The 56390-nt window shown below is 63.7% G+C and carries 52 protein-coding genes and 4 tRNA genes (2 of these 56 running past the window's edge); 39 read left to right on the forward strand and 17 right to left on the reverse strand.

The annotated features are described in order from the left end of the window. The 3 genes from ACQ4WO_RS17300 to ACQ4WO_RS17310 form a co-directional block, all read right to left on the reverse strand. Nucleotides 1-345, reverse strand: the 5' portion of a protein-coding gene (locus ACQ4WO_RS17300; protein ID WP_436482486.1) for a hypothetical protein. Its footprint begins 315 nt before the window's first position; only the first 345 of its 660 coding nucleotides appear in the window; it begins with the start codon at nucleotides 343-345; its stop codon lies off the left edge, out of view. Beyond that, entirely contained in the window at nucleotides 338-973 is a 636-nt protein-coding gene (locus ACQ4WO_RS17305) for a DUF4304 domain-containing protein (protein ID WP_436482487.1), read from the reverse strand. The genes ACQ4WO_RS17300 and ACQ4WO_RS17305 overlap by 8 nt, the downstream gene beginning before the upstream one ends. A 124-nt stretch (nucleotides 974-1097) precedes the next feature. Beyond that, nucleotides 1098-1493, reverse strand: a complete 396-nt coding sequence (locus tag ACQ4WO_RS17310) for a RidA family protein (protein ID WP_436482701.1) — start codon at nucleotides 1491-1493, stop codon at nucleotides 1098-1100. Nucleotides 1494-1621: 128 nt separating this feature from the next. On the opposite strand from ACQ4WO_RS17310, the gene ACQ4WO_RS17315 reads away from it, so the two are divergent. After that, entirely contained in the window at nucleotides 1622-2554 is a 933-nt protein-coding gene (locus ACQ4WO_RS17315) for a LysR family transcriptional regulator (protein WP_436482488.1), read from the forward strand. Here the strand turns inward: ACQ4WO_RS17315 and ACQ4WO_RS17320 are convergent. Next, nucleotides 2538-4160, reverse strand: coding sequence for a CehA/McbA family metallohydrolase (locus tag ACQ4WO_RS17320; RefSeq protein ID WP_436482489.1), 1623 nt, complete (start codon nucleotides 4158-4160; stop codon nucleotides 2538-2540). The two genes, ACQ4WO_RS17315 and ACQ4WO_RS17320, sit on opposite strands and share 17 nt — an antisense overlap. 404 nt (nucleotides 4161-4564) lie before the next feature. On the opposite strand from ACQ4WO_RS17320, the gene ACQ4WO_RS17325 reads away from it, so the two are divergent. The 7 genes from ACQ4WO_RS17325 to ACQ4WO_RS17355 are packed head-to-tail and all read left to right on the forward strand — an operon-like array spanning nucleotide 4565 to nucleotide 15306. Continuing rightward, nucleotides 4565-5875 carry an MFS transporter gene (locus ACQ4WO_RS17325; RefSeq protein WP_436482490.1) on the forward strand — a complete coding sequence of 437 codons (1311 nt, stop codon included), beginning with the start codon at nucleotides 4565-4567 and terminating at the stop codon, nucleotides 5873-5875. 10 nt (nucleotides 5876-5885) lie between these two features. After that, complete coding sequence (nirB, locus tag ACQ4WO_RS17330; RefSeq protein ID WP_436482491.1) at nucleotides 5886-8438, forward strand: nitrite reductase large subunit NirB; 2553 nt, start codon at nucleotides 5886-5888, stop codon at nucleotides 8436-8438. A 12-nt stretch (nucleotides 8439-8450) separates the two neighbouring features. After that, on the forward strand, nucleotides 8451-8804 hold the full coding sequence (gene nirD / locus ACQ4WO_RS17335) for a nitrite reductase small subunit NirD (protein ID WP_046684027.1): 354 nt from the start codon (nucleotides 8451-8453) through the stop codon (nucleotides 8802-8804). After that, nucleotides 8801-10027 carry an NAD(P)/FAD-dependent oxidoreductase gene (locus ACQ4WO_RS17340; RefSeq protein WP_436482492.1) on the forward strand — a complete coding sequence of 409 codons (1227 nt, stop codon included), beginning with the start codon at nucleotides 8801-8803 and terminating at the stop codon, nucleotides 10025-10027. Before nirD ends, ACQ4WO_RS17340 begins: the two co-directional genes overlap by 4 nt. 22 nt (nucleotides 10028-10049) lie before the next feature. Continuing rightward, nucleotides 10050-12719, forward strand: a complete 2670-nt coding sequence (locus ACQ4WO_RS17345; RefSeq protein ID WP_436482493.1) for a molybdopterin-dependent oxidoreductase — start codon at nucleotides 10050-10052, stop codon at nucleotides 12717-12719. Nucleotides 12720-12748: 29 nt separating this feature from the next. After that, the gene (cysC, locus tag ACQ4WO_RS17350; RefSeq protein ID WP_436482702.1) at nucleotides 12749-13312 is read left to right on the forward strand and encodes an adenylyl-sulfate kinase; all 564 of its coding nucleotides are present in this window, start codon (nucleotides 12749-12751) and stop codon (nucleotides 13310-13312) included. Beyond that, a complete protein-coding gene (locus tag ACQ4WO_RS17355; protein WP_436482494.1) occupies nucleotides 13285-15306 on the forward strand; it encodes a diguanylate cyclase domain-containing protein in 2022 nt (673 codons plus the stop codon). The genes cysC and ACQ4WO_RS17355 overlap by 28 nt, the downstream gene beginning before the upstream one ends. A 3-nt stretch (nucleotides 15307-15309) precedes the next feature. Here ACQ4WO_RS17355 and ACQ4WO_RS17360 read toward each other — a convergent pair whose 3' ends face one another. The 3 genes from ACQ4WO_RS17360 to ACQ4WO_RS17370 form a co-directional block, all read right to left on the reverse strand. Beyond that, nucleotides 15310-16227 carry a pyridoxal-phosphate dependent enzyme gene (locus tag ACQ4WO_RS17360; protein WP_436482495.1) on the reverse strand — a complete coding sequence of 306 codons (918 nt, stop codon included), beginning with the start codon at nucleotides 16225-16227 and terminating at the stop codon, nucleotides 15310-15312. A gap of 85 nt (nucleotides 16228-16312) precedes the next feature. Further along, nucleotides 16313-16816, reverse strand: coding sequence for a MarR family winged helix-turn-helix transcriptional regulator (locus ACQ4WO_RS17365; RefSeq protein ID WP_046684031.1), 504 nt, complete (start codon nucleotides 16814-16816; stop codon nucleotides 16313-16315). 356 nt (nucleotides 16817-17172) lie between these two features. Next, nucleotides 17173-17931 (reverse strand): DeoR/GlpR family DNA-binding transcription regulator, encoded by a 759-nt coding sequence (locus ACQ4WO_RS17370; RefSeq protein WP_175444512.1) that lies wholly within the window; start codon nucleotides 17929-17931, stop codon nucleotides 17173-17175. A 191-nt stretch (nucleotides 17932-18122) separates the two neighbouring features. Here ACQ4WO_RS17370 and glpD point away from each other — a divergent pair, with 191 nt between their 5' ends. The 8 genes from glpD (at nucleotide 18123) to glpK (ending at nucleotide 27317) form a co-directional block, all read left to right on the forward strand. After that, nucleotides 18123-19679, forward strand: coding sequence for a glycerol-3-phosphate dehydrogenase (gene glpD / locus ACQ4WO_RS17375; RefSeq protein WP_436482497.1), 1557 nt, complete (start codon nucleotides 18123-18125; stop codon nucleotides 19677-19679). Nucleotides 19680-19753: 74 nt separating this feature from the next. Continuing rightward, complete coding sequence (locus ACQ4WO_RS17380) at nucleotides 19754-20848, forward strand: ABC transporter ATP-binding protein (RefSeq protein ID WP_436482499.1); 1095 nt, start codon at nucleotides 19754-19756, stop codon at nucleotides 20846-20848. A gap of 1 nt (nucleotide 20849) precedes the next feature. Further along, entirely contained in the window at nucleotides 20850-21950 is a 1101-nt protein-coding gene (locus ACQ4WO_RS17385) for an ABC transporter ATP-binding protein (protein ID WP_436482500.1), read from the forward strand. After that, nucleotides 21950-22834, forward strand: coding sequence for a carbohydrate ABC transporter permease (locus ACQ4WO_RS17390; RefSeq protein WP_034754965.1), 885 nt, complete (start codon nucleotides 21950-21952; stop codon nucleotides 22832-22834). The genes ACQ4WO_RS17385 and ACQ4WO_RS17390 overlap by 1 nt, the downstream gene beginning before the upstream one ends. Then, complete coding sequence (locus ACQ4WO_RS17395; RefSeq protein WP_436482501.1) at nucleotides 22831-23637, forward strand: carbohydrate ABC transporter permease; 807 nt, start codon at nucleotides 22831-22833, stop codon at nucleotides 23635-23637. The genes ACQ4WO_RS17390 and ACQ4WO_RS17395 overlap by 4 nt, the downstream gene beginning before the upstream one ends. Before the next feature lie 28 nt (nucleotides 23638-23665). After that, nucleotides 23666-23941 (forward strand): DUF2160 domain-containing protein, encoded by a 276-nt coding sequence (locus ACQ4WO_RS17400; protein ID WP_034755012.1) that lies wholly within the window; start codon nucleotides 23666-23668, stop codon nucleotides 23939-23941. Between the two features lie 72 nt (nucleotides 23942-24013). Next, nucleotides 24014-25741, forward strand: a complete 1728-nt coding sequence (locus ACQ4WO_RS17405; protein ID WP_034779106.1) for an ABC transporter substrate-binding protein — start codon at nucleotides 24014-24016, stop codon at nucleotides 25739-25741. A gap of 82 nt (nucleotides 25742-25823) precedes the next feature. Next, entirely contained in the window at nucleotides 25824-27317 is a 1494-nt protein-coding gene (gene glpK / locus ACQ4WO_RS17410) for a glycerol kinase GlpK (RefSeq protein ID WP_436482502.1), read from the forward strand. A gap of 19 nt (nucleotides 27318-27336) precedes the next feature. On the opposite strand, the gene ACQ4WO_RS17415 is transcribed toward glpK, so the two are convergent. Beyond that, complete coding sequence (locus ACQ4WO_RS17415) at nucleotides 27337-27897, reverse strand: YdcF family protein (RefSeq protein WP_436482503.1); 561 nt, start codon at nucleotides 27895-27897, stop codon at nucleotides 27337-27339. Between the two features lie 54 nt (nucleotides 27898-27951). Beyond that, nucleotides 27952-28584, reverse strand: coding sequence for a cysteine hydrolase family protein (locus ACQ4WO_RS17420; RefSeq protein WP_436482505.1), 633 nt, complete (start codon nucleotides 28582-28584; stop codon nucleotides 27952-27954). 142 nt (nucleotides 28585-28726) lie between these two features. Between ACQ4WO_RS17420 and ACQ4WO_RS17425 the strand changes: the two genes are divergently transcribed. Next, nucleotides 28727-29689, forward strand: coding sequence for a GlxA family transcriptional regulator (locus ACQ4WO_RS17425; protein ID WP_436482703.1), 963 nt, complete (start codon nucleotides 28727-28729; stop codon nucleotides 29687-29689). Here the strand turns inward: ACQ4WO_RS17425 and ACQ4WO_RS17430 are convergent. Further along, entirely contained in the window at nucleotides 29672-30532 is an 861-nt protein-coding gene (locus ACQ4WO_RS17430; protein ID WP_436482507.1) for a tetratricopeptide repeat protein, read from the reverse strand. The two genes, ACQ4WO_RS17425 and ACQ4WO_RS17430, sit on opposite strands and share 18 nt — an antisense overlap. Before the next feature lie 124 nt (nucleotides 30533-30656). Between ACQ4WO_RS17430 and ACQ4WO_RS17435 the strand changes: the two genes are divergently transcribed. After that, nucleotides 30657-31430: a helix-turn-helix domain-containing protein gene (locus ACQ4WO_RS17435; RefSeq protein WP_436482509.1), complete on the forward strand. Its 774-nt coding sequence runs from the start codon at nucleotides 30657-30659 to the stop codon at nucleotides 31428-31430. A gap of 57 nt (nucleotides 31431-31487) precedes the next feature. After that, nucleotides 31488-32432, forward strand: a complete 945-nt coding sequence (locus ACQ4WO_RS17440) for a DMT family transporter (protein ID WP_436482510.1) — start codon at nucleotides 31488-31490, stop codon at nucleotides 32430-32432. On the opposite strand, the gene ACQ4WO_RS17445 is transcribed toward ACQ4WO_RS17440, so the two are convergent. Together ACQ4WO_RS17445 and ACQ4WO_RS17450 are read right to left on the reverse strand one after the other, a co-directional pair. Next, nucleotides 32398-32745 (reverse strand): hypothetical protein, encoded by a 348-nt coding sequence (locus ACQ4WO_RS17445; RefSeq protein WP_128142633.1) that lies wholly within the window; start codon nucleotides 32743-32745, stop codon nucleotides 32398-32400. The two genes, ACQ4WO_RS17440 and ACQ4WO_RS17445, sit on opposite strands and share 35 nt — an antisense overlap. Nucleotides 32746-32893: 148 nt before the next feature. After that, the gene (locus tag ACQ4WO_RS17450) at nucleotides 32894-33394 is read right to left on the reverse strand and encodes an Lrp/AsnC ligand binding domain-containing protein (RefSeq protein WP_034754979.1); all 501 of its coding nucleotides are present in this window, start codon (nucleotides 33392-33394) and stop codon (nucleotides 32894-32896) included. A 106-nt stretch (nucleotides 33395-33500) separates the two neighbouring features. On the opposite strand from ACQ4WO_RS17450, the gene ACQ4WO_RS17455 reads away from it, so the two are divergent. The 13 genes from ACQ4WO_RS17455 (at nucleotide 33501) to ACQ4WO_RS17515 (ending at nucleotide 47189) form a co-directional block, all read left to right on the forward strand. Then, entirely contained in the window at nucleotides 33501-34790 is a 1290-nt protein-coding gene (locus tag ACQ4WO_RS17455; RefSeq protein WP_436482512.1) for a D-amino acid dehydrogenase, read from the forward strand. A gap of 13 nt (nucleotides 34791-34803) precedes the next feature. Continuing rightward, complete coding sequence (gene alr / locus ACQ4WO_RS17460; RefSeq protein ID WP_436482513.1) at nucleotides 34804-35919, forward strand: alanine racemase; 1116 nt, start codon at nucleotides 34804-34806, stop codon at nucleotides 35917-35919. A 97-nt stretch (nucleotides 35920-36016) separates the two neighbouring features. Continuing rightward, nucleotides 36017-36574 (forward strand): NADPH-dependent FMN reductase, encoded by a 558-nt coding sequence (locus ACQ4WO_RS17465; RefSeq protein WP_436482514.1) that lies wholly within the window; start codon nucleotides 36017-36019, stop codon nucleotides 36572-36574. Between the two features lie 167 nt (nucleotides 36575-36741). Next, the gene (locus tag ACQ4WO_RS17470; RefSeq protein ID WP_436482515.1) at nucleotides 36742-38292 is read left to right on the forward strand and encodes a sensor domain-containing diguanylate cyclase; all 1551 of its coding nucleotides are present in this window, start codon (nucleotides 36742-36744) and stop codon (nucleotides 38290-38292) included. A 112-nt stretch (nucleotides 38293-38404) separates the two neighbouring features. Then, nucleotides 38405-38926, forward strand: coding sequence for a hypothetical protein (locus ACQ4WO_RS17475; RefSeq protein ID WP_436482516.1), 522 nt, complete (start codon nucleotides 38405-38407; stop codon nucleotides 38924-38926). Nucleotides 38927-38982: 56 nt separating this feature from the next. Beyond that, nucleotides 38983-39399: a hypothetical protein gene (locus ACQ4WO_RS17480; protein ID WP_436482517.1), complete on the forward strand. Its 417-nt coding sequence runs from the start codon at nucleotides 38983-38985 to the stop codon at nucleotides 39397-39399. Between the two features lie 120 nt (nucleotides 39400-39519). Further along, nucleotides 39520-39870: a hypothetical protein gene (locus tag ACQ4WO_RS17485; protein WP_436482518.1), complete on the forward strand. Its 351-nt coding sequence runs from the start codon at nucleotides 39520-39522 to the stop codon at nucleotides 39868-39870. Nucleotide 39871: 1 nt separating this feature from the next. Continuing rightward, a complete protein-coding gene (locus ACQ4WO_RS17490; protein ID WP_436482519.1) occupies nucleotides 39872-41230 on the forward strand; it encodes a TolC family protein in 1359 nt (452 codons plus the stop codon). Nucleotides 41231-41232: 2 nt separating this feature from the next. After that, nucleotides 41233-42615 carry a multicopper oxidase family protein gene (locus ACQ4WO_RS17495; protein ID WP_436482520.1) on the forward strand — a complete coding sequence of 461 codons (1383 nt, stop codon included), beginning with the start codon at nucleotides 41233-41235 and terminating at the stop codon, nucleotides 42613-42615. A 180-nt stretch (nucleotides 42616-42795) separates the two neighbouring features. Further along, entirely contained in the window at nucleotides 42796-44451 is a 1656-nt protein-coding gene (locus ACQ4WO_RS17500) for a methyl-accepting chemotaxis protein (RefSeq protein ID WP_436482521.1), read from the forward strand. Nucleotides 44452-44558: 107 nt separating this feature from the next. Beyond that, complete coding sequence (locus ACQ4WO_RS17505; protein WP_436482522.1) at nucleotides 44559-45293, forward strand: transporter; 735 nt, start codon at nucleotides 44559-44561, stop codon at nucleotides 45291-45293. Nucleotides 45294-45383: 90 nt separating this feature from the next. Next, complete coding sequence (locus tag ACQ4WO_RS17510; RefSeq protein WP_436482523.1) at nucleotides 45384-45875, forward strand: hypothetical protein; 492 nt, start codon at nucleotides 45384-45386, stop codon at nucleotides 45873-45875. Nucleotides 45876-45890: 15 nt separating this feature from the next. Further along, nucleotides 45891-47189, forward strand: coding sequence for an NAD(P)/FAD-dependent oxidoreductase (locus tag ACQ4WO_RS17515; protein ID WP_436482524.1), 1299 nt, complete (start codon nucleotides 45891-45893; stop codon nucleotides 47187-47189). A gap of 42 nt (nucleotides 47190-47231) precedes the next feature. Here ACQ4WO_RS17515 and ACQ4WO_RS17520 read toward each other — a convergent pair whose 3' ends face one another. Beyond that, nucleotides 47232-47747 carry a DUF6265 family protein gene (locus ACQ4WO_RS17520; RefSeq protein ID WP_436482525.1) on the reverse strand — a complete coding sequence of 172 codons (516 nt, stop codon included), beginning with the start codon at nucleotides 47745-47747 and terminating at the stop codon, nucleotides 47232-47234. A gap of 196 nt (nucleotides 47748-47943) precedes the next feature. Between ACQ4WO_RS17520 and ACQ4WO_RS17525 the strand changes: the two genes are divergently transcribed. Beyond that, on the forward strand, nucleotides 47944-48531 hold the full coding sequence (locus tag ACQ4WO_RS17525; protein WP_436482526.1) for a hypothetical protein: 588 nt from the start codon (nucleotides 47944-47946) through the stop codon (nucleotides 48529-48531). A 27-nt stretch (nucleotides 48532-48558) separates the two neighbouring features. Here the strand turns inward: ACQ4WO_RS17525 and ACQ4WO_RS17530 are convergent, their stop codons facing one another. Beyond that, the gene (locus tag ACQ4WO_RS17530) at nucleotides 48559-49272 is read right to left on the reverse strand and encodes a sensor histidine kinase (RefSeq protein ID WP_436482527.1); all 714 of its coding nucleotides are present in this window, start codon (nucleotides 49270-49272) and stop codon (nucleotides 48559-48561) included. 284 nt (nucleotides 49273-49556) lie between these two features. Between ACQ4WO_RS17530 and ACQ4WO_RS17535 the strand changes: the two genes are divergently transcribed. After that, nucleotides 49557-49952: a hypothetical protein gene (locus tag ACQ4WO_RS17535; RefSeq protein WP_436482528.1), complete on the forward strand. Its 396-nt coding sequence runs from the start codon at nucleotides 49557-49559 to the stop codon at nucleotides 49950-49952. Between the two features lie 73 nt (nucleotides 49953-50025). Here the strand turns inward: ACQ4WO_RS17535 and ACQ4WO_RS17540 are convergent, their stop codons facing one another. After that, nucleotides 50026-51015: a response regulator gene (locus ACQ4WO_RS17540; protein ID WP_436482529.1), complete on the reverse strand. Its 990-nt coding sequence runs from the start codon at nucleotides 51013-51015 to the stop codon at nucleotides 50026-50028. A gap of 305 nt (nucleotides 51016-51320) precedes the next feature. Next, nucleotides 51321-53828: a hybrid sensor histidine kinase/response regulator gene (locus ACQ4WO_RS17545; RefSeq protein WP_436482530.1), complete on the reverse strand. Its 2508-nt coding sequence runs from the start codon at nucleotides 53826-53828 to the stop codon at nucleotides 51321-51323. Nucleotides 53829-54256: 428 nt separating this feature from the next. On the opposite strand from ACQ4WO_RS17545, the gene ACQ4WO_RS17550 reads away from it, so the two are divergent. From ACQ4WO_RS17550 to ACQ4WO_RS17565, 4 genes are all read left to right on the forward strand, one after another. Beyond that, nucleotides 54257-54333: transfer RNA gene (locus tag ACQ4WO_RS17550), tRNA-Arg, on the forward strand. 82 nt (nucleotides 54334-54415) lie between these two features. Beyond that, nucleotides 54416-54492, forward strand: a tRNA-Arg gene (locus tag ACQ4WO_RS17555). Between the two features lie 78 nt (nucleotides 54493-54570). Continuing rightward, nucleotides 54571-54647: transfer RNA gene (locus tag ACQ4WO_RS17560), tRNA-Arg, on the forward strand. A gap of 159 nt (nucleotides 54648-54806) precedes the next feature. Then, nucleotides 54807-54883 (forward strand) — tRNA-Arg (locus ACQ4WO_RS17565). A gap of 55 nt (nucleotides 54884-54938) precedes the next feature. On the opposite strand, the gene ACQ4WO_RS17570 is transcribed toward ACQ4WO_RS17565, so the two are convergent. Next, nucleotides 54939-55814, reverse strand: a complete 876-nt coding sequence (locus ACQ4WO_RS17570) for a helix-turn-helix domain-containing protein (protein WP_436482532.1) — start codon at nucleotides 55812-55814, stop codon at nucleotides 54939-54941. A 115-nt stretch (nucleotides 55815-55929) separates the two neighbouring features. Between ACQ4WO_RS17570 and ACQ4WO_RS17575 the strand changes: the two genes are divergently transcribed. Then, nucleotides 55930-56390: the 5' end (the start) of a phytanoyl-CoA dioxygenase family protein gene (locus ACQ4WO_RS17575; RefSeq protein ID WP_436482533.1), read on the forward strand. Its footprint extends 496 nt past the window's final position; only the first 461 of its 957 coding nucleotides appear in the window; its start codon is at nucleotides 55930-55932; its stop codon lies off the right edge, out of view.

Here is a 56390-nt window from a genome sequence, read left to right on the forward strand (position 1 = left end):
TTCATCTGTGAAAATCGCCACGTCGGGACGTGGCTTTGCGCTGCGGAGGCGAGCGAGATAGGCCTGGGGCAGGGCCACTTTTTCCCTTGCCAGCAATTTTTCCAGCTGCCTGCCGCTTTTCTTCGCTACCCGGACGGCCTTGGGCGCGACGGCTTCGCACGCCTGCGCTGTCCAGGCGACTGGATTGAACTGAAACATCCTTGCACATGCGGGACAGTGCAGGAACATGAAGGTCATTTTTTTGCCGATGGCCGTTTTCAAGAACGCGCCATCCGAGGCATCCATTGCGCTGCGGTCGAAGTGGCGTCCGCAGTCGCCATCGTAGGGGCAAGTGATTTCAAGCATAGGCGTATTTCCCCATCCGCAAAGCGATCTCTTCTTTTTCCTCCGAAAAAGAGGCTGCGGGATTTTTCTGCCAATAGGCAAGGCCCTCGTTCAGTGCCCACAGGGCTCTTTCCTGATTGCCCGCCATCAGATAAAAATCGCAAGCCGTGGCATGCGAGCCTTGCGATTCGACCAGGGCCAGGGCCGCATTTTCCCAATTGGAAAGGCGCTCAAGCCAGGGGACGGCCAACTCCAGCAGATTGTCCCTCAGGCAGGCCATGACCGTTGCCCGATGGGACGGATCGACGAGCTGGTGTTCTTTGACTTCCTTGCCATCGATGACAGGGAATTGCCAGTTTTTGATATTCCAATCCGCCACGCCGCCAACGATATTGTTGACAGGTTCACGGCCGTAGCGCGCCGTGTGCCATGTTGTATAAAATTTGGACGAGACTTGATAGTGGCTCCAGAATGCCACGCAGACATCCTCTTCGTTGTGGCGGTTGGCCTGGAAATGGATGGTCTGGATGAATTCGTTCTGCGTGCGCTTGAAGGTCAGCTGGCTAGGCGAGAACCTGAAGCCCGCTGCGCCCAGCGGCTCCAGCAAGTACGCTTCAATATTGGCGATGATCAGCGCTTTGGGTTTCATTCCGTTTCCTGGCATGGGTCGGTTGCGCAATGTTGCCATAGATCAGTGTCAACGCACCTGCGGCGGGCAATCGTGCGAGGGAAGCCTGTTGCCATTTTCCCTGCACGCTTCCGGACGCCGTGTCCTAGCCCGGCAGCTTGGCCACCACCTTGATTTCGAACTGGAAACCATACAGCCACGTCACGCCAACGGCCGTGACCGTCGGGTGCGGCGCCGGGCCCCAATACTTTGCCTGCACGATATCCCAGATACGCTGGAAGTTAGCCTGCGGGTCGACGATAAAAATGGTCACGTCCTGCACGTCGTCGAAGGTGCAGCCGGCGGCTTGCAAGATGGCGTTCAGGTTGTCGAACGCGCGCCGGACCTGGGCGTCGAGCCCGGGTTCGGGTGTGCCGTCTTCGCGGCTGCCGACCTGTCCCGACACGAACAGCAGGCCGTTGGCGCGCACGGCAGGGGAATAGCGGTTCTGTTCATACAGGGCTTGGCGGCCCGCAGGGAATACGACGTCGCGTTTCATCAGCTTTCCTTTGTTGATGCAGCGAAGTTGCTGCCTGGAGAACACTTTATCTGCTGCTAACCTGCGGATAAAGCGGCCAGATCGGACTGGACTATTTGTATAATCCAAACAATCAGGTGGCGGAGGTGTGGATGGACAGGTTTGATGCGATGAAGGCATTCGTGCGAGTGGTCGAGACGGGCAGTTTTACGCGCGCGGCCGCGACCTTGCACATGAGCCGCACCACGGTGACGCAACTGGTGCAGCAGCTCGAGGCGCGTCTGCGCCTGAAATTGCTGAACCGCACAACGCGCAAGGTCAATGTGACGGCCGATGGCGCGGCCTATTACGAGCGCATCGTGCAGGTGCTCGATACCCTGGAAGAAATCGAAACGAGCTTGCCGCATGCCGCCGCCTTGCCGCGTGGCCAGTTGCGGGTAGATGTGCCCAGTCCGCTCGCCGCTTTGCTGCTGGTGCCGGCGCTGCCCACGTTTCATGCGCTGTATCCCGATATTGTGCTCGACATGGGCGCCAGCGACCGCATGGTCGACGTGATCGCCGACAATGTCGATTGCGTAATACGCGGCGGTGACATCACCGACCAGTCGCTGATGGCGCGCAAGCTCGCCGACTTGCCACTGGGCGTATATGCGGCGTCGGCCTACCTGCAACGGGTGGGCACGCCCTTGCATCCGCTGGACTTGCAGGACAGCGCGCACCGCATCGTGCGCTTTCGCTGGGGACGCAGCGGTAACGGCTTTCCTTACGTGATGCACCGCGAGGGCAAGAGCGTCAAAATCCATGGCCAGTATGTGCTGTCGATCGACGACGGCAACGCCTACCTGGCAGCCGGGGTGGCGGGGCTGGGCGTGCTGTGGCTGCCCGATTATATGGCGCGGCCGCACGTGGACAGGGGCGAGCTGCTGCCGCTGTTCGAAGCATGGACGGTCGATCCCATGCCGCTCTATCTCGCCTATCCGCCAAACCGCCATGTCAGCAAGAAACTGCGCGTCTTTATCGACTGGGTGGCCGAGCTGATGGCCCGGCACTCCGCCCGCGCTGCCGCCATTACGGCAGCTGATTGACCCACACGGGCGCCGACCAGACGATATTGCCGTCATCCTGCGTCAGCCGCGCGTAATAGAAATGGGGGCCGGGCGCGGGCGTGATGGTGAACTCGGCCTGGTCCGATACTTGTGTGACGGAACCGTTGCCGCCTGGCACGCCGTGGAAGATGACGATGGCGGCCGCTTGGCGTCCGGCGCTGTTGCTGAAGCTGGTGGCCAGGCGCAAGGGACCGTGGTTGTCGAAGCGCTCGCCCATCAGCTTGCCATTGGCTGTGAACAGTAGTTGCGCATGCTTGTCCATCGTGGCGTAGACGCGGCGCGCGCGCAGCGCGTCGAGGAAGCTGTCGCGTGAAACGGGCGTGCCGGCGGCCGGGCCGGCCACCAGGACGGCCGTGCGGTTACCATACGACGCGCCCCAGTTGGCGCAGTGGTTGTCCTGGTTGCTGCTGAAGGCCACGTGGTAGCCGGCTGCCAGGGCCCGGTTGCAGGCCGCCTCGTAATTGCTGCGCCGGTTCTCCGTTTCCTGATCGTTCGTGGAAAACGCGGACGTATTCATGACTTCGCACAGCACCATGGCCGCGTCGCCATCCGGCGTGTAGCCGAGCGGCTGCTCATTGACGAGAAACTGGCCCGTTTGGGCAGGGTGATTGAACTGCCCGATCCAGCCCCGTTCGCGCATCAGCTTGTAGAGGCCCGCGTAATCGCCCTTCGGCGTCTCGATATTGGCCAGCAGTTCGCCATGGGCATTTTGTTCCCAGCCCAGCAACTGCCCGCTATTGATGATATTCAGGTGGCCACCCTTGTTGATGACGCCCCATTCCATGCCGTACAGGGCCAGGAAACCGGGATGGGCGGCAGTGTAAGCGGCCGCTTCAGCCAGCCCCGTCTGGTACAGCGCGATCGCTTCGGCAGGGGTGGCAGTGCTATTCGTGCCGTCCGAACCGTCGTACATATGGTTATGCTCGGATGTCAGCAGGACGTCGAGCCCGTGTTCTTGCGCATACTTGTAGGCATCGATGGGGCCGTAGGGTGCCGTTTGCGGGTCTTGCGCGCCATGGCAGGCGTCGAGCGCCGCACCGCCGTCGCTGTGGCGCGTCTGGCTGTGCAGGTTGGCGTAGACGATGCGGTAGCCGGACTGGCCTTCCAGGCCGGGCAGTTGCTGCAGGCCGGCCTGGAAGGCGCGCACCCTGGGCGCCGTGCTTGCACCGCGCTGCACCTGGATGTGCCATTGTTGTTCCACCTGCGCTTCCCGCGGCGTGCCGGCATCGGCCACGGCCTGCAGGCGCAGTTCGTACAAGCCATCGGGCGCCAGCACTCTCCGTTCGCGCGCATCGGCGTCGGCGCGGCCGTCCCAAGGCAAGTTCACGCTCTTGCCGTTGGCCCCCACCTGTTCCGTGCCCGACCAGCGCCGCAGCACGGCGCCTTGCGGGCCGGGGCCCGATAGTGTCAAGGTCCAGCGCACGGCATGGCTGCGCCCCTCGTCGGGATAGGTGAGCCGCACGACAAATGTACGCGCCTGCGTGACCCGCTCACCGCGCGCGGCGTGAAAGGGCGCGACAACGGTGGCATCAAGCTCGCTGTGTTCCTTAGTCTCTTGCGCGGCGACAGTGTTGCTCCATGTCATCAGCAACAGTCCGGCGCACGCACATGCCAGCCATGGCGACCAAGGTGGCCTCAGGCGTCGTCGTCGCAGTGTCTTGACCATCGTGGCCTCCCGCTCCTGCTTCAGATGTGGTTTAGACAAGAAATGCCACGTGCTGGTTCCCGCATGCACCAGCAAGTGGCGTGCTTGCACCGTGATTGGCCATGATCTGGCGCAAAGCCAGTGCGAATGAGGCCACTTGCCCGTCAGACAAGCTGGCACGGCGCTTGCTAAACAGAAGGTACGGATCAACGGCGATCCCCTGAATAAACGCACAACGGTCCAACGACGGACCACATGGACAACGGCGTCCGCCCAGGCTGATTTTTCATCGGCGGGGGCGGGCGCCGTTTTGTTTTATCAACGGGATATTTCGGGAACCTATCATGGCCAGTCAAAAAGCAACGCGCATCGCGCTCTTCTCCCTCGCCACGCCGCCCATGCGCGCATTCCACCTGACGTGGATGGCATTTTTCGTGTGTTTCTTCGCCTGGTTCGCTTGCGCTCCCCTGATGCCTGTCATCAAGGGCGAGTTCGGCCTTTCCTTGGCGCAAGTGGCCAACATCAATATCGCGGCCGTCGCCATCACCATCCTCGTGCGCCTGATCGTGGGGCCATTGTGCGACCGCTACGGCCCGCGCAAGACCTACACGGGCTTGCTGCTGCTGGGCGCCATTCCCGTGCTGGGCGTGGCCGCGTCGCAAAGCTATGAAAGCTTTCTGTTCTTCCGTCTGGGCATCGGCGCCGTCGGCGCCAGCTTTGTCATCACGCAATATCACACCTCCGTGATGTTCGCCCCCCGCGTCGTGGGGACGGCGAATGCCGCCGCCGCCGGCTGGGGCAATGCGGGCGGCGGCGCAGCGCAGGCACTGATGCCACTGCTGCTGGGCGCCGTGCTGATGCTGGGCGTGTCCGAATCGCTGGGCTGGCGCGTGGCCCTGCTGGTGCCGGGCGTGCTGATGCTGGTGATGGCTGTTCTCTACTGGCGCTATACGCAGGATTGCCCTGAAGGCAATTACTCGGACTTGCGTGCCGCCGGCACCGCCATCGAAGGCGGTAAGGCCGGACATGCTCCGGCCGGTGGCTGGGGCAGCTTCAAGGCGGCCAGCACCAACTACCGCGTGTGGCTGCTGTTCGTGACCTACGGCGCCTGCTTCGGCATCGAGATTTTCATCCACAACATCGCCGCCGTGTACTACGTCGACCATTTTGGCCTGTCCTTGAAATCGGCCGGCCTGGCCGCCGGCAGCTTCGGCTTGCTGGCCCTGTTTGCCCGCGCCTTGGGCGGCTGGATGTCCGACAAGCTGGCCCTGCGCGGCAACCTGAACAGCCGCGTGACCCTGCTGTTCATGCTGATGATCGGCGAGGGCGTGGGCCTGCTGTGGTTTGCCAAGGTCGACAGCGTCACCTACGCCGTCATCGCCATGCTGGTCTTCGGCCTGTTCACCCATATGGCGTGCGGCGCCACCTACGCGCTGGTGCCTTTCATCGACAGCAAGGCCCTGGGCGGCGTGGCCGGCATCATCGGCGCCGGCGGCAACGTGGGCGCCGTGGCGGCCGGTTTCCTGATGAAGGGCACGGGCGACATCCGTCAGACATTGACCATCCTGAGCGCGCTGGTGGTGATCTCGGCCCTGTGCGCCATCGCCGTGCGTTTTACCCGTGCAGCGGCCGAACCGAACATGGCCGCGGCCTGAGGAGAGAGTAATGAACTACCCCTTGAACATCGTCGTCCTTGGCCATGGCATGGTCGGGCATAAATTCCTCGAACGCCTGGCATTGGAAAACGCGCCGCACCTGTCCGTGACGGTCTTGTGCGAAGAGCCGCGCCCAGCCTACGACAGGGTGCACCTGTCCGATTTTTTCAGCGGCAAATCGGCCGACGACCTGTCCCTGGTGGCGCCCGGCTTTTTCGACAAGGGCAACGTCGTCCTGAAACTCAATGCGCGCGCCGTATCCATCGACCGCGTGGCGAAAACCGTCACGGCCAGCACCGGTGAAGTGCTGGCCTACGACAAGCTGGTGTTCGCCACCGGCTCGACGCCGTTCGTGCCGCCACTGCCGGGCAAGGAGCGCGATGGCTGCTTCGTCTACCGCACCATCGAAGACCTGGAAGCCATGCTGTCCTGGGGTGGAAAGTCAAAGACGGGCGTGGTGATCGGCGGCGGGCTGCTGGGCCTCGAATGCGCGAAGGCCTTGCGCGATTTGAAGCTCGACACCCACGTGGTGGAATTCGCGCCGCGTCTGATGGCCGTGCAGGTCGACGAAGGCGGCGCGCGCGTCCTGCGCCGCAAGATCGAGGAGCTGGGCGTGACCGTGCACACGCAAAAAAATACGCTGGCCATCGTCGACGGCGAATCGGCCACGCACCGCATGCAGTTCGCCGATGGCAGCCACCTGGAAGCGGACATGATCGTCTTCTCGGCCGGCATCCGTCCGCGCGACGAACTGGCGCGCGCCTGCGGCCTGGACGTGGGCCCGCGCGGCGGCATCGCCATCGACGACAGCTGCGTCACCTCCGACCCGGACATTTATGCGATCGGCGAATGCGCGCTGTGGGGCGGCCTGGTCTTCGGCCTGGTGGCGCCCGGCTACGAAATGGCCCGCATCGCGGCACGCCACCTGTTGCAGGAAGAGGGCGAAGCCTCGTTCAAGGGCGCCGACATGAGCACCAAGCTCAAACTGATGGGCGTGGACGTGGCCAGCCTGGGCGACCCGCACGGCAATGCGCCGGGCAGCCGCTCCTACCAGTTCATGGATGAGCGCAAGCAGATCTACAAGAAAATCGTCGTCTCCGATTGCGGCAAATACCTGCTTGGCGGCGTGATGGTGGGCGACGCCAGCGAGTACGGCACCTTGCTGCAGATGATGCTCAATAAGATCGAGCTGCCGGCATCCCCCGAATTCCTGATTCTGCCGCAGGCCGATGGCCAGCAAAAGGTGGGCCTGGGCGTGGACGCCTTGCCCGAGTCGGCGCAAATCTGCTCGTGCAACGACGTGTCGAAAGGCGCGCTGTGCGCGGCCGTCGCCGGGGGCGCCACCACCATCGGCGCCCTGAAAAGCTGCACCAAGGCGGGCACCGCATGCGGCGGCTGCGTGCCGCTGGTGACGCAGATCATGAAGGCGGAAATGCAGAAGCAGGGCCTGGTCGTCAACAACCACGTGTGCGAGCACTTTGCGTACTCGCGCCAGGAATTGCACCACCTGGTCCGCGTGGGCAAAATCCGCAGCTTCGGCGCGCTGCTGTCCGCGCATGGCCAGGGTTTGGGGTGCGACGTGTGCAAGCCCGTGGCGGCGAATATCCTCGCCTCGTGCTGGAACGATTTCGTGCTCTCTCCCGTACACGCCAGCTTGCAGGACAGTAACGATTACTTCCTCGGCAATATCCAGAAGGATGGCACGTATTCCGTCGTGCCGCGCATGCCGGGCGGCGAAGTGACGGCCGATGGCCTGATCGCCGTGGGCATGGTGGCGAAAAAATACGGTCTCTATACGAAAATCACGGGCGGCCAGCGGGTCGACCTGTTCGGCGCGCGTGTCGACCAGTTGCCGGCCATCTGGGAAGAACTGATCGCGGCCGGCTTCGAGTCGGGCCACGCCTACGGCAAATCGCTGCGAACGGTGAAATCGTGCGTCGGCTCCACCTGGTGCCGCTATGGCGTGGCCGACAGCGTGGGCTTTGCGATCCAGCTGGAAAACCGCTACAAGGGCTTGCGCACGCCGCACAAGATCAAGTTCGGCGTCTCCGGCTGCACGCGCGAATGCGCCGAGGCGCAGGGCAAGGACATCGGCCTGATCGCCACGGAAAAGGGCTGGAATCTGTACGTGTGCGGCAATGGCGGCATGAAGCCGCGCCATGCGGAACTGCTGGCGTCGGACCTCGATGAAGCCACCCTGGTGCGCTATGTCGACCGCTTCCTGATGTTTTACGTGCGCACGGCCGACCGCCTGCAGCGCACCAGCGTGTGGCGCGACAATCTCGAAGGGGGCCTCGATTACCTGAAAGCCGTCGTCGTGGCCGACCGCCTGGGCATCGCCCATGAACTGGAGGCGGACATGCAGCACGTGGTCGACACCTATGCCTGCGAGTGGAAGGAAGCCGTGTCCAACCCCGCCGTGCGCCAGCGCTTCCGCCATTTCGTCAACAGCGAGAAGAACGATGAAAACGTGGTGTTCGTCGAAGAGCGGGGCCAGATCCGGCCCGCTACTGAAACTGAACGCCGCAGCACCGTGATCCCCATCCTTGCCGTGGAGGCTTGAGCCATGAATGCGATGAATGAACTTTCCGGCGCCACCGCCGACAATTGGGTAGCCATCTGTCCCTTGACCGACATCGTGCCCGACACGGGCGTGTGCGCATTGCTGGGTGGCCGGCACGTGGCCGTGTTCCGCGTCGGCGATGCGGCGCCGCGCGTGTACGCCATCGACAATATCGATCCGAATGCGGGCGCTTCCGTGCTGTCGCGGGGTCTCGTCGGCAGCATCGGCGAGCGCGTCGTCGTCGCCTCGCCGATTTACAAACAGCACTTCGACCTGGCCAGCGGCGAGTGTATCGAAGCGCCCGAACACTCCGTCGCCGCCTGGCCGGCGCGCGTGTTTGCCGACATGGTGTGGGTGGCCCTGTGAATCCGCCCCGGCGTCCCTCGCTGGTCGTCGTCGGCAACGGCATGGCCGGCATGCGCACGGTCGAGGAACTATTGAAACTCGCGCCGGACCTGTACGACATCACCGTGTTCGGCGCCGAACCGCACGGCAATTACAACCGCATTTTGCTGTCGCCCGTGCTGGCCGGCGAAAAGTCGGTCGACGACATCATGCTGCACACGCGCGACTGGTATGCGCACAACGGCATCACCCTGTACGCGGGCGACCCCGTCGTGCGCATCGACCGCCAGGCGCGCAAGGTAGAGGCGCTGTCCGGCGTCACGGTCGCCTATGACCGGCTGCTGCTGGCCACCGGTTCCACGCCGTTCATCGTGCCCGTGCCCGGGCATGATCTGCCGGGCGTGATCGGTTTTCGCGATATCAGCGACGTCGACACCATGCTGCAGGCGGCACGCATGCACCGCCACGCGGTGGTCATCGGCGGCGGGTTGCTGGGGCTGGAAGCGGCCAACGGCTTGCAGCGCCAGGGCATGGACGTCACCGTCGTGCACATGAGCGGCGCGCTGATGAACCAGCAGCTGGACGCACCCGCGTCGATGCTGTTGAAAACGGCGCTGGAAGCGCGCGGCCTGCGGTTTTTGATGCACGCGCAAACGGCCGAAATCATCGGCACCGACCGCGTGCAGGGAGTTCGCTTTGCCGATGGCACGTCGATCCCCGCCGACCTGGTGGTGATGACGGCCGGCGTGCGCCCCAACATCGCGCTGGCGCAAGCGGCCGGCCTGCACTGCGAACGGGCCATCGTCGTCGACGACTGCCTGCAAAGCTACGACCCGCGCGTGTACGCCGTGGGCGAATGCGTGCAGCACCGGCGCGCCACCTTTGGCCTGGTCGCGCCCATCTGGGAGCAGGCGCGCGTGTGCGGCGCGCACCTGGCCGGCGCAGGGCACCGCCGCTACGTGCAGCAGGCCAGCGCCACCAAATTGAAAGTGACGGGCATCGACCTGTATTCGGCCGGCGACATCATCGGCGGCGAGGGCAGCGAAGACCTGGTGCTGCGCGATCCGCGCCGCGGCGTCTACAAGCGCCTGGTGGTGCAGGGCAGCCGCCTGGCTGGCGCCGTGCTGTATGGCGACGTGCAGGACGGTCCCTGGTATTTCGACCTGATCCAGCAGCGCCGCGACATCAGCAAGCTGCGCGCCCATTTATTGTTTGGCCAGGCGCTGTGCGCCCAGGCCGCCTGACAGAGACCAACAGGATACGCCCATGACAAGCTGCACGCCCGTGAAAACCACTTGCCCGTATTGCGGCGTCGGCTGCGGCGTGGAAGCGACACGCCTGCCCGACGGCGCCATCCGCATCGCCGGCGACATTGCGCACCCGGCCAACCAGGGCAAGCTGTGCGTGAAAGGCTCGGCCCTCGGCGACACCCTGGACCTGGAGAACCGTTTGCTGCAACCGCAGGTGCGCGTCGATGGCGTCCTGCAGCGCGCTTCCTGGGATGCCGCGCTGGACCAGGTGGCGGGCGGCCTGCGCGCCATCATCGACAAGCACGGCCCCGACGCCGTCGCCCTGTACGTCTCGGGCCAGCTGCTGACGGAAGACTATTACATCGCCAATAAATTCATGAAGGGCTATGTGGGCAGCGCGAATATCGACACCAATTCGCGCCTGTGCATGTCGTCGGCCGTGGCCGGTCACAAGCGCGCGTTCGGCGAGGATATCGTGCCGGGCTGCTATGAAGACCTGGAACTGGCCGACATGGTGGTGCTGGTGGGTTCGAACACGGCCTGGTGCCACCCGATCCTGTTCCAGCGCATCGCCCGCATTCGCGAAAGCCGGCCGGAGATGAAACTGGTGGTGATCGACCCGCGCCGCACGGCCACCTGCGAGCTGGCCGACCTGCATTTGCCCGTGAAACCGGGCACGGACGTGTGGCTGTTCAACGGCTTGCTGTGCTATCTGGCGCGGGAAGGGGTGATCGCCGATGATTTCGTGACGCGGCACAGCAGCGGCCTCGATGAGGCGCTGGCCGCCGCCCATGTCGACTGTTACGATCCTTTGCAGGTGGCGAAAATCTGCAAGGTCGACCCGCAAGCCTTGCTGGCGTTCTACCAGGCGTTCACCGCCACGCGCAAGGTCGTCACGGCCTTTTCGCAGGGTGTCAACCAGTCGTCTTCCGGCACGGACAAGGTCAACAGCATCATCAACTGCCACCTGGCGACGGGACGCATCGGCCAGCCCGGCATGGGACCGTTTTCCCTCACGGGCCAGCCGAATGCCATGGGCGGGCGCGAAGTGGGCGGCCTGGCCAACATGCTGGCGGCGCACCTGGATCTCGACAAGCCGGCGCACCGCGAAGCGGTGCAAACCTTTTGGGACTCTCCGCGCATCGCCGACAAGCCTGGCCTGAAGGCGGTGGAGCTGTTCCACGCCATCGAGGCGGGCAAGGTCAAGGCCGTGTGGATCATCGCCACCAATCCGCTGGTCAGCATGCCGGACGCCGACCAGGTGCGCCGCGCGCTGGCCAAGTGCGAACTGGTGGTGGTGTCGGACATCAGCGCCGGCTCGGATACGAATGCCCATGCCGACGTGCTGCTGCCGGCCCTGGGCTGGGGTGAAAAGGATGGCACGGTGACCAATTCCGAGCGCCGCATCTCGCGCCAGCGGGCCTTTTTGCCAGCGCCCGGCGAAGTACGCGCCGACTGGGACGTGCTGTGCGACGTGGCGCGCCGCATGGGCTATGCCGGCTTCGATTTCACGGCGCCGCAAGCCATCTTCGACGAACACGCGCGCCTGTCCGCCTTCCGAAACGAAGGCGAGACGGCGCGGCTGTTCAACCTGGGCCACCTGGCGGGCCTGGACGCGGCGCGTTACGACGCCCTGGCGCCGCAGCAGTGGCCGCAAGGCCAGGCGCGCCTGTTCGGTGACGGCCGCTTCGCGCATGCCGATGGCCGCGCGCGCTTCGTGCCCGCGGCGCCGCGCACGCCGCGCAACATGCCCGACGAGGACTATCCGCTGATACTCAACACGGGCCGGGTGCGCGACCAGTGGCATACGATGACGCGCACGGGCAAGGCGGCCAAGCTGTCGGGCCACGTCGCCGAAGCCTTCATCGACATCCACCCGCAGGATGCGCTGCTGTACAGCGTGCGCGAAGGCGAGCTGGCGCGCATTTCCAGCGCCTGGGGCGCGATGGTGGCGAGGGTCGTGCATGGCGGCGGCATCGCGCGCGGCCAGGTCTTCGTGCCGATCCACTGGAGCGACGCGAATGCGTCGGACGCGCGCGTGGGCGCCGTCGTCAATCCGGTCGTCGATCCCGTCTCGGGCGAACCCGAATTCAAGCACACGCCCGTGCGCATCGAGCAGTTCCGCGTGCACTGGCATGCGTTCGTGTTGAGCCGCACGCCCTTGAACCTGGACGGCGTGGCGCACTGGACGCGCATCCAGGGCGAACAGTTCCTGCGCTACGAGCTGGCCGGCCGCCAGCGCATCGAAGATCTGGGCGCCTGGGCGCGCGCGCTGCTGGGCGTCACGGACGACAATGCCGACTGGCTCGATTACGCGGATGCCAGCGCCGGCGTGTACCGCGCCGTGCACCTGGACGAGGGGCGTATCGCGCAATGCGTGTATGTCTCGCCCCGTCCCGACCTGCCGTCGCGCAGCTGGCTGGCGGGCCTGTTTGCGCACGCGCAGATGGATGCGGCCGACCGCGCCGGCGTGCTGCTGGGCCAGCCCATCGGCAAGGGCGTCGATGCCGGCCCCACAGTGTGTTCGTGCTTTGGCGTGGGGCGCAATACCATTTGTGCGGCCATCGCGGAGCAAAAACTGACGACGACGGCGCAGGTGACGGCCTGCGTCAAGGCGGGCGGCAATTGCGCCTCCTGCGTGCCGGAGATACGACAGTTGCTGCTTGAGGCGCGCAGCGCTGCCTGATAGTCTGTCCTTTCCTGCGCGGCTTTGTTATATTGCCAGCTCTACAGGGGAGAGGCAGTGTGATGACAGCAGGACAACACGACATGGTCTGGCTGACGGGCTTGAGCGGCGCCGGCAAGTCCAGCATCGCCGAGGCGCTGGCGCGCCAGCTCAAGGCGCAGGGCCGCGCCGTGGCGGTGCTCGACGGCGACCAGCTGCGCCATAACTTGAACCGCGACCTCGGTTTTACGCCCGAAGACCGGCATGAAAATATCCGCCGCGTGGCCGAAGTGGCGCGCCTGATGAACGGGGCGGGCCTGACCGTCATCGCCGCCTTCATCTCTCCCTGCCGCGCCGACCGGGCCATGGCTGCAGACATTATCGGCGCTGCGCATTTCATCGAAGTCCACGTCAGCACGCCGCTGGCCGTGTGCGAGGCGCGCGATCCCAAGGGCCTGTATGCAAAGGCGCGCGCGGGGCAGCTTGCGCAATTCACGGGCATTTCCGCACCGTACGAAGCGCCGCTGGCGGCCGCGCTGACCCTGGACACGGGCATCCTGGCGCTGGATGAGTCGGTCGAGCGCCTGTGCCACTACCTTCAGCGGCGTACGTGACGAACTGGCGAAAACAGCTGCGCCGGCGTCTGCCCGCCAGCCTGAAGGCGCGCATGAGCGTGGTCGTTTTCCTGCTCGTGCTGGGCGCGGTCGCTTCGCTGGCACTGGCCACCCTGGCCGTGGCCGAGCGCGGCATGCGCGACGTGATGGGGCGCCAGCAGTACGTCTCGCTGGCCAGCGCCGCCGTCTTCATCGACGAGGAACTCGACGCGAAGCGCAATGTCCTGCGCGCGATCGCGGACAGCCTGGCGGCAGGCGGCGCGCACGATGGCGCCAGCCTGCAGCGCTTCCTGGCCGCGCAAACGGTGCTGAGCAAGGAGTTTTATTCGGCCGGCGTCGTCGATATCGACGGCATCGTCCTGGCAAGCGTGAGTCCCTTCAAGCCGCAGGCGGGGCTGAACGTGAAGGGCCGCCCTTACTTTGAACGGACGCTGGCGACCCGGCGTTCGGTGATTTCCTCGCCGCTCAACGGCAGCATTTCCGGCATGCCCATCGTGGTGGTGACGCAGCCCGTGTTCGATGCGCGCGGCGGCGTGCGCTATGTGCTGGCGGCCAGCGTCAACCTGCGCCAGCCCGATTTCCTCGGCCGTCTGGGCGCCCTCAAGCCTGGCACGGGCGGCTACCTGTACATCATGACCAGCGAAGGCGTCATCGTCGAGCATCCGGACAAGTCGCGCATCATGCAGCATATCGAAGCCCATGGCCCCATCAGCGTGCCCACGCGGCGCGCCATGCAGGGCTACGAGGGCTGGCTGACGGGTACCACCACGCAGGGCGTCGATGCCCTGTTCGCCTACCACCGCATCGCCTCGACGGGCTGGATACTGGCGTCCGTGTATCCGATGAGCGAGGCCTTTGCGCCGCTGCACGCCATCCGCAGCAAGATATTGCTGGCCGCCGTGCTGCTGGCGGCGCTGGCGGGCCTGGCCGGCTGGCGCGTCGTGTTGCGCCTGTTGCGGCCTTTGGAACGTTTGCGCCGGCAGGTGCACCAGATCCGCCGCCAGCGCCTGGGCATCGAGGCGCTGCAAATCGAGCGGCGCGACGAGATCGGCGACTTGAGCCGCGATTTTTATTCGCTGGTGGCCGAGCGTGAAATCGCCGAGGCGCAGACGCGCGACAGCGAGCGGCGCTTGAAACTGCTGACGGACCATGTGCCCGTGGTGATCGTGTATATCGACCGCGAGCACCGCTACCAGTTCATCAACGCGACGTTTGAGCGATGGTTCGGCGTCTCGGCCAGGGAGAGCCTGATGCATTCCATGCGCGAGGTGCTGGGCGACGAAGCCTACCAGTTGCGCGAGCAGCACCTGCTGCGCGCCTTCGCGGGCGAGGAGGTCGACTATGAATTCACGGTCGACAACGAGGCGGGGGAGCGCACCTTCCATACCAGCTACGTGCCCGATGTGGGGGAGAGCGGCGCGGTGGAAGGCGTATATGGCCTGATTCACGAAATCACCAAGACCAAGGCGATGCATACGGCGCTGCAGTTCGCCGCCGCCACCGATACCCTGACGGGCATCGCCAACCGGCGCCGCTTCGACGAGCAGCTGGCGCAAAGCATGCAGCGCACACGGGCCGCGCGTGCGCCGATGGCGCTCGCCTATCTCGATATCGACCGTTTCAAGGCCATCAACGACAGCCTGGGACACAAGGCGGGCGACGAGGTACTGAAGGAATTCGCTTCGCGCCTGGTGCGCAGCGTGCGCGCCAGCGACCTGGTGGCGCGCCTGGCCGGCGATGAATTCGTGATCATTCTCCAAGGCGTGAACGGCGCGGCTGAAGTGGGCCAGGTCGGCGCCAAGATCCTCGACGCCATCCGCCAGCCTTTCGAGCTGGCCAGCGGCCCGCTGCCGGTGACGACCAGCATCGGCATCGCCATCTTCCGCGAAGGCGCGCTGACGCCGGCGCAGCTGCTGGACCTGGCCGACCAGGCCCTGTACGCGGCCAAGGGGCAAGGCCGCGATGGCGTGGCGCTGCTTGAGGCGGCGCCGTAGCTGCTACAGGGTGGCGGTCCAGTGGTCGAGCTGCTGCGTGGTGGCCGTCACGCCGCCGCACACGATGACGAGCACATTGCGGTAGGGCGCCAGTTCCGGCACCTTGCCGTAGACGGCCGCCAGCGCCGCGCCGCAGGCCGGTTCCACCACCAGGCGCTGGTCGCTGATAAACCGCTGGCAGGCGTCGACGGCGTCCCGGTCCGATACCACCACGCTGTGGAGCGGGCGCGTCTGGCTGATGGAAAACGCCTGTGCACACACCTGGCGCGCGGCCAGCGACGTGGCGATGCTGTTGACCGCCGGCAGGGCCACGTGTTCGCGCGCGGCCACGGCCGCCGCCAGCGACGCGGCGCCTTGCGTTTCCACGGCCACGATGGCCACGTCATCCCAGCCGTTGCGCTGCAAGCCGTCGGCCACGCCGGCCAGCAGGCCGCCGCCGCCCACCGACAGCACCACGGCGTCCGGTTTCAGGCCCGCGCTGGCCACTTCATCGATCATGCCGGCATGACCCTGCCACAGCAGCGGGTCGTCGAACGGGTGCAAAAAGGCGTCTTGCGGCGTGAGCATGGATTGCGCCAGCGCGTTCGCTTCCTGCCAGGCGGCGCCGTGCACGATGACTTCGGCGCCTTCCTGGGCGATCAGTGCCCTGGCTCGTTCGCTCGTCGTTTCCGGCACGACGACAATGACGGGAATGCCCAGCTGGCGTCCCGCATAGGCGACGGCGATACCGGCATTGCCGCCGGAAGAAGAGATGAAACGGCTGGCGCCGCGCCGCGCGTATTCTTCGCAGGCGAGGCCGATGCCGCGGATCTTGAAGGAGCCGGGCGGCTGCAAGGCTTCGAGCTTGAGCCAGATGGCGCGCTCGCTGTGCAGGCTCAGGGCGCGCGAGTTGAGCAAGGGGGTTTCGATGTGCAGGGCCATGCGTGTTCCTGGTAAACAGTCAGGCCAGCATCATAGCCGAAGCGCGCGCGCCAGCGTGTCACCCTTGCCGCGTGTGTTACTGCTGTCAGTTCAGCGGCGCGCTCTTGAGCTGGTGCGTGCGCGCCACTTCCTTCATCGCTTCGAGCAGGTCGTCGCGCAGCTGGCGCGGCAGCTTGCCGAAGAATTCCTCGTCGTTCTGGTCGGCCATCTCGGCCAGTACGGGCACCAGCGCCTCGCCTTCCGTGGTCAGCTCGATCGAATGCTGGCGGCGGTCGGCCAGCAGGATGGACTTGCTGACCATGCCCTTGCTTTCCAGGCGGTCGATCAGTTTCGATACGGCGCCCTTGCTCATGCCGGACACTTGCGCCAGCACCGTGGGCGAGGTGCAGCCCAGGCGGAACATTTCGCGCAGCACTACCCATTCGGATACCGTCACGCCATTGGCTTCGGCTTTTTTCTGGAAACTGTGGGAAACGTGGTTGGAAACGAAACGCAGCCAGTAACCGAGGTGGGCTTCCAGTTCGCTGACGGGAACGCTGTTGGGATGGGCGGCTTGCGGCATGGCGGCCGATTCAAAATTATGGCTCATTTCTCTTCCTTCACTGGGCGGCGTTGCCGGCATGGTTAAGGCCTTCACGCTTGCTGTCGAGTGGTTTGTTTGGGAACTATCGTCGTGCTTGAGGTATTTTTAACACTGTTTTCACAGGAAATCACTCAGCGGCAAAGAGTTTTTTCCTTTTTCCTTACTCTATATAAATAAAAACAATATCAAGCAAATAATCGTATTGCGAGAGAGGAAGATTAAAAAAATAACTCATGTTGCATCAATGGTAACAGCATTTTTGCCGAATTGATAAATATTTCATATCATTCTGTATGCTGGCCCACACAAGACGTATTGCCCACGCGACAGCGCGCGGTTTTACTGCAGAAATGTGACCCCCCTCAGGCCAGCACCACCTTCACACCCGCTTCGCGCAGGACTTCGGCAAAGCGGGGCGGCGGTGGCGCATCCGTAAACAAGATGTCGATTTGCGCCAGGTCGGCAAGGCGCACGAGCGCCTTGCGGCCGAATTTGTGCTGGTCGGCCACCAGCCATACTTCGCGCGACTGTTCGATGATCGCTTGCGCCACCTTCACTTCGCGCGCGTCGAAGTCGCGCAGGCTGCCGTCTTCGTCGATGCTGGAAATGCCGATGATGCCGATGTCGACCTTGAACTGGCGGATGAAGTCGATGGTGGCTTCGCCCACGATGCCGCGGTCGCGCCCGCGCACCACGCCGCCGGCCACGATGACTTCGCAGGCCGCGTTGTCGGCCAGGATGGCGGCCACGTTGAGGTTGTTCGTCACCACGTGCAAGCCCGTGTGTCGGCCCAGCGCGCGCGCCACTTCCTCTGTCGTCGTGCCGATATTGATCAGCAGCGAACAGCCGTGCGGCACTTGCGCGGCGACGGCGGCCGCGATGCGCCGCTTGGCGTCGCTGTTGAACACTTGGCGCTGGCTGTAATCGATGTTTTCCACGGACGAGGGCAAGCCGACGCCGCCGTGGTAGCGGGCCAGCAGGCGCGCTTCTTCCATCTGCTTGACGTCGCGGCGCACGGTTTGCGGCGTCACGTCCAGCTGCTGGGCCAGCTCTTCGACGGACATGGTGACCTTCTGGCGCACCACTTCGAGCAAGCGGCGCTGGCGGGGATTCAAGATCATGGTGCTCTCTTTAAAAATCAAAAACGAACAGAAACGAACAAATAGTACTAAAAATATGTTGCTATGAGTTCGTATTCTGGCGTAACCTTATTCATATTGCATGCGTATTACGAAATGGTGATCTTAACGACAGTCGCCGGCGATGCCTAGTCTTTCCTCGCCGGCGAGTCCACGACAGACATGGAGTCCCGATGGCCGCAGCACAGCAGGGTGTGGAGACAGCGATCAAATGCGACGTGCTGGTGGTCGGCGGCGGCATCAATGGCGCCGGCATCGCGCGCGACGCGGCGGGACGGGGCTTGTCGGTGGTGCTGTGCGAAAAGGATGACCTGGCGTCCCACACCTCGTCGGCTTCCACCAAGCTGATACACGGCGGCCTGCGCTACCTCGAATACTATGAATTCGGCCTCGTGCGCAAGGCGCTGATCGAGCGCGAAGTGCTGCTGCGCTCGGCGCCGCACATCATGTGGCCGCTGCGCTTCGTCATGCCGCACGCCAAGGGCCAGCGCCCGGCATGGCTGATACGCGCCGGCCTGTTCCTCTACGACATGCTGGCGAAGCGGGAAATCCTGCCGGCCTCCAGCGGCATCGACCTGACGCGCCATGCGGCCGGCACACCGTTACAACCCCAGTTCAAGCGCGGCTTCGTGTATTCCGACGGCTGGGTCGACGATGCGCGCCTCGTGGTGCTCAATGCCATCGACGCGGCAGACAACGGCGCGCACGTGCTGACGCGCACGCGCTGCACGGCCCTGTGGCGCGATGGCGACGCTTGGCTGGCCACCTTGCAGCACGCCAGCGGCAGGCAGACGACGGTGCGTGCGCGCAGCGTCGTCAATGCGGCCGGGCCGTGGACGGCCGAGTTCCTGCAGCAGGCGGCGCCGGGCGGGCAGGGCCGGCATTTGCGCCTGATCAAGGGCAGTCATATCGTCGTCAAGCGCCTGTTCGACCATGATCACGCGTATATCTTCCAGCATCCGGACGGGCGCATCGTGTTTGCCATTCCGTATGAGCACGATTTCACCCTGATCGGCACCACCGACCTCGACTATCACGGCGACACTGGCAAGGTGGAAATCGATGACGCGGAAATTCGTTACTTGTGCGAGCTTTCCAGTTACTATTTCAGCAAGCCCGTCAATCCTGCCGATGTGGTCTGGACGTATGCGGGCGTGCGCCCGCTGGTGGAAGACGCGGCGGCCGACGCCAAGGCCGTCACGCGCGATTACCGTTTCGAGCTGGACCGGGAAGGTGCGCCATTGCTCAGTGTTTTCGGCGGCAAGATCACCACCTTCCGCAAGCTGGCCGAGGAAGCGCTTGATCTGCTGGAGCCGTTGCTGGTGCCCGAGCCGGGCAAGCGGCGGCGGGCCTGGACGGAGCAGGCTTGCCTGCCCGGCGGCGACGTGTACGGCGCCGTGCCGCAGAACCGGGCCGTGCGCGAGTTCGGCCAGTTCGTGCAAGGTTTGCAGCGCGAATATACTTGGCTGCCGGCGGCGCTGGTGGCGCGCTATGCACGCGCCTACGGCACGCGCATCCACGTGCTGCTCGAGGGCAGGGCGGACGTGGCGGCCATGGGCGAGGAAATCGCCGCCGGCCTGTACGCGGCGGAAGTTGATTATGTGCGGCGCCATGAATGGGCCGTCAGCGCGGCCGACATCCTGTGGCGGCGCTCCAAGCTGGGCCTGCACCTGCCGCGCGAGACGGCGGGCACGCTCGACGCCTGGCTGTTGCAGCACCCTTTGCCGTAAGCACAAAACGTTGGCGACCGCGCCCCGCAGAGGGTGCGGCGAAGAATAAGAAACCATCACTGGAGGAGAAGCGCGTGCAACTGGTACTGGACAAGATCAGCAGGAAGCAGGGGGCTGACGACTTTTTATATCCGATGTCGCTGGCCTTGGTGCCGGGCGCCATCAACGTCTTGCTGGGCACCACGCGTGCCGGCAAGACGACCCTGATGCGCGTGATGGCGGGCCTGGACAAGCCCAGCGCGGGCACCGTGACGGCCGATGGCGTCGACGTGACGGGCGTGCCCGTCAGCAAACGCAACCTGGCCATGGTGTACCAGCAATTCATCAACTATCCGGCCTTCACCGTCTATGACAATATCGCCTCACCCTTGCGCTTGCGCAAGGTGCCCGAGGAGCAGATACGCACCAAGGTGCTGGCGCTGGCCGAGCGCCTGCACATCACGCCCTACCTGCAACGCACGCCGGGAGAATTGTCGGGCGGCCAGCAGCAGCGCACGGCGCTGGGACGCGCGCTGATCAAGGATGCGTCCTTGCTGCTGCTCGACGAGCCGCTCGTCAATCTCGACTACAAGCTGCGCGAGGAATTGCGCCGCGAATTGACGGAACTGTTTTCCAGCGGCGGTACGACGGTCGTGTACGCGACCACGGAACCGCTGGAAGCGCTGCAGCTGGGCGGCCACGTGGCCGTGCTGCACGAGGGACGTTTGCTGCAGCAGGGACCGACCCTGGACGTCTTCAACGCCCCCAATTCCATCGACGTGGCGCGCACCTTCAGCGACCCGCCCATCAACCTGATCCCCGCCCGCGTGGATGCGCATGGCGTGGCCCAGGCGGCGGACGGCCTGTCGATACACCTGAGCGGCGCACAGCGCGCCCGCCTGGGCGACAGCATGGAGGTGATCCTCGGCGTGCGCGCACACAGCCTGCATCTGTCGCCGCAGTCCGATGGCGACGTGGCCATCGCGGCGCAGGTGGACCTGGCGGAAATCAGCGGCTCGGAAACCTATGTGCATGCGCGCCGGGGCGACCTGGCCCTGGTGGCGCAGCTCGGTGGCGTGCACAACCTGGAGATCGGCAGCGCCTGCACCGTGTATTGCCAGCCGCATGCCTTGCTGATCTTCGCGGCCGATGGCGGCCTGCTGTTCGCGCCGCAAACGGGGGGGAACTGACATGGCGCGCATCGAACTGGCCGGCCTGGCCCACGCCTATAAACCGAACCCGACCGCACCCGCCGACTACGCGCTGCGGCCCATGAGCATGGAATGGCAGGACGGCGGCGCGTATGCCTTGCTGGGGCCGTCCGGCTGCGGCAAGACGACCTTGCTCAATATTATCTCCGGCTTGGTGAAGCCGTCGCACGGCAAGGTGCTGTTCGATGGCAAGGACGTGACGCAACTGCCGACCGAGGCGAGGAATATCGCGCAAGTGTTCCAGTTTCCCGTCATCTACGACACCATGACCGTGCACGACAACCTGGCGTTTCCACTGCGTAATCGCGGCTGGAAAGAGATCGAGGTAAAAAAGCGCGTGCAGCAAGTGGCGCAGATGCTGGAATTGACGGGCGACTTGAAATTGCGCGCCAGCGGCCTGTCCGTGGACGCCAAGCAAAAGATTTCGCTGGGACGGGGCCTCGTGCGTCCCGACGTGGCGGCCGTGCTGTTCGACGAACCGCTGACGGTGATCGACCCGCATCTGAAATGGCTGCTGCGCAGAAAGTTGAAGGAAATCCACCACGAACTGAAATTGTCCCTGATCTACGTCACGCACGACCAGGTGGAAGCGCTGACCTTTGCCGACCAGGTGGTCGTCATGACGCAGGGCGAAGTGGTGCAGACGGGCAGTGCGCAGGCGCTGTTCGAGGAACCCGAGCACACGTTTGTCGGCTATTTCATCGGCAACCCGGGTATGAACTTGCTCGATTGCACCCTGGACGATGGCGGCGTGCGCGTGGCGGGGCAGGCGCTGGCCGTGTCCGCTGCCGCCCGCGCGGCGCTGTCCGGCGCGCAAGGCAAAATCACGGTGGGCGTGCGGCCGGAATTCGTCGAATGCGTGAAGGCGGGCGAGGGTGGCGAAGGTGGCGACCATTGCCTGGACGCCACGGTCACGGCCGTGCGCAACATGGGCACGCATTACCTGGCGGAATTTCAGCTGGGCGGCACGACGGTGGCGGCCAAGCTGCGCGCCGTCGATGCCGTCGCCGGGAATGCTGTGCGGCTGCGCTTTCCGCCGCAACGCACCCTGTACTATGTCAACGATAAGCGGGTGGCCTGATGATACATAACGGTAAAACCGATAACAACCGCCGCGCCTGGCTATTGATCTTGCCCGTGCTGCTGTGCGTGGCCTTTTCCGCCATCCTGCCCCTGATGACGGTGGTCAATTATTCCGTGCAGGATATTTTGAGTCCCACGCAAAAGGTTTTCGTGGGCACCGAATGGTTCCGCATGGTCATGCTGGACGGCGACTTGCACAGCGCCTTGCTGCGCCAACTGCTGTTTTCCGGCTCCGTGCTGGCCATCCAGATTCCGCTGGGCATCCTGATTGCCCTGTGCATGCCGGCCGATGGCTGGAAGGCGTCCCTCGCCTTGGTACTGATCGCGCTGCCCCTCTTGATACCCTGGAACGTAGTGGGCACCATCTGGCAAATCTTTGGCCGCGGCGATATCGGCCTGATGGGCTATACCCTGAACCAGCTGGGATTTGACTACAACTACAACGGCAATTCGCTCGACGCATGGCTGACGGTGATGGTGATGGATATCTGGCACTGGACGCCTCTCGTCGTGCTGCTGTGCTACGCGGGCTTGCGCGCCATTCCCGACGCGTATTACCAGGCGGCGCGCATCGACGGCGCCTCGCGCCTGGCCGTGTTCCGCTACATCCAGCTGCCGAAACTGCGCAATGTGCTGATGATCGCCGTCTTGCTGCGCTTCATGGATAGTTTCATGATCTACACGGAACCGTTCGTGCTGACGGGCGGCGGCCCGGGCAATGCCACCACGTTCCTGTCGCAGTACCTGACGCAAAAGGCCGTGGGCCAGTTCGACCTGGGACCGGCGTCCGCGTTTTCCCTGATCTATTTCCTCATCATCCTGCTGTTCTGCTTTGTGCTGTACACGTGGATGCAGCGCGTTGGCACGGGAGACCAGAAATGATGTACAAGAAAATGAGCAGTACCATCCTCGTGGTCTTCTTGCTCGCGTCCCTGTTGCCCGTCTACTGGATGCTCAACATGTCGCTCAAGACCAACGAGGAAATCGTCGGGGTCTTGAGCCTGTGGCCCCAGCAACTGACGTTCGCCAACTACCACACGATCTTCACGGACCGGTCCTGGTACAGCGGCTACATCAATTCCATGATTTACGTGGCCTTGAACATGGTGATGTCGGTCACGGTCGCCTTGCCGGCCGCGTATGCGTTTTCGCGCTACAACTTTGTCGGCGACAAGCATTTGTTTTTCTGGCTGCTGACCAACCGCATGACGCCGCCCGCCGTCTTCCTCGTACCGTTCTTCCAGCTGTATTCGACGGTGGGCCTGATGGATACGCACCTGGCCGTGGCGCTGGCGCACATGGTTTTCAACGTGCCGCTGGCCGTGTGGATACTGGAAGGTTTCATGTCCGGCGTGCCGAAGGAAATCGACGAGACGGCATATATCGACGGCTACAGTTTCCCCCGTTTCTTCATCCGTATCTTCTTGCCGATGATCAAGTCGGGCGTGGGCGTAACGGCGTTCTTCTGCTTCATGTTCAGCTGGGTGGAATTGCTGCTGGCGCGTACCTTGACTTCCGTCAACGCCAAGCCGATCGCCGCCACCATGACGCGCACCGTCTCGGCGGCCGGCATGGACTGGGGCGTGCTGGCGGCGGCCGGTGTGCTGACCATCGTGCCCGGCGCGCTGGTGATCTGGTTTGTGCGGCATTACATTGCCAAGGGTTTCGCGATGGGGAGGGTGTGACATGGAAAATACCGATAGCACAGCCAGCCTGTTCGGCTGGATGGCGTGGACGCCGGAAGTGGCCATCTTCTTCATTTGCATCGGCTTGATGCTCGCCGGCATGACGGTGTGGCAAATCCGTTCGCCCAGCATCGAACGCAAGGGTTTTTTGCCCATGCCGACGACGCGCGGCGACAGGCTGTTCATCGGCTTGCTCACGGCGGCCTATGTGAACCTGGCGTGGGCGGGGTTCACGGAAATGCAGCAGGCCATCGGGGCTGCCATCAGTTTTGTGTTGTTGTTGATTGTCATGCGTTGGGGATAACCGGCTTGCCGGTGTTGATGGATACCGTCCCGCCAGCAGGCGGCCGGTAAAAACTATAAAAGGAGATTCACGATGAAATTGAAGTTCACGGTCTTCGCGGCTGCGGCCATGCTCGTGTCGAATGCGGCCCTGGCCGACGCCAAGCAGGCGCAAACCTGGATCGACAAGGAATTCCAGCCATCCAGCCTGAGCAAGCAGCAGCAGCTTGCTGAAATGAAATGGTTCATCGATGCGGCGGCCAAGCTGAAAGCCAAGGGCATCAAGGAAATTTCCGTGGTCTCGGAAACCATCGACACCCACGTCTACGAATCGAAGACCCTGGCCAAGGCCTTCGAGGAAATCACGGGCATCAAGGTGCGCCACGACATCATCCAGGAAGGCGACGTGGTGGAAAAGCTGCAAACGTCGATGCAGTCCGGCAAGAGCATCTATGACGGCTGGATTTCCGATTCCGACCTGATCGGCACGCACTACCGCTACGGCGCCGTCGAACCGCTGTCCGACTACATGGCCGCCAAGGGCAAGGAATTCACGAATCCGGGCCTGGACTTGAAGGATTTCATCGGTATCAGCTTTACCACGGCGCCCGATGGCAAGGTCTACCAGTTGCCCGACCAGCAATTTGCCAACCTGTACTGGTTCCGCGCCGACTGGTTCGCGCGCAAGGACTTGCAAGCCAAGTTCAAGGCCAAGTATGGCTACGAGCTGGGCGTGCCGCAGAACTGGTCCGCGTATGAAGACATCGCCGATTTCTTCACGAATGACGTGAAGGAACTGGACGGCAAGAAAGTCTATGGCCACATGGATTACGGCAAGAAAGATCCATCGCTGGGCTGGCGCTTCACCGATGCGTGGCTGTCGATGGCTGGCGCGGCCGACAAGGGCATTCCGAACGGCATGCCCGTCGACGAGTGGGGCATCAAGGTGGCGGCCGACAAGTGCACGCCCGTGGGCGCCTCGATGTCGCGCGGCGGCGCCACCAATTCGCCGGCGGCTGTCTTTGCGCTGACGAAATACATCGACTGGATGAAGAAATACGCGCCGCCGCAAGCGAACGGCATGAACTTCTCGGAGTCGGGTCCCGTGCCGGCGCAGGGCGAAATCGCCCAGCAAATCTTCTGGTACACGGCGTTTACGGCCGGCATGACGAAACCGGGTTTGCCAGTGGTCAACAAGGATGGCACGCCGAAATGGCGCATGGCGCCGTCGCCGCACGGCCCGTACTGGAAAGAGGGCATGCAGAACGGCTACCAGGACGTCGGTTCCTGGTTTCTGTTCAAGTCCACGCCCGATGACCGCAAGGCCGCCGCCTGGCTGTACGCGCAATTCGTCACGTCGAAAACCGTGTCGCTGAAGAAATCGATCGTCGGCTTGACCTTCATTCGCGATTCCGACATCCGCCACGATTACTTCACGAAACACGCGAACGAGTACGGCGGCTTGATCGAGTTCTACCGCAGCCCCGCCCGCGTGGCGTGGACGCCGACCGGCAACAACGTGCCCGACTATCCGAAGCTGGCGCAGCTGTGGTGGAAGAACGTGGCCACGGCGATCACGGCGGAAAAAACGCCGCAAGCGGCCATGGATAACCTGGCCGAGGAAATGGACCAGGTCATGGCGCGCTTGCAGCGTGCCGGCATGAAGGCGTGCGCGCCCAAGCTCAATCCGAAGGTCGATCCGAACCAGTATTTGTCGGACCAGCACGCTCCATGGAAAAAGCTGGCGAATGAAAAACCGAAGGGTGAAACGATAGCCTACGACAAGCTGCTGCAAGCCTGGAAAGAAGGCAAGGTAAGGTAAGGTAAACTGCCGCCGCAGTGCTGAGGGCACGGAGCTTGATGGCTCCGTGCCTGTTTTTACCCGTTTTTCGCGCCATCAGACAATGACCAAATACATACTTGCTTTAGATCAAGGCACCACCAGTTCGCGCGCCATCCTGTTCGACCATGCGGGCCGGCCGCACGCCAGCGCGCAGCGCGAGTTTCGCCAGATTTTCCCCCAGCCGGGCTGGGTCGAGCATGACGCGAACGAAATATGGGCCTCGCAAGAGGGCGTGCTGCACCAGGTGCTACGCGACAGCGGCGTGGCCGCGTCCGACGTGGCCGCCATCGGCGTGACCAACCAGCGCGAAACGACGGTGCTGTGGGACCGCGCCACGGGCGAACCCGTCGCCAACGCCATCGTCTGGCAAGACCGCAGAAACGCGGCCTATTGCGAGCAGCTGGTCGAGCAGGGCAAGGCGGACGTGATCCAGCAAAAGACGGGTCTCGTGCTGGACGCCTATTTTTCCGCCACCAAACTCAAATGGCTGCTCGACAACGTTGCCGGCGCCCGCGCGCGCGCCGAACGGGGCGAGTTGGCCTTCGGCACCGTCGACAGCTGGCTGATCTACAAGATGAGCGGCGCCCACTTGACGGACACGAGCAACGCGTCGCGCACCATGCTGTTCAACATTCATACTTTGCAATGGGACACGGACCTGCTGGCGCTGCTCGGCATTCCCGCCTCCCTGCTGCCCGACGTCGTGCCCTCGAGCGGCGTGGCCGCACACACGCACGTTGATCTGCTGGGCATCGCCGTACCGATCGCCGGCATCGCGGGCGACCAGCAGGCGGCGACGTTCGGCCAGGTGTGTTTGAAGCCGGGCATGGCCAAGAATACCTATGGCACGGGCTGCTTCATGCTGATGAACGTGGGCAAGCGCCCCTTGCCATCGAAAAACCGGCTGTTGACCACGGTGGGCTGGAGCCTGGGTGCGGGGAGCGACAAGACCGATTACTTGCTCGAAGGCAGCGCCTTTATCGCCGGTGCTGCCGTGCAATGGATGCGCGACGGCATCGGCATCATCCGCGACTCGTCCGAAGTGGAAGCGTTGGCCACCAGCGTGCCCGATTCGGGCGGCCTGGTCTTCGTGCCCGCGTTCGCGGGTCTGGGCGCGCCGTACTGGGACCCGTATGCGCGCGGTACCCTGATCGGCATCACGCGCGGCACGGGCAAGGCGCACATCGCGCGCGCGGCGCTGGAAGGCGTGGCCTACCAGAACGTGGACGTCTTGTCCGCCATGCAGGACGATGCGGGTATCGCGCTTTCCGAACTGCGCGTCGATGGCGGCGCGGCCCGCAACGACATGCTGATGCAGTTCCAGGCAGATATCTTGAATGTGCCCGTGGTGCGCCCCGTGGTGACGGAAACGACGGCCCTGGGCGCCGCCTACCTGGCGGGCCTGGCCGTGGGCTTCTGGGCTTCCGAGGAAGAGATCGCGTCGCAATGGCAGGTGGGACGCCGCTTCGAACCGAAAATGGCGGCCGACGAGCGCCTGACGCGGCTGCACAAGTGGCAGCGCGCCGTGGAACGCTCGCGCGACTGGAGCGAGTGAGTTAGGGAATAAGCCAGGATCAATTGCGCATGAAATACACGGCATAGCCCACCGTTTCGCGCGGCACGGAATACAGGTCGCGCAGCTCGAAATACGGCGCATGCACGTTGCCGCTGACGCTGATACCGCTGCGCTCCAGCGCCAGCCGGAAGCGGGGCACGTGGAAATATTGCGTGGCAACCATGGCCGTGCGCCAGCCGTGCTGGCGCATCAGGGCCGCAGCGTTGCGGGCCGTGGCGTCCGTCGTCCAGCCTTGATTATCTTCAATAATGGTACCGGCCGGTACGCCGCGCGATTGCAGGTAGCGGGCCATCGAAGCGGCCTCGTCAAAGCCTTCCTTGCCCGTCGCCCCGCTGACGAGGATGCGGGGCGCCCTGTGTTCCTGAAATTGCTTGAGCGCTACGTCGAGCCGTGCCTGCAGCCGGGGGCTGGGCGTGCCGTCGGGCAGGATCGTATTGCCGGGCACGACAATCACGTCGGCGGGGGCCAGTTTGTCGTTCATGCCCGCCAGCACCAGGGCGGCGGTGGCCAGCAGAAATACGCCAACAGCGCTTGAGCCGAGCACAGTTATTTTTCGCATCGTTCATCATCAAGTTGGGAATGGACGCATGATACCCGTCCATTCCCGCCGGCGTCAGTTCGCCTGCGCCTTGCGTGCGCGCTGGTTCGACAGATAAATATTGTCGATTTCCAGCGGCTTGCCTTCGCTTACGGCCTTGAGCCAGTCCTGCGTGCTGGCGACGGCGGCGAAATTCGAGTGGAACACGGCGCTGAAGACGCGGTGGATTTCCTCGGCGCTGGCCGTGCCGGCCGCATTGGCGTAGGGCAGGGTGCCGGTGGCGTCTTGCAGGAATTCCACCTGCAAGCCGTCGTGCGCGGCCTGGTAGATGGTGGCCGCGTCGCAGTTGTGCGTCATGTAGCCGATGACGCTCAGGGTGTCGATGCCGTGGCCTTGCAGCCAGGCGCGCAAGTCCGTGCCCGCAAAGGCGCTGCCCATGGTCTTGTTGATGCGGTGATCGGCGGCAAACGCGGCCACTTGCGGATGCAGCTGCCAGCCGTCGCTGCCCTTGGCGAAGATGGGCGAGGCTTCCGGCGCGTCGTGCTGGACGACGATCACGGGCACGCCGGCAGCGCGCGCGGCGGCCATGGCCTGGACGATGTTTGGCAGGGAAATGTCGACGGACGGATATTCGATGGGCATGTCGCCCGTGAAGTATTCATTTTGTACGTCGATGACGAGCAGGGCGCGGCGTGGGGTGCTGGACATGGGTTCTCCTTGAGCGGTTGAAAGAGGAGACAGTTCCTCGATACCGCCATTTTCAAGCTGCGGGGCGCAAATAAAAAGTGGCCCGAAGGCCTATCTAAGATAAAATCGGGCCATGACTACTTCTCTTGCCCTTGCCGCTCCGTTGACGGTGGCCGTGATCGCCTTCGACGGCATGACGCCGTTTCACCTGTCCGTGCCTTGCCTCGTGTTTGGTGCCCAGACCGACGAGGCCGATCTGCCGCCTTTCCACGTGCGCGTGTGCGCCGCCGACCCCGTACCGTTGCGCACGGCGGCCGGCTTCGGCATCACGCCCGAGTTCGGCCTGGAAGGACTGGACGGGGCCGATATCGTCATCATGCCGGCCTGGCACGACGATTGCCGCGACGCGGCGGCGCCCCTGGTCGCGGCGCTGCAGGCGGCCAGCCGGCGCGGCGCGCGCATGGTGGGCCTGTGTCTGGGCGCGTTTCCCCTGGCACAGGCGGGCTTGTTGGATGGCAAGAGCGCGGCCACGCACTGGGGCATGGCGGACCGGCTGGCGGCCCGCTATCCCAAGGTCAAGGTGGACCGGGAAGTGCTGTACGTGGACGATGGCGCTGTGCTGACGTCGGCCGGCGTGGCGGCCGGCCTCGATTGCTGCCTGTATTTGCTGCGCCAGCTGGCGGGCGCCGAGGTGGCGAACCGGGTGGCGCGCCGGCTGCTGGTGGCGCCGCACCGCCAGGGCGGGCAGGCGCAATTCATCGAGCGTCCGCTGCCCGTGTCCGGCAGCGAAGGGCGCTTTGCCGACGTGCTCGCTGGCGTGACGGCCAGCCTGGGCCAGGCGCACAGCATCGACGCGCTGGCCGAACAGGCTGCCATGAGCCGGCGCAATTTCACGCGCCACTTCCGCCAGGCCATGGGCACGTCGTTCAAGCAGTGGCTGCTGAACCAGCGCCTGGCGCATGCGCAGGGTTTGCTGGAAAAGAGCGCGGCCTCGATCGACGTCGTGGCGCAAGAGGCCGGCTTCGGCACGGCCCTGTCGCTGCGCCAGCATTTCCGGGCGAACTTGCAGACGTCGCCATCGGCGTATCGCAAGCTGTTCCGGCAGCAGTTAGGTCAGGTCGCCTGACCATAGCATGGCCGGGTCGCGGCTGCCCTGCGGCAGCCCCGCGCTGACGGCGATTTGCCGCGCGATGAAGGCGGCCGGCTCGAAGGCGTAGCGTTCCTGGAACGAGACGGTTTCCGCGCTCATCAGTTCGGCGTAGGTCTGCATCAGGGTCGAGGCGCGTATCGAGTCGCCCTGGGCCAGGTAGTCGTCGATGGCGGCCAGCAGCACGCGATAATCCCCATTTTCCTTGCTGCCGCCAAAGTGGAACGACAACTGCCCGCAGGCGTGCCAGATGGGGTCAAGCTCCCCCTCCGGCACCGGTTGCGTGCGCGGCCATTGCAAGGCTTTCAGGGGCGGACCGCCAAATGACGGCGGGGAGATGATGGCCTGGATGGCCACCCTGACGGCGTCGTCTGTTCTTCCCGCGCGCACGTACTGGCCGTGCAGCAAGGCCAGGGCGTCCGTGTATTCGGGAACGATGGCGAGCGCCGCTTCCAGCAAGGCGATGGCCGCCTCCGGCTTGCGCTGCGCGATCTGTTCCTTGGCGGCCAGGAAGGCGGCGTGCGGCGAGGCGGGGTCGTCGGCCAGCGATGGCGTGCCGACATACTCGTCTTCCCCTGCTGCGTAGGCTTGCAGAAACGCCGTCAGGCTGGAAAAGTGCGGCTGGATGCGCCACTCGTCGTGCCAGGTCTCGACGACGATGGGTTCGCTCGCTTCGCGGCCGATGGGCCAGTACAGGCCGAACGTGTCGCCATTGCCCAGTGCACTTTCTGCAAACGGGGTGAAGCCGAGCGGTGGATACGGTGTTGTGTGTTGCCAGTCTTGTTGCGCCGAGATGTGGGCGAGGCTTGCGGGTAATTGCATGGAAGCACCGGAGGAGAAAACGCCAGTGTAGGGCAAGAGGACGCGGCGGGCGCGCGCATCTGCGCAGCAGCAAGGGATCACTGAACTGATAAGATGGAGACTTCTTCGCCCAGGCGGTCTCGCCATGTCCAGTCCATCACATTCTGCCATCGGCCTCAGCTTTCGCAGCTATGCGCACATCGGCGCGCCGGACCGTCACGATTTCGTGCAGCTGGTGCTGCCCATCAGCGGACAGCTATTGCTGGAAATCGACGGCAGGCAAGGGAAAGTCGATACGCAGCTGGGCGTGGTGATTCCGGCGCACGCTTGGCATACCCAGCATAGCCAAGTGGCGAACCATTCCATCATTGTCGACGTGGATGCGGCCGCCGTCGCGCACAGCGGCTGGCAACGCCTGCTGGACGGCCCCTACACGGTGATCGGGCCGGGCGCCCGCAAGCTGATGGACTACTTGGGCGTCATGGCGCAGCAGCGGGCGCTGACGCCGGCCATCGTCACGGGCTGGACCCCGCTGTTGCTCGATACCTTGTTGCCGGGAGAGCCGCAGCCCCGTTCGCGCCTGGGCGCACTGCTTGCCCGTGTGGAAGCCGAGCCGGGCTTGCCGTGGTCGACGGCGTCGATGGCGCACTTTGCGAATCTCAGCGTCAGCCGCCTGCACGCGCTGTTTCGTGAAGAAATGGATGCCAGCCCGCATGCCTGGCTGTTGCAACAGCGCATAGGACGCGCCTGCGACTTGCTTGCCGGCGACGACGCCAGCCTCGCCGAGATCGCGCTGGCGGCCGGCTTTTCCGAGCAGAGCGCATTGACGCGCGCCATGCGCGACAGCATGGATATTACGCCTGCCGCCTACCGGCGCGCATGTCGCGATAAATGGGAGAAACGGTCAACAAGGCAGTAGCTGGCGCCAAGAATGGACGCGGCAGACTTGCCACAATCTCCTTTCAGGAGATTGACCATGCATCAAGAAAACAAGAGCCGGCTGGGCATGCTGGCTGGCATCGCCGCAGGTGCGCTATGGGGGCTGGTATTCCTGGCGCCGGCGCTGGTCCCCGCTTTCCAGCCGCTGGAACTGTCCGTGGGCCGCTACCTGGCGTATGGCCTGATCGCGGCCGTGCTCGTCGCGCCGTCGTGGCGGCGCCTGCTGCGCACCTTGAGCTGGCGCGAATGGCGCGGGCTCGTCTGGCTCAGCCTGACAGGCAATATCGTGTATTACGTGCTGCTGGCCAGTGCCGTGCAGACGGGCGGCGTGGCGACGACGTCGATGGTGATCGGCTTGATGCCGCTGGTCGTCACGCTCGTGGGCAGCCGCGACCGGCATGCCGTGCCGCTGCGGCGCTTGATCCCTTTATTACTGCTGAGCGCGGGCGGGCTGGCCTGCATCAGTTGGCAGTCGCTGGCCAGTCCCCGCCATGCGTCCCTGCTGGGGATGCTGTGCGCGCTGGCGGCACTGCTGTCGTGGACGGTGTATGCGGTCGGCAACAGCCGCTGGCTGGGGCGGCTGCACTCGGTTTCGGCGCAGGAGTGGAATTTGCTCACGGGCGTGGTGACGGGCGCTGCCGCGCTGCTGCTGGCCATTCCCGTCGCGCTTGCCGCGCCTGCCGCGCATGGCGGCACGGCCTGGCTGCAGTTTGCGGGTGTCGTCATGGGTGTCGCGCTGCTGTGTTCCGTCGTCGGCAATGGCTTGTGGAACCATGCCAGCCGCATGTTGCCGCTCACCCTGATGGGGCAGATGATCGTCTTTGAATTCCTGTTTGCCTTGCTGTACGGCTACTTGTGGGAGCAGCGCTGGCCTGCGCTGGCCGAGGCAGCGGCCACCATGCTGTTGCTGGCAGGCGTGGCGGCATGCGCCGCGGCGCACCGGCGGCCTACTTGCGCGGCTCGTGTATCCGGAATTTCCTGACGATACCGGCCTGGTCGAACATGACGGCCACTTCGCGCGTGCCTTTTTCGCCGAGCAGGGGGATCAGCCGCGTCACCTTGGGCGCTTGCAGCTGGTTCTTGTAGACCCAGACTTCATAGCCGGGATCGAAGCTGACGACGGTGGCGTTGCCCAGGGCCGCGTCGAGGTCGAGGCGGGTGGTCTTGCCGACCTTGATGTTCTGATAGATGGCGCCATTGTCCGGCGCGCGGTTGACCTTGTATTCACTGGCGGTGCACATGGCCACGGCCAGGCCCGCGAGGCAGGAAACTGCCAGTTTGATCAATGTGTTCATAGGGACTCCCAGTGTGCATCACTGCTTCCAATCTCAGAGGGGACGGGCGTGATGTCAGGAGAAGAGTGTGCTTGCGAACCAGGTAATGTGCTACAAGATTATACAAAGGTGCACAAAACGATGCCTTTGGTGCCGGCTGGCGGTACTTTTACCGGCTCTGCAATACGTCGGTCGACAGCGCCAGGGTTTCCTTGATTTCTTCCATCACCACATAGCTTTTCGATTGCGCGGCGCCGGGCAGCTGCAGCAGCATGTCGCCCAGCAGCTTGCGGTACTCGGCCATTTCATGGATGCGCGCCTTGATCAGGTAATCGAAGTCGCCCGACACCAGGTGGCATTCCTGTACCTCGGGAATTTGCAGCACTTCGCGGCGGAATTGCTCGAAGGCGGACGCGGATTTTTGATTGAGCGTAATCTCTACAAAGACGAGCAGCTTGGCGCCCAGCGCGGCCGGGTTCACCTTGGCATGGTAGCCCGTGATGACGCCATCGCGCTCCATGCGCTTGACCCGCTCGATGCAGGGCGTGATGGACAGGCCCACCTGTTCACCGAGGTCTTTCATCGAAATGCGGCCATCCTGTTGCAGGATGCGCAGGATGTGGCGATCCAGCTTGTCGAGGCCACGTGCCGATTCTTTAAGGATTCTCATGATTTATTGCTGAATATCTCGATTTATACGTGAACAAATACTGGCTCTTTCCCAATATGATAGCGGTTAATCTGGCGTCAGCCTAAAAAAATATAATGAGGAAACTATGCGTATCGTGATTCTGGGTAGCGGCGTCATCGGCGTCACCAGTGCTTACTATCTGGCCAAGGCAGGACATGAGGTGACCGTCATCGACCGCCAGCCGGGCCCGGCACTGGAAACCAGCTTTGCGAATGCGGGGCAAATCTCGCCCGGCTACGCTTCGCCATGGGCTGCGCCCGGTATTCCCCTGAAAGCCGTGAAGTGGATGATGCAGCGCCACGCGCCCCTGGCCATCTCGCTCGACGGCAGCGCCGCCCAGCTCAAATGGATGTGGCAGATGTTGCGTAATTGCACACCGGAAGCATATGCCGTGAACAAGGAGCGCATGGTGCGCCTGGCCGAATATAGCCGCGACTGCTTCAAGGTCTTGCGCGCCGAGGCGGGCATCACGTATGAAGGCCGCCAGCAAGGCACGATGCAATTGTTCCGCACCGAAAAGCAATACAACGACGCCGCCAAGGATATCGAAGTGTTGAAAGACGCGGGTGTGCCGTATGAAGTACTGCAGCGCAACGAACTGTCGCGCGCCGAACCGGCCCTGGAAGCCGTCAAGGATAAACTGTTCGGCGGCTTGCGCCTGCCCAACGATGAAACGGGCGATTGCCAGCTGTTTACCACGCGCCTGTCCGAGATGGCCGTGGCGCTGGGCGTGAAGTTCCGCTATGGCGTGTCGATCGACGCGCTGTTGACGCAGGGCGATGAAATCGCCGGCGTGCAGTGCGGCGCGGAAATCGTCAAGGCCGACTCGTACGTCGTGGCCCTCGGCTCCTATTCGACGGGCTTCATGAAGCCGCTGCTCGACATTCCCGTGTATCCATTGAAGGGCTATTCGATCACCGTGCCGATCGTCAACGCGGCCAAGGCGCCCGTGTCGACCATCCTCGATGAAACTTATAAAATTGCCGTGACCCGTTTCGACGACCGCATCCGCGTGGGCGGCATGGCGGAAATCGCCGGCTATAACCTGAACCTGAACCCGCGCCGCCGCGAAACCCTGGAAATGGTCGTCGACGACCTGTTCCCGGGCGGCGGCAATACGGCCGAAGCGACGTTCTGGACGGGCTTGCGTCCGATGACACCGGACGGCACGCCTATCGTTGGCCGCACGCCGCTGCGTAACCTGTTCCTCAACACGGGCCACGGCACTCTGGGCTGGACCATGTCCTGCGGCTCGGCACAGTTGCTGGCCGACCTGATGTCGTCGAAAAAGCCGGCCATCCTGGCCGACGACCTGTCCGTCAGCCGCTACAGCGGCGCGCAGGGCCATGGCAAACTGCAGCACGCGGCGGCCTGAGATGGGGGCCAGCATGCCTCCGAAGGAACGTAGCGGCGCCATCCTGACGGTGGACCTGGACGCCGTGCGCGCCAACTACCGCTTGCTGCGCGACAAGGCGCACCCGGCCGCCTGCTCGGCCGTCGTCAAATCCGACGCGTATGGCCTGGGCGCCGCGCAAGTGGGCGCGGCCCTGTATGAAGAAGGCTGCCGCCATTTCTTCGTGGCCCACCTGGAAGAGGGCATCAGCTTGCGCCCGCACCTGGCGCCCGACGCGGACATCTTCGTGCTGCACGGCCCGCCCGTTGGCACGGAAGGCGAATTCACGGTCCATGGCCTGATTCCCGTGCTCAACAGCGAGCCGCAGGTGGCTGGCTGGCGCGCGCATGCGAAGGCGCTGGGCAAAACCTTGGAAGCGAATGTGCAGGTCGACACGGGCATGTCGCGCATGGGTTTGTCGCCGCAAGAAATCGACGCCTGGCTGCTGGACCCGCACTTTCTCGACGGCATCAAGGTGCGCTACCTCATGAGCCATCTGGCTTGCGCCGACGAACGCAGCAACCCCATGAATGGCGAGCAGCTGGCCCGTTTCATCGCCATCCGCGCCCGTCTGCCACAGTACCGCGCCAGCCTGGCCAATTCCTCTGGCATCTTTTTGTCGCCCGATTATCACTTCGACCTGGTGCGCCCCGGTGCTGCCCTGTACGGCATCGGGCCGCAGGGCGGCGAGCCGAATCCCCTGCGTTCCGTGGTGCGCCTGCAAGGCAAGGTATTGCAGACGCGCACGATCGCCGCCGGCGACCACGTGGGCTACAGCCGCCGCTACACGGCCAGCGAGCCGCGCCAGGTGGCGACTGTTTCCGTCGGTTACGCCGATGGCTGGCTGCGCAGTATGAGCAACCAGGGCCTGGCCATCGTCGACGGCGTGAAAGTGCCGCAGATCGGCGCCATCTCGATGGATTCCATCACCCTGGACGTGAGCGCCATCGCCGAAGAGCGCGTCGCGCCGGGCAGCCTGGTTGACCTGATCTGCGCCGAACACCCGGTGGACGCCGTCGCGGCCATGGCCAATACCATCGGCTACGAGGTATTGACCAATCTGGGCGGGCGCTACTATCGCGAATACCAGGGATTGGCTGGCGCACGCTAAGCAGCGCGAGCAGCACGAGAGCCATGATTGTGTGGCAAGATAGCCCCGGTGTGAACTCCACTCCGGGGCTTCTTTTTAACCATCATCGGGGATATATATGAGCCAATATAACGTTGCTATCATCGTCGGCAGCCTGCGCAAGGATTCCTTTAACCGCAAGCTCGCCGATGCCATCGTCAAGCTGGCGCCGCCCGAATTTTCCTTCAAGCACATTGAAATTGGCGACTTGCCGCTTTACAACCAGGATGACGATGGTGCGCAGGCCGAGCAGGTGCTGCGCCTCAAATCCGACATTTCCGCCTCGCAAGCCTTGCTCTTCCTTACCCCCGAATACAACCGCTCGATTCCCGGCGTGCTGAAAAACGCGCTCGACCACGGTTCGCGTCCGTATGGCCAGAGCGTGTGGGGCGGCAAGCCGGGCGCCGTGCTCGGCGTGTCCGTCGGTGCCACGGGCACGGCCCTGGCGCAGCAGCATTTGCGCAATGTGCTGTCCTACCTGGACGTGCCGCTGCTGGGACAGCCCGAAATGTTTATCCAGGCCAAGGATGGTTTGTTTGACGAGCAGGGCGGCATCGGTCCGGCCAGCCTCGGTTTCTTCCAGGGCTGGATGCAGCGCTACGTGGACTGGGTCCGCAAGCACGCTATCCACGCTTGATGCAGATCAAAGCGGCAGCGTTCTGCGTTGCCGCTTGTACATTTTCTTTGACCATGGATGCCAATATTTCAATATTGGCACGGGCGTCTCGGTATAATGCGCTCTTTCTTTAGCGCAATACTTTCCAATTTCTTTCCGACCCCATGTGGACTAAACCTGTTCTGCGCATGAATCTGCGCCGTTTGATCGTGCTCGTGGCCTTTGCCAGCGCCCTGGTGTCCCTGGCCAATACGTTTTATGCCAGTTACAGCGTGCAGCGCCAGCTGCTGATCGATACGACCCTGGAAGCGAACCACGCGTATGCGAGCAAGCTGGCCAGCACGGCCGAGGATTTCCTGCAGTCGGCGCGTCAGCAACTGGCCTACAGCGCCGGCAGCCTGCCATCACGCATGGGCGACGACGCCTGGCTGACGGACGAGGCGCAGCGCTTGCGCCTGCAAACGAACAGTTTCAATTCCGTGCTCATCGTCAATGCGGACGGCAAGGTGCTGGGCGTGTCGCCTGAAACCCTGGCCCTGAAAAACCGCACGCTCGACTCCGTCGGCGCCATCCAGGCATTGCGCGAACGGCGCCCGCTGGTGACGCAGCCCTACGTCTCCTCGGCCGGCAACCTGGTGGTCTTCATTTCGCATCCGATCGTCGGCAAGGATGGCCGCTACCTCGGCTATGTGGGCGGCAGCATCTACCTGAAACAGAAAAACATCCTGTACACCATGCTGGGCCAGCATTACTACCGCGACGGTTCCTACCTGTATGTGGTCGATCAGAACCGGCGCCTGCTGTACCACCCGGACCCCGAGCGCCTGGGCGACCTGGCCGGCAAGAATGACGTCATCGACAGCATCGTCGCGCAGCAGGGCGGCGGCAACCGGCGCATGAGCAACAGCCTGGGCGTGGACATGCTGGCCGGCTACGCCGTCATGCCGTCGACGGGCTGGGGCATCGTGGCGCAGCGTCCCACAGCCATGACCCTGGCCCCGCTGAACCAGCTGATGGCCAACACGGTATGGCATTCGCTGCCGATCGCGTTGCTGAGCCTGCCATTCATCTGGTGGCTGGCCAGCATGATTTCACGTCCCCTGATGCAATTGGCCGACGGCGCGCGGCGCATGGATGCGCCCGGCACGGCCGAGCACATCGCCGGCATCCGTGCCTGGTACGTGGAGGCGGCGCAAATCAAGAAAGCCCTGCTGAAGGGCTTGGCGTTGTTGCAGAACAAGATCGGCAAGTTGAAGACCGACGTGCAGACGGATCCGCTGACGGGCCTGTCGAACCGGCGCGGCATGGCGGCGGCGCTGGACGTCTGGCAGGCGCAGGCGCGGGCGTTTTCCGTCATCGCCATCGATATCGACCATTTCAAGCAAGTCAACGACCAGTGGGGCCATGCCGTGGGCGACGACGTCATCCTGCGCCTGGCGCAGCTGATGCGCGCCTGTTCGCGCGATGCCGACGTGCTGTGCCGTACTGGCGGCGATGAATTCATCATGCTGCTGCCCGACGCCGACCTCGACGCGGCCCTGCAGGTGGCCGAGCGTTTGCGCGCCAGGGTGGCCGCCGCCGTGATTCCCGGCGCGGGCGCCATCACGGTCTCGCTGGGCGTCGTGTCGTCGGAACAGGAGGCGGGCACCACGGACGCCGTGCTGCTGGCCGCCGACGCCGCCCTGTACGTGGCCAAGGAAAACGGGCGCAATTGCGTGGGCATCACGGAGCCTGCCTGATAAACTGATCCGTTGTTTTCTGTTGCATCTGAGCCTGTCCGCTTTGCCCGCCAGCGCTTACCATGTGGCCCTGAAACGCACAACGAGGACAACGTATGGCAGGGGTGGATGAATGACGTTTGAACAAGCACCTGGCATCCGCTGCGAAGTCGCTGGCCAGCTCCACCCGCTGGCCTACCTTGGCTGCCGCGAGCTCAATTACGGCCAGCGCAGCGAGCTGCCGCTGCACCCGTTTCGCCTGAGCGTGCCGGAAGCGGCGCTGGTGGGCCTGCTCGACGAACCGTTCAACAGTTTTATCCAGACTTGCCGCGAAGACGACCTGCAGTACGAGGAAAGCGACTTGCCGGAGCTCAAGGAAGCGGGCTACCCGGACATCGCGGCCATGCTGGCGGGCCACCGGCCGCTGCTGGCCGACATGCTGCTCGACTTCATGATCGGCGATTTGCTGGCTGCCATTGGCCGCGCCAGCGGCTACCGGCCGCCACGCGCACGGCACTGGGGCGACGTGGAGGCGGCCGACGGCCGCACCTATTTCACCATCAATGAAGTGCAGAAAGTCCATTTTGCCAATGGCCAGGCCATCTTCGAAGGGCAGGGTTACTACGGCGCGTATGTGATCTGGCTGACGCATTGAGCGGACGGCAAATAGGGACTTGACCTTCCTCGCGTGGGAAGGTTTATAGTTGTGCCATGAACCGTGCCTTTTTCCGCTTTCTCGCCCGCTCGCTGCTCTGTCTGCTGGCCGTCACGCTGCCCATGCAGGGCTTTGCGTCGGCCATGCGCAGCTGCTGCGTGGATGAGCTGGCGGTCGCTGTCACGGTCACTGCTGCCGCAATGGAGGCGCCCCCGTGCCACGACATGGCGGATATGCGGATGCAGGACCAGCCGATGAAAATGACCATGGACAATGGCGGCGCCACCTACCACGGCCATGATTGCAGCAACCATGGCGCTTGCACCGTGGGCGCCACGGCGCCGCCCGGCATGCCTGCCTTGCACGCCTTGACCCTGCGCGCGCCGCCTCCGGCGCTGGCGCCCGATTCCCTGTTCGCCGGGCATATTCCGCCTGGCCCCGAACGTCCCCCGAGAAGCACGCGCTCCGCCTGACCGCCCGTTGAACCTGGCGGTGCCGCCGTCGCACGTCCCAGTATCCTGAGCCTTGCACCGGCCGCGCCAGCGTTCCAGTCGCGCGCCCGCCGCGCCATACCCTGTCATTCAAGGAATACCATGAAACACCTGTTCAGCCTCGCGCTGGCTGTGCTGCCGCTGGCTGCCGCAGCGCAGTCCCAGCCCGCCCCGCAAGAGGCGCAAGCGTCCGTGCCGGCCACCACTTACCGCTCCGCCTTTGCCGGCTACCGTCCCGCCGCCGAGGACGACGCCACGCCCGACCAGACCTGGCGCGCCGTCAACGACAAAGTCGGCAAGGCCGGCGGCCACATGGGCATGATGAAAATGGATGGCCACAAGATGGATGGCCACAAGATGGACGGGCACAAGATGCCGATGGCCCAGCCCAGCCCCAAGCCCGATGCCAAGCCCGCCCCGCAACATCAGCAGCACCAGCATGAAGGACACTGACATGGCCCGCTTCACACAATCAACTTGCCTGACGCCACTGGCCCTGGCGGCCGTCCTGCTGCTCAGCGGCTGCGCCAGCTTCAGCCAGGATGGCGGCATGCAGACGGTATCCGCGCTGGCCGACACCCGCACGGGCGCCCCGGCGGCGCTGGCCGACAAGGGCGGCGAGGAAAAATTGGCTACCCTGCTGGCCCAGCCCCTGGACGCCGACAGCGCCGTGCGCATCGCCCTGATGAACAACCACGGCATGAAAGTGGCGCTGGCCGAGCTGGGCGCGTCCGAATCGGACCTCGTGCAAGCGGGGCGCTTGCGCAATCCCGGCCTGTCGTTCGGCCGCTCGCACGGCAGCCACGGCAATGAAATCGACCGCGGCGTCAGCTTCGACCTGGCCGGCTTGCTGACGATGCCGATGCGCGTGAACATCGAGCGGGGCCGTTTCGAGCAAGCCAAGCTGCAGGCCGCCAGCAGCGCCGTGCAACTGGCGTCCGACACGCGCCGCGCCTATTTCAACGCCGTGGCCGCCGTGCAGACGGAAGCGTTCATGCAGCGGGCGCTGCTGTCGGCCGAGGCGGGCGCCGAACTGGCCACGCGCTTGCAGCAGGCGGGCAACTGGAGCCGCCTCGACCAGGCGCGCCAGCAAGTATTTTATGCGGATGCCGTCGGCGACCTGGCCCGCGCCCGCCACCAGGCCACGGCCACGCGCGAGCACCTGACGCGTTTGCTGGGCCTGTGGGGCAAGCAGACCGGCTTTACTTTGCCGTCGCGCTTGCCCGACTTGCCGGCCCAGGCGGCGGACGCGGGCAATATCGAGGCGCAGGCGATGGAGCAGCGCCTCGATGTGCAAAGAGCGAAACTCGACGCGCATGCGACGGCCGATGCGTTGGGCTTGTCCAAGGTGACGGGCTTCGTCAACGTGCTCGACGTGGGCTACACCAACAAGAGCAGCAGCGAGGCGCCGCGCGAAAACGGCTATGAAGTGTCGCTGGAACTGCCGCTGTTCGACTGGGGTTCGGCGCGCAATGCGAAGGCGCAAGCGCTGTACGAGCAGTCGCTGCAGCGCACGGCGGGCACAGCTGTCAAAGCCCGCTCGGAAGTGCGCGAGGCGTATTCGAGCTATCGCACGGCCTACGACCTGGCGCGCCACTACCGCGATGAAGTCGTGCCGCTGCGCAAGACGATCTCGCACGAGGTGCTGCTGCGCTACAACGGCATGCTGGCCAGCGTCTTCGAGCTGCTGGCCGACGCGCGCGAACAGGTCGCCAGCGTCAACAGCGCCATCGAAACCCAGCGCGATTTCTGGATCGCGCAAACCGAATTGCAGTCAGCCATCAATGGCAGCGGCCCAGCCAACAAGGAATAATGATGATTACACGTAGAAACTTTTTCATGAATGCGGGCGCCGTCGCCCTCAGTGCCGCAGCGGTGAGCAGAGTCGGTGCGGCATCGTTGCCGGAAGCCGTCAGCATGGCTGGCGCCGATACGAAGGCGCCGCCACCGCCGCCGAACGGGCGCCCTTACAACCCCGTCGTCACCCTCAACGGCTGGTCCTTGCCCTGGCGCATGAACAACAACGTCAAGGAATTCCATCTGGTGGCCGAACCCGTCGTGCGCGAACTGGCGCCCGGCATGCAAGCGAACCTGTGGGGCTACAACGGCCAGTCGCCAGGGCCGACCATCGAAGTGGTGGAGGGCGACCGCGTGCGCATCTTTGTCACCAATAAATTGCCGGAACACACGAGCGTGCACTGGCATGGCCAGCGCTTGCCGAACGGTATGGATGGCGTCACGGGACTGACCCAGCCGGGCATTGCCCCCGGCAAAACCTTCGTCTATGAATTCGTTGCCAAGCGGCCCGGCACCTTCATGTACCACCCGCATGCCGACGAAATGACGCAGATGGCCATGGGCATGATGGGTTTCTGGGTGACCCACCCGAAAGACCCGAACTTCATGAAGGTGGACCGCGATTTCGTCTTCTTGCTCAGCAACTACGACATCGATCCGGGCAGCTACACGCCGAAGATCATGACCATGACGGATTTCAATTTGTTCACCTTCAACAGCCGGGTCTTCCCCGGTATCGACCCGATGGTCGTGCGCCAGGGCGACAAGGTGCGCGTGCGCGTGGGCAATCTGACCATGACGAACCACCCGATCCACATGCATGGCCATGAATTCGAGGTGACGGGCACGGATGGCGGCTGGACGCGCCCCGAATCGCGCTGGCCCGAAGTGACGACCGATATTGCCGTGGGCCAAATGCGCGCCGTGGAGTTTACCGCCACGGACCTCGGCGACTGGGCTTTCCACTGCCACAAGTCGCACCACACGATGAATGCCATGGGGCATGACGTGCCCACCATGATCGGCGTCGACCACCAGGGCGTGGCCGCGAAAATCAACCAGCTCGTGCCCGGCTACATGGTGATGGGCGAACGGGGCATGGCCGACATGGGCGAAATGCAGATGCCGATTCCCGACAATACCCTGCCGATGATGGCCGGAGACGGCCCGTTCGGCGCCATCGGCATGGGCGGCATGTTTACCACGGTCAAGGTGCGCAAGGATCAAAAGCCGGGCGACTACCGCGACCCCGGCTGGTACAAGCACCCGGCCGGCAGCGTGGCCCATGAATGGACGGGCGCCTTGCCGGGACCGGTGCGCGGCCAGGGCGCGGGCAAGCCGGTCACAAAAAGCGGCGTGGAGATGACGGTGCGCAAACCGGGTGGGCACGCAGGCCACTAATAATGGTCAGCTGGCCCTGACAATCGCAACGGCTTGCCCAGCATGGCAAGCCGTTTTGCATGTTGCTGCAAATCAATGAATTGTTGGTTAGTGACAATCCGAGCATTTTAATGACTGTTTTTTCCTTATATTCAAGTCATACGCTTGAATTATTGGCTATCGTCTTGCCTAGGAGGAAACATGTTGAAACAAATGAAAGTGGGGACGCGCCTGCTTGCGGCCTTCTTTTGCGTCGCGCTGATGGGGGCCATCGTGGCCGGTATCGGCATTGTCAACATGGGCAAGATCGATGCCATGGCGGGGCAGATGTACAACAACGAATTGCTGGGGCTGTCATACATCAAGGAAGCCAATATCGCCCTGATCAAGGTGGGCCGCGCGCGCAGTAATTTCTTGCTGGCCACGACCGCCGAGGAGCGCGCCACGCGTCAGGCCGACATCACGAAATTTCTCGAATCCAACAGGGCCTATCTTGCCAAGGCCCAGCCGCTGTTCGTCACGCCGGCGGCCAAGGAGCTGTTTGCCCGCTTCGCCGCCGTCGAAGCGGAGTACGTCGCTACCATGCGGCAGGCGCTGACCTTGGCGGCGGGCGAACCGCTGGAGCAGCGCAGCGCGCAACTGGTCGAATTGCTCAACAAGACGCGCCACCATGCCGACGAACTCGACGGCGTGCTCGATAAACTGTCGCTGCAGAAGGAAGAGCGCGCCAAGGCCGCTTCCGAGCAGGCATCGGGCGTGTACCAGGCCAGCCGCAGCTTCATGATCGCGCTCGTGCTGGGCAGCGTGGCGGCCGGCCTGGCGCTGGGTGCGCTGATCACGCGCGGGCTGACGCGCCAGCTGGGCGGCGAACCGGCGTATGCCGTCAAGATCGCCGGCGCCATCGCCGAGGGCGACCTCACTGTCGAGATCCGCACGGCCGGCCACGACAGCGCCAGCCTGCTGTTCGCCATGAAAACCATGCGCGACAAGCTGGTGGGCATCGTCAGCCAGGTGCGCTCGGGTACGGACACCATCAACACGGCCTCCGGCGAAATCGCCCAGGGCAACCTCGACTTGTCGTCGCGCACGGAAGAGCAGGCCAGTTCGCTGGAAGAAACGGCGTCGTCGATGGAGCAGCTGACGTCGGCCGTGCGGCAGAACGCGGACAATGCGCGCCAGGCCAATGCGCTGGCCGGCGCCGCGTCCGACGTGGCCGGCAAGGGCGGCGCCGTGGTGGGGCGGGTGGTGCAGACGATGGAATCGATCAATGCGTCCTCGCGCAAAATCGTCGACATCATCAGCGTCATCGACAGCATCGCCTTCCAGACGAATATCCTGGCCTTGAACGCGGCCGTGGAAGCGGCCAGGGCGGGCGAGGAGGGGCGCGGATTCGCCGTCGTCGCAGCGGAAGTGCGCAACCTGGCGCAGCGCTCTGCCAGTGCCGCCAAGGAAATCAAGACCCTGATCGGCGACTCCGTCGAGCAGGTGGAAATCGGTTCCAGACTTGTGCATGACGCGGGCAAGACGATGGATGAGGTGGTCACCAGCGTGCGCCAGGTGGCCGACATCATGCAGGAAATCACGGCCGCCAGCGCCGAGCAAAGCGCCGGCATCGAGCAAGTCAACCAGGCCGTGCTGCAGATGGACCAGGTGACGCAGCAAAACGCGGCCCTCGTGGAAGAGGCGGCGGCCGCCGCCGAATCGCTGCAAGACCAGGCGCAGACCTTGACGGAACTGGTGGGCGTCTTCCGCCTGCATGCCCAGGCGCAACAGATGGCCGTGCCGGCGGCCAGCAACGTCACGCCGCTGCGCCGGTCAGCGCCGGCCGCCAGGCAGGACGTGCGGCGCCTGGCCTGACAACGGCGGGCCCGGGCGCAATCGGCGCGGCGGTGGTAGGCTGTCGCTATTGCGCGTTTGCCACTTCCGGATCTTTCATGCCGTCTCCCCGCTTGCTTTGCTTATTCTTGCTGCTGTCCCTGGCGCCGCTGGCGCAGGCGCAGCAGGGCGATCCCATCCTGCCTTACCGGCCTTCCGTCGCCAGTCCGGCTCAGCTGTCCGTGCCGGGCCAGCTGGAATTCGAGGCCGGCGGCTTGCTGTCGAAAACGGACGACACGCGCCGCGCCAGCCTGCCGTACACGTTCAAACTGGCGTTCACGCGCGAATGGGGCATGCTGCTCGAAGGCGAGGGTGTTGTGCGTGCGCGCGATGACACGGGGCGGCGCGAAACGGGCGTGGGCGACACGACGGTCGTGCTCAAGCGCGCCTTTTTGCTCGACAGCGCTACGGCGCTGGGCCTGGAACTGGGCTGGAAGTTGCCCACTGCCAAGGACAGCATCGGCAGCGGCAAGAGCGACATGTCGCTGAACGGTATTTTCAGCCGCGACCTGGGCGCCGTGCACGTGGATGCCAACCTGAACGCCACGCGCCTGGGGGCGTCCGACCCGCATACCGGCAGGGTGCAGACGGGCTGGGCGACCTCCTTTTCCACGCCCGTCAGCGGCCGCTGGGGCGCCACTGCGGAAGTGTCGGGCGCGCGTTTGCGCGGCGCGCCGGCCACAGCGCAGCTGCTGCTGGCCGCCACCTACAGTCCCACGCCGCGGCTGGCCATCGACATCGGCATGGCGCGCGGCTTGACGGCGTCGTCGCCGGACTGGTCGCTGTTCAGCGGTGTGGTCGTGCCCTTGAGCAAACTGTGGTGAGATTGCGACGGAGTTCCTTATGTGTCCTTGCGAACAAACAGTTGGTCACACAAGGTCTACAATGACGGCATAACTAAAAGGAGTGTCACCATGAAAACCCTGATTCTTGCTGCCGCCTTGCTGTCGGCAGCCACCGCCGCCGCCGCCCAGGTCGGCGTCTCCGTTACCGTCGGCCAGCCAGGCTTTTACGGACGCCTCGATATCGGCGACTATCCCGCGCCGCAATTGATCTATGCCCAGCCCGTCATCGTGCAGCGGCCGCAATACTATTCGGCCCGTCCGATCTATCTGCGCGTGCCGCCCGGCCATGCCAAACACTGGTCCAAGCACTGCCGCAAGTATAATGCCTGCAACCAAGAGGTATATTTCGTCCAAGATAGTTGGTACAACAACCAATACGTGCCCCGTTACCGCCAGCAGCATGGCGACCACGGCCGTCCCGATTACGGCGACCGCAGCCGTCACGACTACAAGCATGATGACAAGCGCGACAAGCATGAAGGCAAGCGCGACAAGCATGATGACAAGCCGGGCAAGGGCCATGGCAATGGCCGAGGCCACGGCAACGGGCACAAGGATTAACAGGCAGGAGGATATTTGCATAGTAAAATCGTTATCGTAGGGGGAGGTGCAGGCGGCCTGGAGCTGGCCTGCAAACTCAGCCGCAAGCTCGGCCCCGGCCAGGTCACCCTGGTCGACAGCCGCCTGTACCACATCTGGAAGCCGTCGCTGCATGAAGTGGCGGCCGGCACCCTGGACATTCATCAAGAGGGCCTGTCGTACCAGATGCTGGCGCATGACAATGGTTTTACCTATGTCTATGGTCCCTTGATCGCGCTCGACGCCGGCTCGAACAGCCTCACCGTGGGCGCCATCGCCACCGACAAGGACGAGCAGCTCTTGCCGCAGCGTCAGGTCAGCTATGACCAGCTGGTGCTGGCCGTGGGCAGCACGTCGAATTACTTCGGCGTGCCTGGTGCCAAGGAAAACACGATTTCCCTCAATGCCACGGAAGACGCCGAACGTTTCCGTTTGACCCTGCTGAAACTGCTGGCCATGGCCGAGCAGCGCCAGGGCGACGCGGGCCATCCCGGTGTCGACATCGTCATCATCGGCGGCGGCGCCACGGGTGTGGAGCTGGCGGCCGAATTGCGCGAAGCGAGCGGCGTGTATGCGGCGTATGGTTTCCAGAATCTGAACGCCATCAAGGATGTGCGCATCACGCTGCTCGAAGGGGCGCCGCGCATTTTGGCGCCGCTGCCCGAGCGCGTGTCGATTGCCGCCTCGAAACTGCTGCACCAGCATGGCATCGCCGTGGTGACCGATACGCGCGTCACCACGATCGAAACCGACAAGGTGACGGTGGCCAGCGGCACCAGCTATGCGGCCGATATCTGCGTGTGGGCAGCCGGTATCCGCGCGCCGGAATTCCTCGCCACCTTGGGCTTGCCGACCAACCGCGCCGGCCAGCTGGAAGTGACGGGCATGCTCAATGTGCAGGGCCACGCGAATATTTTCGCGCTCGGCGACTGCGCCGCCTGCATGGGGCCGGACGGCAAACTGGTGCCGCCGCGCGCCCAGGCTGCCCACCAGCAAGCCGATTACCTGGTGAAAACTTTCCTGCTGCAAGCGAAGGGCAGGCCGCCGCAAACCAAGCCGTACGAATACCTGGACTACGGTTCGCTCGTGTCGTTTGGCCGCACCACCTCGGTCGGGACCCTGATGGGTTCGCTGAAGGGCCTGAGCTGGTTCGTCGAAGGTTTTGTCGCGCGCATGATGTATGTCAGCCTGCACCTGATGCATCACAACGCCGTGCTGGGCAGCGTGCGCACGGCCGTCATGGCCATGGGCCGTTTCCTGATCAAGCGCAGTACGCCGCAGGTCAAGCTGCATTAAGCACGCTGATATCCGAGCAGAAAGGGGCAGCGAGGCCCCTTTTTATTTGCTACGCGGAATTGGTGCCGCTTCGCAGCGGCCCCGCGTCATGGGGAAGGCTATGGTGGTGAGCTTGCCCTTCACGGTGCCGGTAATGCTGGCGTGCAAGATGTGCTCGCTGTCGTGGCGGTAGATGATGCGGCTCGGGAAGTCATTGTCCAGGTTGGCGAAGATGAATTCATTCGGCTTGTCCTGGCGCAGCAGGTTGAAGATCACGGGCGGCTGGCCCGACGGCTGCACGATGTAGGCCAGCTGGCCCGGCTCGGTGAGGCGGATCTGCACGAATTCAAACGCTGTCGTCTTGCCGCCCTTGACGGTGCGGCTGGTGCCGAGGATGGTGCCGCCGGCAGCCGTGCTCCATTGTTCTCCGGAGCCGGGCTCGGCGCCGTCGACGTTCCAGCAGCCGGCCAGCCAGGCCAGCTTGTCCACGGTTTCCGGCGGCGGCACGGTATTGTCGGCGGCCTGGGCGGCGCCCATGGCCAGCAGCGCTGCCAGCAGGGTGGGGATGAATCGTTGCATGCTGCCTCCTGTCATAGGGATTGTAGGCGTATCGTTGGACCTACATGCGGATACTGGCTGAAAGGCAACTATTTTTCGCCAGCATGCCGCGCAGGGAAAAGACCTGTCTTATACTTGAGAAAGAATACCATGCGTTTTGCCGGGCCTGCGCCCGGCATGCCGGAGACAGCGCAGTTCACACCTTGGCGGGAAACCTATGCACGATACATCGAAATGGCCGCAAGAGACCGACATACAGTCACGTTACATGACCATGGACAGGCTGGGACTGGTGCCGGAGCAGCTCGACTTCTACCAGCAGTTGCTGTCTTGCACGGATGCCGACGGCAGCCAAGACAGGCAGCGCCTGGCGCTGCGTTATCGCGAAGAGGGCTGTGGCCGGGCGCGCTTCATCGCGGATCCGGCCGCGTTGCCGCTCCCCTTGGCGGGATGTGTGGCATGGCGAGTTACCTTGCAAGCGATGCCAGGCGAGATGAGCCGCGACGCCTTGCTGGCGCACGTGCATTTGCAGCTGGGACAGTCTCTGGATACCTTCCTGGCCTCGGCCAGCTGGCGGACGGCGCAAGCCGATATCTGGCAAAGTGCGCTGGCGCTGCTTGTGATGCATGTGCCGCTGCCTGGGGATGAGGCGCTGCTGGTGCGTTTGACGGATGTGCTGCGTGTGGGATATTTCCTGGCCGCGCTCGCTGGCGGTGCCGGTGGATTGGCTGACCATGACAGACGCAAGGCCTTGCTTGGCGCGATGCTGGTGCCGCCGCAAGAGATTGTATGGCCCGGCCAATGATGCTGGCAGTGCGCTGGCAGCGGCGCCTTATTCTTTTGGCGTGATACGCGGCAAAACGACGGTCAGGGCCGTGCCGCCTTGCGGATTGGCTGCCAGGCTCAGGCTGCCGCCCAGGTAATGCACGCGCTCGCGCACGGAGCGCAGGCCGTGCTTGCTCATTTCGACGGGCTCGCTGGCTGGTAAGCCCACGCCGTCATCCTTGACGGTCATCATCAGCGCTTCGTCATTGTCGTCGATGATGATGTCCACTTCGCTTGCCTGCGCATGCGCTGCGATGTTGCCGAGCGCTTCTTCCAGGGTGCGCAGCAGGGCCACGCCCACGTTGCGCGGGCAAATCAGTTCATCTTCGGGCAGGCTGCAGCGCACGGTGATCTTGTGCTGTTCGGCAAATTGCGCGGCCAGCTCGCCCAGCGCCACATTCACGCCGAGAAACTCGAGCTTGTCGTTCCACAGCTTCATCTGCATCTGGCGGTTGGTCTCGATCACATTGAGCAGCAATTGCTTCATGGTCGCCGCACGGTCGAGCAGGGCCGCTTCCTGCGGCATCTTTTGCGTCAGCAGCGACAGGTGCATGGTCAGCGCCGTCAGCGACGAGCCCAGGCTGTCGTGCAGCTGGCGCGACAGGGCGCGCCGTTCATTGTCCCAGCTGGTGTTGACATGGCCGAGCAACTCGCTGAGATCGGCGGCGCGTTCCGCATCGGCCTGGGCCGTTTCCTTGTTCGGATCTGTTTGTGCGGACATAGCGCCCCGTGAATGGTGAAAGGTGAGGACCAAATTCAAGTTGTGGATCATACATGAGGATTTCATCGCGGGGCGCATGGATGGAAAATTTCTGTCTTTTCGGCAATTTTGATCTCCTTCCATCACTTTTATATTGTAGGCAATATTATCGTTTGCGCCAGCAGGTGCCGTTCCTGCCGTTACGTACGGCTGCGCACATACCGGGGCGCCGCACGCTGCCATAGTGGTGTCATGCATTTTCTCCATGCAGCAATGCCCCGCTTACCGAAACGAAAGGATATGCCATGAATATCGATACCATCGTCGACCAGGAATACCTCGACAAAAGCTTCCGCGACATCGTCAATGCGCCCATCAGCGCCCTGCGCGGCGTCAGCCCGAAGGATGCCAAGGCCTTGCAGCAAGCGTTTGGCGTGCACACCGTGCGCGAACTGGCCAACCTCAATTTCGTCAAATGGGCCAGCGCGCTGGCCATCCTGGCCGATGAAGAGGGCATGAGCGGCGAAGAGCGGGCCAAGGAAGAGCTGCTCGACGACGCCGTGGAAATGACCTTCCCCGCCAGCGACCCGATTTCCGTCGATGCAGGCATCACGCGCATCGAAGTGCCGCCCGAAACGGTCGATGCGCAAACGGACCACCAGCACGCAGGCCAGCAAGAAGTGGCCGCTGGCAAGAAATAAGCATCGTGCGCATAAAAAAACCGGCTGGCCATGAAGGCTTGCCGGTTTTTTTGCGTGCTGTGCGGTAAGAAACTCAGGCGATCGACGGGATGTTGTTTTTTTGCATGTTCACCTGTGTCTGCGCGGCGATCACTTCGTGCGGGATGCAGCAAAAGCGGTTCTTGCCGGCGCGCTTGGCTTCGTACAGGGCCGTGTCGGCCGCGCCCAGCAACGAGTCGACGCTGCTCGCGTCGTCCGGGTAGATGGCGATGCCGATGCTGGTCGACAGGCGCAGGGTCAGGTCGTTGATGAAATACGGCTCGGAAATGACTTCGATCAGCTTGGCGGCCGGTTCGCGCGCGTCGCCCTTGCCGGCCAGGTTGCCCAGCACGATGACGAATTCGTCGCCGCCGATGCGCGCCACCGTGTCTTCCTTGCGCGAGGCGCCCACCAGGCGGGCCGCTACCATTTTCAGGATTTCATCGCCATAGCCGTGGCCGTAACTGTCGTTGATGGCCTTGAAGCCGTCCAGGTCCAGGTACAGGATGGCCGACTTGCCGCGGCTGCGGGCCGATTGTTGCAAGGTATGCTCGATGCGGTCTTCCAGCAGGCGCCGGTTCGGCAAGCCCGTCAGCGGATCGTGCAGCGCCAGTTCCTGCTGCTGCTTGCTGTATTGCGCCAGTTCCTTGTACAGCAGGCGCACTTCCAGCATGTTGTGGATGCGCTTGTGCACTTCCATCAGGTCGAAGGGCTTGCTGATGAAATCGCGCGCGCCCGCTTCCAGGGCGGCGATCTTGAAACTCGGTTGTGCCGTCAGGGCCAGCACGGGCAGGTAGCCGCCATGCTCGATTTCCTTCAAGCCTTTCATGACTTGGAAACCATTGAGTTCCGGCATTTGCAGATCCAGCAAGATCAGGTCGTAGCAATGCTCCCGGTGCAGGGGGCAAACCTGGGCCGGACGCATGGTGGCCGCGACATTGGTATAGCCTGCATCGCGCAGGATTTCCAGCATCAGGTCAACATTGTCGGGTGAATCATCGACGACCAAAATTTTGGCTTTCAAAATCTCATCTTGGCTGGGCATGTAAGGTCTCGGTTATACGGTCTATGCAACGCTGGCTTCTACCGCAGCTGATGGGCTGACGGCAGTGGAAAGATAGTAGCGCCTTGCAACAAGATAGGGCGCACAACAGCGCTTGAGTTCGCTTATGCCGTTCTAGCCGGCCAAGCCCGCCGTCTCCAGCCTGCCGTGCAGGTGTGCTTCTGCATTTCAGTGTAGCAAACTTTCGCTTAGTTGCTTGTAGGACAGTGCCGCGTCTGAAAGTAGGAAGGCTAACCCATGAAAATAGTCATTTTGTACTGCACTATGTATTTCTTTGCATCATCTTTTTAGGGCCGTGTATTGCGCCCCTGTTCACGGGCGTCGGTGCTGACGCGCGACGCGGCCAGCTGCGCCACGGCCGCCAGCAGCTCTGCCGGGTCGAGCGGTTTCGAGACCCAGGCCTGGAAGCCGCTGGCCAGCGCCCGCCGGCGGTCCTGCGGTTGCGCGAACGCCGTCAGCGCCAGCGCGGGCAGACTGGCCGCATCGGGGGAGGCGTGTGCGCGGATTTGCGCCAGCAAGTCGAAACCATCGGCGTCGGGCATGCCGATGTCGCTGATCAGCACGTGCGGGTGCACCTGGTCCAGCAGTTGCAGCGCTTGCGCCACGCTGCCGGCGCCATGCACTTCGGCGTGGCAGTCGCGCAGGATGCGCGTCGTCAGTTCGCGCGCATCGGCCTCGTCATCGACCAGTAGCACCGTGACACCGCGCAAGTCGTGGCTGGCGGACAGCTCGCCGCCCTTCGGGCGTGCCGGGGCGGCCCGCGTCCCCAGGGGCAGGCGCACGGTAAAGCTGGCGCCCTGCATGTCGCCGGCGCTGCTGACCGTGACCGTGCCGCCATGCTGCTCCACCAGGTGCTTGACGATCGCCAGCCCCAGCCCCAGGCCGCCATGGCGGCGCGTGGTGGAGGCGTCGGCCTGGCGGAAGCGGTCGAACACGTGGGGCAGGAAGTCTTTCTTGATGCCGACGCCGTTGTCGGCCACCGTGATGGCCAGGCGGCTCGCCTCGCGGCGCACGCCGATCTCGACCCGCCCCCCTTGCGGCGTGAACTTCAGGGCATTCGACAGCAGGTTCCAGATCACTTGCTGGATACGGCTGGGGTCGCCCGTGATGGTGCCCGCATCGCTGGCGATGTTGCTGTGGATGGCGATGTGCTTGGCGTCGGCCGCCGGGCGCAGGGTTTCGATGGCCGCGGCGATGATGCTGGCGGGCACGATGGTTTGCAGGTCCAGCAGCACCTTGTCGGAGGTGATGCGGCTCATGTCGAGCAAGTCTTCGATCAGTTGCGCCTGCGCGCGCGCATTGCGTTCGATGCTTTGCAGGCCCCGGTGCAGGTCGGCCTGGTCGCGCGTGCCGCGCCGCAGCACCTGGGCCCAGCCCAGGATGGCCGACAGCGGCGTGCGCAGTTCGTGCGACAGGGTGGTAAGAAAATCGTCTTTCAGCTGGTTCGTGCGCTCGGCGTCGGCGCGCGCCTCGCGTTCGCTGTCGAGCAGCACCTTGCGCTCTTCGGCGGCGCGCGTGGCGGCCGCGTACAGGCGCGTATTGTCGAGCGCGACGGCGGCCTGGGCCGCGATGGCCGAGACGATGCGCTCGCTGCGCGCGCTGAACATGCCCGCTTGCGGATGGCCGAGCAGCAAGCGCCCCAGCAACAGGCCCGAGCGCGAACTGACGGGCAGGCTCAGGCAGCTGCGCAGCGGCGGCGCGCCGCTGGCGCTGGCGTCGGGCGCGGCCAGCAAGTCGTTCTGGCGCATGGCCGGCCCCTGGCGCAATTCCGTGGCGATGGCGTCGGCCTGGCGCAGGCTGATGCCGTTGACGGCGCTTGCCGATGGCAGGGGGGCGGCGCTGTCGTGGATATCGCCCGCATCGTCATAATAAAAGGCACCGAAGCGCGCGCCGCTGATGCGCGTGGCCGCATCGACGGTTTCCTGCAGCAGGGCAGGCAAATCGAGGGTGCCGGCCAGGGCCGCTCCCGTATTGTTGAGCAACTCGAGCACGCGCGTTTCATCGCGCAAGGCTTCCTGCGCGCGCTTGACCTGGTCGACATCGGTGCTCGTGCCAAACCAGCGCAGCAGCTGGCCGCCCCGGGCGCGCACGGGATTGGCGCGCGTCAGGAACCAGCGGTACTGGCCGTCTGCGCCACGGATGGGGAACTCCATTTCGAAGGGTGTGCCGTCGCGCAAGGCGGCCTTCCACGCTTGCAGCATCGGCGGCAGGTGCTGCGCGTCATAGGCGATGCTCCAGCCGTCGCCCGCCATCTGTTCCGCAGTAGTGCCCGTGTAGTCGTGCCAGCGCTGGTTGTACCAGGCAATGGTGCCGTCGAAGCTGGCGATCCAGGCCAGTTGCGGGATGGAATTGGCCAGTGCGCGCAAGTCTTCCTCGCTGTGGCGCAAGTTTTCCTCGGCCGCCTTGCGCTGATTGATGTCCTGGATATACGTGGTCAGTCCTTCGCTGGAAGGGAAGATGCGCACTTCCAGCCAGCGCCCCAGTGGCGGATACAGCAGCTCGAAACTGCAGCTGTGCTGCTGCGCCATGGCGCGCCGGTACTGCGTTTCCAGTTCCGTGCCATGCAGGTCGGGGCAGGCTTGCCACAGGTTCTTGCCCGTCAGGCTGGCGCCAGGCGCGTGCTGCGGCGCCAGCATGGCGGCGCCGCGCGTATTGAGGTAGCGGATGGTCCAGTCGCGGTCGAGCAGGCAAAAGCCGTCGGTAATACTTTCCAGCAAGTTGGACAGGCGCTCGTCGGAGAGGCTCAGCGGCGCTGATGGGGGTAGCAGGTCTTGCTCGCGGTCATGCTTGGCCATCGGAAATCCTGCAACAGTGAGTCTGCCGCACGGGCTCTTGCCCCGCCGGGCCGCCGCCGCTAAGCTCAGTTAAATAGGTCATGATGTTCAATGCCCGCCGTCATGCATTAGGGGAGGCACAAACGCCCCTGTCTGGTTGGTATTGTAGCCCCAAGCGGCGCGCCGCCACCGCACGCTTGCGCGCCGCCTGCAGATAGCACTGGACAGGCTGGAAAGCAGTCCCTATAATCCCGCTTCTTTCGAGACAGCAACTTCTCGATTCGCTGGACGCCACTGTGAAAGCAGAAGTGTCCACCGATAAAAAGGCGTGCGCTTTTTGGCAGCGAAAAGGTAGTCGATCATGCGGGGCGGTATTCTGCAAAATCAGCTAAGCGATTGAAAAATCGAACTTTTCAAAGCGAAATGAATACGCTATAATGTTTGCCTGCGCGGCTGTAGCTCAGCTGGATAGAGTACTTGGCTACGAACCAAGGGGTCGTGGGTTCAATTCCTGCCAGCCGCACCAGAATACTGAAAATCAGACTTTGCCTGGTTTTGTTGTAACAAGTTTCACCTCCATGTTGTTCGTGGAATGTTGTCGAAGTTTTGCGGCTGTAGCTCAGCTGGATAGAGTACTTGGCTACGAACCAAGGGGTCGTGGGTTCAATTCCTGCCAGCCGCACCAGTATTGCCATGATGAAGTTCGCTTCGTTTTGATGAAAGTTTCAAGCTTCGTGCCGTCCGGCGAAGTGTGTCAGAGTTTGCGGCTGTAGCTCAGCTGGATAGAGTACTTGGCTACGAACCAAGGGGTCGTGGGTTCAATTCCTGCCAGCCGCACCAGTATCAGCAGTAGTGAAAAAAACCCGGAAAGTTCGCTTTCCGGGTTTTTTTCGTCCTGATGGCGGCAAGCGGGGGCCATGTTGGCGACCTGGGCAATTGTGAAATATCCGCACGGCGCCCTTTGCCATTCTGCAAAGCCCTGCTATAATCTTGTCTTAGGCGGCTGTAGCTCAGCTGGATAGAGTACTTGGCTACGAACCAAGGGGTCGTGGGTTCAATTCCTGCCAGCCGCACCAGAATATTGGGGGTCAGATTGTAAAATCTGATCCCCTTTTTCGTTTTCGAACGGATTTACGACAGGTCTTTGGCGCCGCGCCGGTATTGCAGGCGAAACGCGCGCGGCGTGACGTGCTTGGCGGCGCGAAATTGGCGGTTGAAATGCGCGAGGTTGCGGTAGCCCGCCTCTTGCGCGATGACGGCAATGGCGAGATTGCTTTCGATCAGTTGTTGGCAGGCGCGGCCGATGCGCAGCCGCGCCAGGTATTCGCCCGGCGTGCAATGCGCGTGGCGCTTGAAACAGCGGTGAAACGCGCCCAGCGACAGGGCCGCCCGCTGCGCCAATGTCTCCACTGCGATCTCTTCCCGGAAATGCGCGTGCATGAAGTCAAACACGATGGCCATGCGCTTTTGCTGCCCATCGGCATGCACCGGCGCCTGCGCTTGCGAGGCCAGCGGCCGCGCGGCACCATCGGCCGCCAGGTCCAGCAGCACGTCGAGCAGCAGCGGCAGGCGCTGCGGCACGGGCAGGGCGTTCAGTTGCAGCAGTTGACGGGCGCAGCGCGCGCTCGCGTCCGCTGAAAAATGCAGGGCCGGACCGGCGCGGGCCGCCAGTTGCCGCACGCCGTGCAACTCCGGAAAACAGGCCGCCAGCTGCTCCACCCACTCGAGCGAAAACCACACGACGACGGCCAGCATCGGTTGCGCGCTGTCGATGCGCTCGCTGGCCGACCACGTGTGCGGCAAATTCGGCCCCAGCAGCACCAGATCGCCCGGTTCGAAGTCGCCCAAGTGGTCGCCGATGTAGCGCTGTCCCCGGGCATTGACGGTCAGGGTCAGCTCGAACTGCGGGTGGTAATGCCAGATGAAGGGAATGGCATCGAGTTCGCGCCACAGCAAGCCCCAGGAGCGGCCCGTCGGGATCGTGACTTGTTCGAATAAAGGCGTCATCGTGACGTTTTGAAGGGGTTGATGGTGAGGATAGTATCAGTATTGGCCGTTCAACGCGCATTTTGCTTGGCTCGGTTGAAGCACAATCTATCTCACACCAACACAGGAGACAGCGATGCAAGACCGATATCAATACGGCGAAGACCGTCCCGGCAACCCGTCCGTGGCCTACACGGAACAAACCCAGTTGCGCGACATACAAAAACAGCTGCCGTTGCGCGTGCTGTCCGACAGCGACTTCTTGCACTGGCAAACCTATGGCTACGTCATCGTCAAGGATGCCGTGTCGCCCGAGCAGGTGCGCCGTACAACGGATTTCCTGTGGGAATTCCAGGGACTCAACGAGAACGACCCCGCCACCTGGAATCAGGACCAGTTGCGCGACCACGCGATGAAGGAACTCAATGGTTCCGGCATGGTCGAGGCGTATCACAACCAGACCCTGTGGGATAACCGCCAGACCCAGCGCGTGGTCGACGCCTTTGTCGACATTTGGGACCGTCAGGATTTGTGGGTGACGATCGACCGCGCCAACCTGAACACGCCGAACAATGGCAAGCGCAAGTTTGGCGGCTT

The sequence above is a fragment of the Janthinobacterium aestuarii genome, from assembly GCF_051380835.1.
Lineage (GTDB): Bacteria > Pseudomonadota > Gammaproteobacteria > Burkholderiales > Burkholderiaceae_D > Janthinobacterium > Janthinobacterium aestuarii.

What these genes read in the sequence shown, in the direction of transcription:
- ACQ4WO_RS17490 (WP_436482519.1), top strand. Translation starts at nt 39,872, where the DNA reads ATGGCCCGCTTCACACAATCAACTTGCCTGACGCCACTGGCCCTGGCG.
- ACQ4WO_RS17450 (WP_034754979.1), bottom strand. Translation starts at nt 33,394, where the DNA reads ATGAGAATCCTTAAAGAATCGGCACGTGGCCTCGACAAGCTGGATCGC.
- nirD (WP_046684027.1), top strand. Translation starts at nt 8,451, where the DNA reads ATGAATGAACTTTCCGGCGCCACCGCCGACAATTGGGTAGCCATCTGT.
- ACQ4WO_RS17345 (WP_436482493.1), top strand. Translation starts at nt 10,050, where the DNA reads ATGACAAGCTGCACGCCCGTGAAAACCACTTGCCCGTATTGCGGCGTC.
- ACQ4WO_RS17540 (WP_436482529.1), bottom strand. Translation starts at nt 51,015, where the DNA reads ATGCCCAGCCAAGATGAGATTTTGAAAGCCAAAATTTTGGTCGTCGAT.
- ACQ4WO_RS17405 (WP_034779106.1), top strand. Translation starts at nt 24,014, where the DNA reads ATGAAATTGAAGTTCACGGTCTTCGCGGCTGCGGCCATGCTCGTGTCG.
- ACQ4WO_RS17485 (WP_436482518.1), top strand. Translation starts at nt 39,520, where the DNA reads ATGAAACACCTGTTCAGCCTCGCGCTGGCTGTGCTGCCGCTGGCTGCC.
- ACQ4WO_RS17495 (WP_436482520.1), top strand. Translation starts at nt 41,233, where the DNA reads ATGATTACACGTAGAAACTTTTTCATGAATGCGGGCGCCGTCGCCCTC.
- ACQ4WO_RS17440 (WP_436482510.1), top strand. Translation starts at nt 31,488, where the DNA reads ATGCATCAAGAAAACAAGAGCCGGCTGGGCATGCTGGCTGGCATCGCC.
- ACQ4WO_RS17370 (WP_175444512.1), bottom strand. Translation starts at nt 17,931, where the DNA reads ATGATCTTGAATCCCCGCCAGCGCCGCTTGCTCGAAGTGGTGCGCCAG.
- ACQ4WO_RS17445 (WP_128142633.1), bottom strand. Translation starts at nt 32,745, where the DNA reads ATGAACACATTGATCAAACTGGCAGTTTCCTGCCTCGCGGGCCTGGCC.
- ACQ4WO_RS17395 (WP_436482501.1), top strand. Translation starts at nt 22,831, where the DNA reads ATGATGTACAAGAAAATGAGCAGTACCATCCTCGTGGTCTTCTTGCTC.
- ACQ4WO_RS17465 (WP_436482514.1), top strand. Translation starts at nt 36,017, where the DNA reads ATGAGCCAATATAACGTTGCTATCATCGTCGGCAGCCTGCGCAAGGAT.
- ACQ4WO_RS17315 (WP_436482488.1), top strand. Translation starts at nt 1,622, where the DNA reads ATGGACAGGTTTGATGCGATGAAGGCATTCGTGCGAGTGGTCGAGACG.
- glpD (WP_436482497.1), top strand. Translation starts at nt 18,123, where the DNA reads ATGGCCGCAGCACAGCAGGGTGTGGAGACAGCGATCAAATGCGACGTG.
- ACQ4WO_RS17535 (WP_436482528.1), top strand. Translation starts at nt 49,557, where the DNA reads ATGAATATCGATACCATCGTCGACCAGGAATACCTCGACAAAAGCTTC.
- ACQ4WO_RS17530 (WP_436482527.1), bottom strand. Translation starts at nt 49,272, where the DNA reads ATGTCCGCACAAACAGATCCGAACAAGGAAACGGCCCAGGCCGATGCG.
- ACQ4WO_RS17525 (WP_436482526.1), top strand. Translation starts at nt 47,944, where the DNA reads ATGCACGATACATCGAAATGGCCGCAAGAGACCGACATACAGTCACGT.
- ACQ4WO_RS17325 (WP_436482490.1), top strand. Translation starts at nt 4,565, where the DNA reads ATGGCCAGTCAAAAAGCAACGCGCATCGCGCTCTTCTCCCTCGCCACG.
- ACQ4WO_RS17500 (WP_436482521.1), top strand. Translation starts at nt 42,796, where the DNA reads ATGTTGAAACAAATGAAAGTGGGGACGCGCCTGCTTGCGGCCTTCTTT.
- ACQ4WO_RS17305 (WP_436482487.1), bottom strand. Translation starts at nt 973, where the DNA reads ATGAAACCCAAAGCGCTGATCATCGCCAATATTGAAGCGTACTTGCTG.
- ACQ4WO_RS17510 (WP_436482523.1), top strand. Translation starts at nt 45,384, where the DNA reads ATGAAAACCCTGATTCTTGCTGCCGCCTTGCTGTCGGCAGCCACCGCC.
- ACQ4WO_RS17385 (WP_436482500.1), top strand. Translation starts at nt 20,850, where the DNA reads ATGGCGCGCATCGAACTGGCCGGCCTGGCCCACGCCTATAAACCGAAC.
- ACQ4WO_RS17430 (WP_436482507.1), bottom strand. Translation starts at nt 30,532, where the DNA reads ATGCAATTACCCGCAAGCCTCGCCCACATCTCGGCGCAACAAGACTGG.
- ACQ4WO_RS17480 (WP_436482517.1), top strand. Translation starts at nt 38,983, where the DNA reads ATGAACCGTGCCTTTTTCCGCTTTCTCGCCCGCTCGCTGCTCTGTCTG.
- ACQ4WO_RS17360 (WP_436482495.1), bottom strand. Translation starts at nt 16,227, where the DNA reads ATGGCCCTGCACATCGAAACCCCCTTGCTCAACTCGCGCGCCCTGAGC.
- ACQ4WO_RS17455 (WP_436482512.1), top strand. Translation starts at nt 33,501, where the DNA reads ATGCGTATCGTGATTCTGGGTAGCGGCGTCATCGGCGTCACCAGTGCT.
- ACQ4WO_RS17365 (WP_046684031.1), bottom strand. Translation starts at nt 16,816, where the DNA reads ATGAGCCATAATTTTGAATCGGCCGCCATGCCGCAAGCCGCCCATCCC.
- ACQ4WO_RS17470 (WP_436482515.1), top strand. Translation starts at nt 36,742, where the DNA reads ATGAATCTGCGCCGTTTGATCGTGCTCGTGGCCTTTGCCAGCGCCCTG.
- ACQ4WO_RS17475 (WP_436482516.1), top strand. Translation starts at nt 38,405, where the DNA reads ATGACGTTTGAACAAGCACCTGGCATCCGCTGCGAAGTCGCTGGCCAG.
- alr (WP_436482513.1), top strand. Translation starts at nt 34,804, where the DNA reads ATGCCTCCGAAGGAACGTAGCGGCGCCATCCTGACGGTGGACCTGGAC.
- ACQ4WO_RS17545 (WP_436482530.1), bottom strand. Translation starts at nt 53,828, where the DNA reads ATGGCCAAGCATGACCGCGAGCAAGACCTGCTACCCCCATCAGCGCCG.
- ACQ4WO_RS17390 (WP_034754965.1), top strand. Translation starts at nt 21,950, where the DNA reads ATGATACATAACGGTAAAACCGATAACAACCGCCGCGCCTGGCTATTG.
- nirB (WP_436482491.1), top strand. Translation starts at nt 5,886, where the DNA reads ATGAACTACCCCTTGAACATCGTCGTCCTTGGCCATGGCATGGTCGGG.
- glpK (WP_436482502.1), top strand. Translation starts at nt 25,824, where the DNA reads ATGACCAAATACATACTTGCTTTAGATCAAGGCACCACCAGTTCGCGC.
- ACQ4WO_RS17520 (WP_436482525.1), bottom strand. Translation starts at nt 47,747, where the DNA reads ATGCAACGATTCATCCCCACCCTGCTGGCAGCGCTGCTGGCCATGGGC.
- ACQ4WO_RS17570 (WP_436482532.1), bottom strand. Translation starts at nt 55,814, where the DNA reads ATGACGCCTTTATTCGAACAAGTCACGATCCCGACGGGCCGCTCCTGG.
- ACQ4WO_RS17420 (WP_436482505.1), bottom strand. Translation starts at nt 28,584, where the DNA reads ATGTCCAGCACCCCACGCCGCGCCCTGCTCGTCATCGACGTACAAAAT.
- ACQ4WO_RS17435 (WP_436482509.1), top strand. Translation starts at nt 30,657, where the DNA reads ATGTCCAGTCCATCACATTCTGCCATCGGCCTCAGCTTTCGCAGCTAT.
- ACQ4WO_RS17415 (WP_436482503.1), bottom strand. Translation starts at nt 27,897, where the DNA reads ATGCGAAAAATAACTGTGCTCGGCTCAAGCGCTGTTGGCGTATTTCTG.
- ACQ4WO_RS17320 (WP_436482489.1), bottom strand. Translation starts at nt 4,160, where the DNA reads ATGACATGGAGCAACACTGTCGCCGCGCAAGAGACTAAGGAACACAGC.